Source organism: Streptococcus sp. 22.1, assembly GCF_016648645.1.
In the GTDB taxonomy this organism is placed as follows: domain Bacteria; phylum Bacillota; class Bacilli; order Lactobacillales; family Streptococcaceae; genus Streptococcus.
This window is the reverse complement of the sequence record NZ_JACLQK010000021.1, coordinates 1-41479: the sequence shown is the minus strand read 5'-3', so window position 1 is coordinate 41479 and position 41479 is coordinate 1. Positions and strand designations below refer to the sequence as shown.

The window sequence follows — 41479 nt, the reverse complement described above, 5'->3', positions numbered from 1 at the left end:
TATGGGACTTTTTGTGTACACTTAAAAAGCTCTATAATCTCTACAGTGGTTTTACCCACTACAGAAATTATAGAGCCGGTATTTGCCATGGGGTCTATTTGTATGGCCCAGACTGCGAGTTTTTTTAAGTCGTCATGATTGACTTTGCTCTCTAGGAAGCGTAATCTAGACCTTAGTTAAAGGATTATAAGGAGGTCCCTCGATGATTGAAGTAACTTATTTAAATACCGCCAAGCAAGAAAAACACACTTCCTTTGAAGATTACAATGAATTTGTTAGGGCACAGCAAGCTTGTTGGATTGCCTTACCAGATTCAACGCCAGTCACTAAGGTGACGATAAACGGACATGATATTGGCTACAAAGGACAATATGGTGACCTTTACTTTTATATTATGAAGCTAGACTTGGCACAATATCAGTAATAATAGGAAAAAGAATCAGACATCGTGTTCTGATTCTTTTTCTTTGAGAAAGGTAATTTTTATAAATTAAGAATATTGCTAATTGACTGAAAATGACTTACAATAGAAAGGAAGAATTTATAGAAGGAGACACATATGAAAAACAAGCGTTTAATTTGGACTTTGGTTTTCTTAGCTATCTTGACGCTCGGTTCTATTGGTACAGATCTTTTCAAAAAAGAGCACCAAGATGCTAATAAGGTCGTCAAAGTAGGAATCCTCCAGTTCGTGACTCACGATGCCCTGGATCAAATCGAGAAGGGAATTGAGGATGGTCTTAAGGAAGCTGGTTATAAGGGAGACAAGGTTAAAATCACCCTCCTAAATGCCGAAGGAGACCAGTCTAAAATTCAAACCATGTCTAAACAATTGGTCAATGACAAGAATGATGTCGTTATCGGTATTGCAACGCCAGCAGCACAAGGACTAGCGGCAGCTACCAAGAATATTCCAGTCATTATGGGAGCTATCTCAGACCCTGTTGGGGCCAAATTGGTTAAGGACCTCAAGCATCCAGAAGGCAATGTCACTGGTACCTCTAACCAAGTGCCGATTAAGCAGACAGTGGAATTGGTCAAATCATTGACACCAAATGCTAAGACAATTGGTATTCTCTACGCTTCAAGCGAGGATAATTCCAAATCACAGGTTGAGAGCTTTAAGAAATTTGCTGAAAAAGATGGCCTAAATGTGGTCGAGTATGCCGTACCATCAACCAATGAAATCAATACAACTATGTCAGTCATGACTGGTAAGGTAGATGCTATCTGGACGCCTCAAGATAATACTATTGCCTCAGCCTTTTCAACAGTAATCTCATCAGCCAACCAAGCTAAGATTCCAGTTTATACGACTGTCGATACTATGGTGAAAGAGGGCGGTTTGGCCTCAGTTGCTCAAAGCCAATATGAACTTGGAAAAGCCACAGCTCGTAGTGCTGTTAAGGTTCTTAAAGGTAAGAAAGTTAAGGATGTCCCAGTAGATGTTATTGATGATGGTACTCCAACGCTCAACCTTAAAGTTGCTCAAGACCTCAACATCACCATCCCTGACGATGTGCTTAAACAGTCAGACATCGCTGTTAAAGCTGATAAATAAGGAGGACTTATGATTATTTCATCTATTTATCAGGGGCTTCTATACGGAATCCTAGGTCTTGGGATTTACATGACTTTCCGTATTTTGGATTTTCCTGATTTGACAACAGAAGGTTCCTTTCCTCTTGGTGGGGCAGTAGCAGTAACTCTTATGAACTTTGGTTGGAACCCAATCTTGGCGACCTTGGTTGCTGTTTTGGCCGGCTGTGGTGCTGGACTTGTAACTGGTCTCCTCTATACTAAGGGAGAAATTCCTACTATTTTGGCAGGGATTTTGGTCATGACTTCTCTTAACTCAGTCATGCTTATGATTATGGGAAGGGCCAACTTAGGACTTCTTGATATTAAGACTATTCAAGATTTACTTCCTTTCAGCAAGGACTACAACCTCTTGATTGTTGGTCTCATTGCTGTAACCATTGTTATCACTGCCTTGATTGCCTTTCTTAACACGCGCCTAGGACAAGCATATATTGCCACAGGTGATAATAGAGACATGGCCAAATCTTTTGGTATCAACACAGACAATATGGAAGTGATGGGTCTTGTTATCTCAAACGGTATCATTGCCCTCTCAGGAGCCTTGATTAGCCAACAGGACGGTTATGCCGATGTTTCTAAAGGTATTGGTGTTATCGTCATTGGTCTTGCCAGCATCATCATTGGTGAGGTCCTCTATGCGACTAACTTGACTCTGTTGGAACGTTTGATTGCCATCTGTATTGGTTCAATCCTCTATCAGTTCCTTTTGACAGCAGTTATCGCTCTTGGCTTTAACACGAACTACCTCAAACTCTTTAGTGCGATTGTTCTGGCCATTTGCTTGATCTCGCCTGTCCTACGCCGAAAATTCTTTAAGGGGGTGACCTTATCACGATGACAGCTATTGTAGAACTTAAAGATGCGACTGTTAAGGTTAATAATGGTTTTGATACCGAAAAAACCATCCTGGACCATGTCAATCTTACCATTAGAGAAGGTGATTTTATTACCATTCTTGGTGGAAATGGTGCCGGAAAATCAACCCTCTTCAATGTCATTGCAGGGACCCTCATGTTGACCAGTGGTCATATTTTCATCATGGGTGAGGATGTTACGGCTCTGCCTGCTGAGAAACGTGCCAAGTACCTCTCACGGGTCTTCCAAGATCCTAAAATGGGTACGGCTCCTCGTATGACGGTTGCAGAAAATCTTTTGATTGCCAAATACCGTGGTGAAAAACGAGGACTTAAATCACGCCAAATTCATCTCTACACAGAGGAATTTCAAGGTCTGATTGAACGCATCAGTAATGGTTTAGAAAAGCACTTAGATACACCAGCAGGTCTCCTTTCAGGTGGTCAGCGTCAGGCTCTCAGTCTGTTGATGGCGACACTTAAACGTCCTGAGCTCTTGCTCTTAGATGAGCACACCGCAGCCCTGGATCCTAAGACCAGTGTAGCTCTTATGGAGTTGACTGATGAGTTTGTAACAGGTGACCATCTAACAGCCTTGATGATTACCCACCACATGGAAGATGCCCTAAAATATGGCAATCGTCTAATCGTTATGAAGGACGGTCAAATCATTAAAGACCTTACCAAGGAAGAAAAAGGCCAATTGGATATCACAGACTATTACGCTATGTTTGAGTAAGCCTAGTCTGACTCTAAATTGTAAAATAAGCCAAAAAGTTGTATACTTAAAGGGTATGCAACTTTTTGTTGTGGCCTGTAAATCGACAAGGAGACTGTTCGCACGAACGTTCAGCTCCTTGGACCGTCTGTAAAAATAGGCTCTAGAAGAGAGTCAAACTAAAAAGGAGAAAAACAAGCATGAGCGATATTAAAATTATTGCCCTAGGTGGAGTACGTGAAAATGCTAAGAACCTCTATATTGTTGAGATTAACGACTCTATCTTTATCTTGGATGCTGGTCTAAAGTATCCTGAAAATGAACAACTAGGTGTTGACTTTGTCATCCCTAACTTAGATTACTTGATTGAAAATAGAGATCGTATCCAAGGGATTTTCTTAACTCACGGACACGCCGATGCCATTGGTGCCCTACCTTATATCTTGCAAGAAGTCAAAGCACCAGTTTTTGGATCATCACTCACAATCGAGTTGGCTAAACTTTTTGTCAAGAATGCTGGCGTTAAGAAATTCAATAACTTCCATGTTATTGACGCAGAAACTGAAATTGAATTTGAGGATGCTGAGGTTTCATTCTTCAAAACAACTCACTCTATTCCAGAATCAATGGGGATTGTTCTTGGCACTGACCAGGGCAATATTGTCTATACAGGTGACTTCAAGTTTGACCAAGCTGCCCGTCCTTACTACAAAACTGATTTAGGTCGTTTGGCTGAAATCGGACGTGAAGGTGTTTTGGCCCTCTTGTCAGACTCAGCAAATGCGACAAGTACGGAACAAACAGCTTCTGAAGCAGAAGTTGGCCAAGAAATTGACCAAGTAATTGCTGATGCAGAAGGACGTGTTATTGTTGCTGCAGTTGCCTCAAACTTGGTACGTATTCAACAAGTCTTTGATTCAGCTGCTGATCACGGACGTCGCGTTGTTCTTACTGGTTTTGACGTAGAAAATATTGTCCGCACAGCCATCCGTCTTAAAAAATTGACTGTGGAGCATGAAAAACTTATTGTTAAACCAAAAGACATGAACAAGTTCGAAGACCACGAGTTGATTATCCTCGAAAATGGTCGTATGGGTGAACCAATCGATGGCCTCCAAAAGATGGCTGTTGGTCGTCACCGTTACGTTCAAATTAAAGATGGAGATCTGGTTTATATCGTAACAACTCCAAGCATTGCTAAAGAAGCTGTAGTGGCACGTGTCAACAACGCTATCTATAAGGCTGGTGGAACTGTTAAGATGATTACGCAGAGCCTTCGTGTATCTGGACATGCCAATGCTCGTGAACTTCAATTGATGATTAACCTCCTTCGTCCACAGTATCTCTTCCCTGTCCAAGGTGAGTACCGTGACCTACAAGCCCATGCAGAGTTAGCCTTGGAAGTTGGTATTCTTCCAGAAAATATTTATATCGTTAAACGCGGTGATATCATGCACTTGTCTGAAGATCAAGGTTTCCTTCATGAAGGCGCTGTTCCAGCTGGTGATGTGATGATCGACGGTAATGCCATTGGTGATGTTGGGAATATCGTCCTTCGTGACCGTAAGGTCTTGTCTGAAGATGGTATCTTTATCGTAGCCATCACGGTTAACAAGAAGGAGCGCAAGATTGTTTCTAAGGCGCGTGTGAACACACGTGGATTCGTCTATGTTAAGAAGAGCCGTGACATTCTACGTGAGGCTGCTGACATTGTCAATGCTACCGTTGAAAATTACTTGGCAGGAGACAGCTTCGATTGGGGTGAACTTAAAGGGGCTGTCCGAGACGATGTAGCTAAGTTCCTCTTTGACCAAACTAAACGTCGCCCAGCGATTCTTCCGGTAGTCATGGAAGTACGTTAATCATTGATGTTACAATAAGGGTGTGAGCGTCTTGCTTGCATTCATCGAAATAGAGGTAAATCTCGACAAGATTTTCTTCTTAAAGCAGAAGCTGGGGCGTCCCAGCTTTTCTAACATTAAGAAAGGAAAATACAAATGGCTTTTTTTCAAATTGAATACTCATCAGATGTTCTAGGACAATACCGCCAAGTGGATGTCATCTATCCAGATCGCGATCAGATTGCTGAAAGGGAAAGTGATACGGATATCCCAGTTCTCTATCTCCTTCATGGCATGGGGGGCAATCATAATTCTTGGGCCTTCCGTACCAATATTCAGCGTCTCCTTCGTAAGACTAATCTCATTGTTATTATGCCTAACTCTGAAAATGGCTGGTATACAAATACCAATTACGGGGTTAAGTATTACGATGCCATTGCTAAGGAGCTTCCTCAAGTCATGCAACGTTTCTTCCCTAGTATGACTAAGAAGCGTGAAAAGACCTTTATCGCTGGACTTTCTATGGGTGGCTATGGTTCTTTCAAACTAGCCTTAACGACAAATAACTTTGCTTGTGCGGGTTCCTTCTCTGGTGCCCTTGGATTATCAGTAGAGATGATTACAGATGAAACGAGTGAGTCTAAGGAATACTGGCAAGGTGTCTTTGGCGATTTGGAAGGAAAAGACATTGAGCAGCACAAATTGGTTAACCTAGCCAAACAACATGACAAGAAAACCAAATTCTTTGCCTGGTGTGGCCTTGAGGATTTCCTTTTTGATTCTCAAGATAAGGCAGTAGCTGATTTGAAGGCCCTTGGTTTAGACATTGACTACAGCACAGACCATGGAAGACATGAGTGGTACTATTGGGAAAAACAACTAGAAGCCTACTTAGAATGGTTACCTATTGATTACGTTAAAGAAGAACGCTTGTCTTAATAGGTCAATTTTGTAACATCTTATCAAAGAGATGATAAAAGCTTAAAGTGGTATTTTTTGCTTGTCAGAACTATTAGAGCTTGATATACTAGGGGAAGTTTCGAAAAGGAGGCTCAATAATGAAAAAATTATTCAGAGTAATCTTCTATATTCCCAAACTTCTTTTACAATTTATTTGGAATCTTATTTGGGCTATATTTAAACTTGCCCTAGTCCTAGCCCTTATTGCTTATGGACTCGTCTACTATGCCAATAACTCTTCAAGTACCTTAGCCACAAACATTAATCAAGCCTTTCATCAAGTAGAACTAGGTTTTAGTGGTACCAGTACTAGTGACGTTGAGAAAGTTGTCTCTAACCTATCAACAACAGATACCATTCCAGAGTCTAATGGAGCTAGATGGGCGCAAAATACAGCTAGCATCTATATACAATCTACAGATGAAACCTTGGTAGCAGCTTATAAGGAAGCTATTACTAACTGGAATAACACGGGTGCTTTCATCTTTACATTAACTGATGATGCCTCAACGGCTGACATTGTTGCGACTGACTATTCCGATGCGAATTCACAGGCAGCAGGTTTAGCAGACACTCAAACCAATGTTTTGACCAATCGCATCACTCATGTAGATGTGAAGTTGAACCGTTATTTCCTTTTGAATAGTGACTTTGGTTATACTCACAAGCGTATTGTGAATACGGCTGAACACGAATTGGGACATGCCATTGGCTTAGACCATGATGACTCTAAGACATCCGTTATGCAATCAGCAGGATCTTATTACGGGATTCAACAGGTGGATATTGATACGGTCCATGCTCTCTATGCAAATTAAGGAGGAGTGTCATGCACTATTTGAAACGCCTTGCTAGACGTTACCCCATGCAAACCTTCCTTTTTCTTTTCAATGCTGGGGTATTTACTTGGTTGCAAACAACAGGAACCATGATTGCCAATCGTTTGGGCCTATCAGGTGATGGCATTTGGATTTATATTCCCAATTGGGTAAAAACTCTGACCAGTCATTCCATACAGAGTATTCAAACCCTATACGGGGCCTCTGGTTGGAGTTGGCTAATCGCCTCTATGCTTCTTACTTGGCTCTTGACTTTTCTGAGAGGTCTCATGAGAGCAGTGATTCTCATTCTGATAGTTGGTCTTGGCTTATGGCTAGTCTATCGACACTTTGAACTCTTACAAAATCTAAAACTGTCCTGATGGGCAGTTTTAAATTGAAATGAATTCTTCTTTTTAGACTTTTCTTAGGCGAGTACGGACGCTAGCGACTTCCTTCGGAATTCCATAGCTAAGTTTTGAGCCTAGTGTCTCAAAACTTCCGAGTGCCTAAAGTTATTTAACTTTAGGCACTTTTCTCATAGCGAAAAGTCTTGACTATAACTCGCTCTGAAATTATTAAAGGGACTATCTCATTTCATCTACAGAAAGTTCTATATGTTTAGATAGCCAAGTCACTTGTAAAAAGAATCTAAAACTGTCCTGATGGGCAGTTTTTTTGAGTTGTTAGGTCATTTATTTTCTGAAGAAATATGATATAATATAGCTAATTTATTATTTTGGAGGACATTATGGCTTTAGCAAAAATCGTTTATGCCAGTATGACCGGTAACACGGAAGAAATCGCAGATATCGTTGCCAAAAAATTGGAAGAATTGGGTCACACTGTAGATGTAGACGAGTGTACAACGGTTGATGCCGCTGATTTTGAAGATGCGGACATCTGTATCGTAGCGACTTACACTTATGGTGATGGTGAGTTGCCAGATGAAATCGTTGACTTTTACGAAGATTTGGCTGACCTCGACTTGTCAGGAAAAATCTTTGGTGTTGTAGGTTCAGGAGATACCTTCTACGATTATTTCTGTCATTCAGTGGATGAGTTCGAAAATCAATTCACATTCACAGGGGCGACTAAAGGTGCTGATAGCGTCAAGGTTGACCTTTCTGCTGAAGATGAAGATATCGAAAACCTCGAAGCTTTCGCTGAAAAAGTTTCAGAAGCATTAGCATAAGAAAAAAGCAGAGTAAAGTCTGCTTTTATTGTAGTCAAAAAAGGAGTTTTTATGAATGAAATAGAAAGAGATTTTAGGACGCAATCTCAACATCTCCTTTGGTCCGTTTGGCGAGGGCTTTTAGTGGGGGTGACAGCAGGAGCAGTAGTCAGTCTTTTTCGCTGGTTAATTGCCAAAGGGGCCGCATTTTCTGTAGCTATATACAAAGACGCCCTTCATAATCCACTTCTGATTTTGGGAATTGTCCTGGTTAATCTCTTGATTGCACTTTTTATTGGTTACCTTATTAAGCAGGAAAAAGACATCAAGGGCTCAGGAATTCCCCATGTTGAAGGAGAACTGATGGGACTCTTACATCCGTCTTGGTGGTCAGTATTATGGCGTAAGTTCCTAGGTGGAGTCCTTGGGATTTCAATGGGACTTATGCTGGGACGTGAGGGCCCTAGTATTCAACTTGGTGCTATGACTGCTAAGGGCTTAGCTGAGAGTCTTAAGCTCTCTGCACGTGAAAAGCGCTTCTTGATTGCTGCAGGAGCGGCAGCAGGGTTATCGGCTGCCTTTAATGCCCCGATTGCCGGTCTTTTGTTTGTCGTCGAAGAAGTCTATCATCATTTCTCGCGTCATGTTTGGGTGACAGCTTTAACGGCATCTTTAGTGGCTAATGCTGTTTCCTTACGGATCTTTGGTCAGGTTCCGGTTCTTGCTATGACAGAAAAATTACCCGTATTTCCTTTGAAAGATTATTGGATTCTTATTGTCTTGGGGATTTTTCTAGGTGTGCTTGGATACGGTTATGAGTGGGTTGTCTTACGTATTGGTAAGGTCTACCAAGGGTTAGGGAAAATCTTCCACTTGCCATCTCATTTTCATGGCCTTCTGGCAGTTCTGTTTATCATTCCTATAGGCCTCTATTTTCCATATCTTTTAGGTGGTGGGAATGAATTGATTCTTGCCCTAAATGGTTTACATCCTGCTCTAACTGTGGCCATTCTTTATTTGGCTATTCGCTTTATTTGGAGTATGTTGTCCTTTGGTTCAGGTTTTCCTGGTGGGATTTTCTTGCCGATTTTGACTTTAGGTGCTCTTTCTGGTAGCGTCTTTGCGGTAGCTTTTGAAAATCTAGGATTCTTACAAGTCAGTCAGTTCCCTATTTTTATCATTCTTGGTATGGCTGGTTATTTCGGTGCGGTATCTAAGGCACCGCTAACTGCTATGATTTTAGTGACTGAGATGGTGGGTGACCTTCACCAATTGATGACAATCGGAGTTGTGACCCTGATTGCCTATCTCGTCATGGATTTCATGGGAGGAGAACCCGTCTATGAAGTCATGCTTCACAATCTGATTGCCCACGAACCAAAACAAGTTGATAATATACCGACGATGATTGATTTACCAGTTACAGATAGTTTAGCTGGTCGATTGGTTAAGGATTTAACCTTACCTGACGGGGTTTTGATTTCCACTCAGATTTTTCAAGACCAGTCTGAGGTTGTTCATGGAGACACACGTCTAAAAGCAGGAGCAACCTTATATTTGGTTGTTAATGAAAGTAATATCAGTCAGGTAAGAAAACTCTTTTTATAAGCAATTCAATGGCTTGAGGCTCTTTTGTCCTCAGGTCATTTTTGTTATAATGAAGAGAAAAAAGGAGGTCAGTATGGACTTAAATGAGATTCGCCAACAGATTGACGCCGTTGATAATGAGATTGTGGCTTTGTTGGAAGAACGTATGAAATTGGTAACTCGAGTAAGTGCTTATAAACAACGCACCGGAAAGGCGATTTATGATCCCGAACGAGAGCAGGCCCTGTTAGACAAGGTAGGCGCTAGTGTCCTTAATCCCGAATATAAAGAAGCTATCGTCGCAAGTTTTGCGGATATTATGAAGCATTCACGTATTTATCAAGCAAGTAAGCTGGAAAAAAAGTAGGCATCTAGAATGAAAGTAAAACAATTAAGTGATAGTCAAGGTCTTTCTTACTTACATTTAGTAATGTTAAGTCTTTATGCAATCTTGTTAGGGGTGCTTGTTGGGCTGATTGATGCTATTTTTGGGCGCGTGCTGATAGGACTCTCGGAATTTCGTGACCACCATCTCTTTTATCTAGTTCCGGCACTTCCTTTAGCAGGTCTTTTGATAGTTTACCTTTATCAAAAGTTTGCGGGTAAGGCAGCACAGGGAATGGGCTTGATTTTCAAGGTTGGACATAATGAGGAGGATCAAGTCCCCCTAAGGTTAATTCCACTGGTGACTGTAACCACATGGCTGACCCACCTTTTCGGGGGATCTGCAGGTCGTGAGGGAGTTGCTGTACAACTGGGGGCCACAGTTTCTCATGCTTTTAGTCGCTATTTTAAGCTTCCTAATGCTTCACGTATTTTCTTGACCATGGGTATGGCAGCTGGTTTTGGAGGACTCTTCCAAACACCAATCGCCGCGACCTTCTTTGCTCTTGAGGTCTTGACCCTAGGACAGTTAAGTCTGCCAATCTTGGTACCGACTCTTATTGCATCTTTTATGGCTAGTACGACAAGCCATCTCTTAGGTCTTGAAAAATTTAGCCACTTTGTATCTGAATGTTTGACTATTGACCTTGAGACATTCGTCAAATTAGCTCTTTTAGGTCTGGCCTTTGGTCTAGCGGGAAATCTCTTTGCTTATCTCTTGTCACTAGCTAAAAAGAAAGTAGCAAGTCTGCTCCCAAATCCTTATTATCGTGTTCTCTTAGGAAGTGTCGTCTTAACCTGTCTTCTTCTGATTTTGTGGAAGGGACGCTATACTGGTCTTGGAACGAATTTGATTGCTTTAAGTGTTGATGGTGGGATCATTTATCCATTGGATTGGCTCTTGAAATTGCTCTTGACCGTCTTTACCCTATCTCTTGGTTTCCAAGGAGGAGAAGTAACTCCTTTGTTTGCTATCGGAGCCAGTCTTGGTGCTGTTCTAGCACCAGTTCTAGGACTTCCAATTCCACTTGTAGCAGGTCTTGGCTATCTGTCTGTCTTTGGTAGCAGTACCAATACCCTTTTAGCACCTATTTTCATTGGCGTTGAAGTCTTTGGTCCCGCTAATGCAGTCCCTTACGCGATTGTCATGGCTTTTGCTTATCTCATCAATCATAAGACGAGCATATATGGACAACAAAAAATGCTAGAAATGCAATAAGATACTAGACATCCTGATAATTTTTTGATAAGATACTAAGAGTGTGTAATGGACACACAAAAATAACGGCTAATCCGCTGAGACACAGAGGTTGCTCTTAAGATTAGTAAGATAGGAGTATATAAAAATGAATCCATTGATCCAAAGTTTGACAGAAGGTCAACTTCGTACTGACATCCCATCATTCCGTCCTGGTGACACTGTTCGCGTTCACGCGAAAGTTGTCGAAGGAACTCGCGAACGTATCCAGATCTTTGAAGGTGTAGTTATTTCACGCAAAGGTCAAGGGATCTCAGAAATGTACACAGTTCGTAAAATTTCAAGCGGTATCGGTGTAGAACGTACTTTCCCAATCCACACTCCACGTGTTGAAAAGATTGAAGTTGTACGCTACGGTAAAGTCCGCCGTGCTAAACTTTACTACTTGCGTGCTTTGCAAGGTAAAGCTGCACGTATCAAAGAAATCCGTAAATAATTTACAGATTTCACATAAAAAATCTGTCCTCGTGGCAGATTTTTTCATAAGTCCTCTTAGTTAAATGGATATAACAACTCCCTCCTAAGGAGTCGTTGCTGGTTCGATTCCGGCAGGGGACATTTTTAAGCCTTTAACCATGCGGGTTTAAGCTATTCTGCCCCAAATTTAAGCCAAATGTATTTGACACCTATTGAATTATAGGTGTTTTTTTGATAAGCAAAAACCCTAGTCAGGATTAGTCCTAACTAGGGTTGAAAATAGAATACTGGTGATGATAAGTATTCTGTTATCTCATTAATTGGAATTGGCAGTTGTGTCTGTGCTTGATGAAGCTTGTGGGTACTCGTAAGGATTGTTATCAACGTCGTTAATCCACTCATTGCTCTGATCAGTTGAGCTTGAGTGATTGCTTCCTCCACCAGCACCTGCGGCGAAGGCTGCATCGTGACCTCCACCGCCTCCTCCGTTAGTGGCATAGGAGCCATCTTCTGGTCCGCCCCAACCTCGTCCGCCTTCAGTAGGCTTGGACTTTTCTTGATTTCCATCTTGATGAGGTGTTTGGTTGTTTTGTTTTTGATTTGCTCCTTGAGCAGAAGGAGATGCTTGATGCTTATTTTCGTCCTTAGCCTCCTTCTTATGATCTTCCGTCGAAGTAGCAGTTGAAGATTTAGTATTCTCTTTTTTATGAGATGAGCTACTTTTTGATGAAAGGCTGTGAGAGATGTGATGCGTTTTTGCTGTTGGCTTTACAGGTTCTTTTAAATGTTTTGATAAATAACCGAAGAGAAAGAAGAAAGCTAGCAAAGAAAAGGTGATGATATTATATTTTTTTCTTTTCAAATTTGGCTCCGTTCCTAGTCATAGATGAAGAGTTAAAAATAACAGTAAAAAACCAGGTTTCCCTGGTTCTCATTATTAGCGGCTTACACGACGGCGAGCTGCTTTTTTACGGTTTTCTTCGATGAAAGCCAATTTCTTTTCTTCTGGTTCGATAATGGTTTTCTTAACTGCGAAGACAGCACCTGCTACAGTAGCAGCAGTTCCGATAACGCCAGTAGCGACACCTTTAGCGAATGAATGTTTTTTAGCCATGAGACTATCCTCCGTATATGTTATAATATGCTTATATTATCTAAAAAAATATCTAGAATAGCAAGTGAAAACATTATGAAAACCAAACTTATTGTAGTAGCTGGTCCTACTGCTGTGGGAAAAACAGCGCTTGGAATTGAATTGGCCAAGCGTTTTAATGGCGAAATTATTTCAGGAGATAGCCAGCAGGTTTACCGACAATTGAATATAGGAACCGCCAAGGCCACTCCTGAAGAGCAGGCAGCAGCAGTACATCATCTGATTGATGTTCGCAATGTTGATGAGTCCTATTCAGCTTATGATTTTGTGACAGAGGCAGAGGTTGCCATTACAGATATAGTTAGTCGTGGCAAGTTACCTATTGTAGTAGGAGGAACAGGTCTCTATTTACAAAGTCTCCTAGAAGGGTATCACCTAGGGGGGCAGGTAGATCAGGAGCAGGTCTTAGCCTATCGCACAGAATTAGAGCAATTATCTGATCAGGAACTTTTTGAAAAAATTGATCGCTTAGGTATTGAGATTAAAGAGATTAACCGTCGTCGTGCTATCAGAGCACTTGAGCTTCATCGTTTTTCGAAGAATCTTGAAAATACTGAGACGACTTATGATCCCTTTCTTATCGGATTAGATGATGAACGCTCCTTAATCTATAATCGAATTAATACACGAGTAGACAAGATGGTTGAACTTGGGCTCTTGGAAGAAGCCAAGTGGTTGTACGATAATTATCCTAATGCCCAGTCAGCTCGTGGTATAGGCTACAAGGAGTTGTTTCCTTATTTTTCTGGGAACCAGAGCTTGGACGAAGCCTTGGAAAAACTCAAGCAAAATACGCGTCGATTTGCTAAACGGCAATTAACTTGGTTCAGAAATCGAATGACTGTTAAGTTTTATCAGATTTCTAGTCCAGAATATCCTGAAAATGTCGTTCAAGATTTTGAATTATTTTTAAATGAAAGGGAAGGAGAAAAGGTAGGTCAATCTTAGTTTTAAGAACCAATCTTTGCTATAATGGTAGTTATGACTAACGAAGAAAAAAAATCAGCCTATGAATTAATGCTAGCACAGGCTAAAGTGCTTTTTGCCAATGAAAACAATGCTCTGGCCAACTTTTCTAATGCCTCAGCTCTCTTGAATACAACCCTGCCAAATTCTGTGTTCACAGGCTTCTACCTGATGGATAATGTCAAGAATGAGTTAATCCTTGGCCCTTTCCAAGGTAATGTTTCTTGTGTTCGAATTGCCTTAGGTAAGGGTGTTTGTGGTCAGTCTGCAGCAGAAAATAGAACCCTAATTGTCGAAGATGTCACCAAACACGCTAATTACATCGCTTGTGATTCCGCTGCTCGAAGTGAAATTGTTGTACCAATGGTCAAAGATGGCAAATTAGTTGGTGTTCTCGATTTGGATTCTCACCAAGTAGGAGACTATAACCAAGTAGACCAAGATTATCTTGAAGCATTTGTCAAAATTTTACTTGAGAAAACCGAGCTTACATTTGGAATGTTTGAGGTAAACTAATGTATCAAGCCTTATATCGTAAATACCGTAGTCAGACCTTTGGCGAAATGGTTGGTCAAAAAGTGATTTCAACCACGCTCAGACAGGCGGTAGAGTCAGGGAAAATCAGTCATGCCTATCTCTTTTCTGGGCCACGTGGTACCGGTAAAACCAGTGCTGCAAAAATCTTTGCCAAGGCTATGAACTGTCCTAATCAAGTTGATGGTGAGCCTTGTAATTACTGCGATATTTGTCGCGATATTACAAACGGAAGTCTTGAAGATGTTATCGAGATTGATGCGGCATCCAATAATGGTGTTGATGAGATTCGTGAAATTCGTGACAAATCGACCTATGCCCCAAGTCGTGCGACTTACAAGGTCTATATTATTGACGAAGTTCACATGCTCTCGACAGGTGCTTTCAATGCTCTTTTGAAGACTTTGGAAGAACCAACTGAAAATGTGGTCTTTATCCTAGCGACCACTGAATTACATAAGATTCCAGCAACTATCCTTTCTCGTGTCCAACGCTTTGAGTTTAAATCGATCAAACAGGGAGCTATTAAAGAGCACTTAGCTTCAATTCTGGAAAAAGAAGGACTGACCTTTGATGATGAGGCTTTGACTATTATTGCTCGTCGTGCAGAAGGTGGTATGCGTGATGCGTTGTCAATCTTAGACCAAGCACTGAGTCTGTCTCCTGACAATCATGTCAGCCAAGCCGTAGCTGAAGAAATCACTGGTTCTATTGGTTTGACAGCCTTGGATAGTTTCGTCGCTAACGTTCGTAATCAAGATACTACGCAAGCTTTATCAAATCTCGAAACTCTCTTTGATAATGGTAAGTCTATGACCCGTTTTGCGACTGATCTCTTGGAGTATTTCCGTGATCTTTTGATTGTCAAAGCAGGTGGAGAGAACAGTCACCATAGTCCCCTTTTTGAAGAGAATCTTTCTCTGGGCCAAGACCGACTTTTCCAAATGATTGATTTGGTTACAAGTGCCTTACCAGAAATTAAAACTGGAACACATCCTAAAATCTATGCGGAGATGCTGACTATAAAATTGTCAGAAACCCATAGTCAGATGTCACAAGAAATTCCAGGAAATTTACAAGAAGAGTTAGATAGTCTTCGTCGCGAAGTAGAAGGCCTACGTAAAGCTCTTAAAGAGGGCAAAGTCCAAGGAGAAGTAGCACCAACTCGAAAAGCCAAACCTGCTTATCAGTATAAGGTGGATCGTGAAAAAATTCTCACTATTATGCGTGAAACCATGGAAAATCCGCAGAAATCACGCCAATGTCTGGATGCCCTAAAGGCAACTTGGCCTGAAATCTTGGATTCTATTAGCCCACAAAATAGGGCCCTTTTGAATGGATCTGAGCCTGTATTAGCCAATCAGGAAAATGCCATCCTGGCTTTTAATGCTGCCTTTAATGCTGAACAGGTCATGAAACGCAGTGATCTCAATGATATGTTTGGCAATATCATGAGTTCAGCTGCCGGTTTCTCACCCAATATTATGGCTGTTCCAAAAGCAGAATTTGAAAAACTCCGAACAGAATTTGCACGAAGCCTCAAATCCAAAGAAGAATTGGAAAAAGAAGATCGTGAAGAGTATATCCCGCAAGAACTTGAATTTCTCTCTGATGTTGTAGAAATAGAGGACTAAAAAGGTCCAGTGGACCTTTTTAGGTCCGAGCCTAGAAATAGAAAAGCGAGGAGATTCAGTGTAATTTGATAGATTTCTGAATCTGATATTTGGAAGGTTTATCCTTGTAAAAATGAAAAGAGCCTAGACTGCTTGTCCTAGGCTCTATCTATTGATATAATAATCTTATGATTCAACAAATTTTGTTTATTACGCTTGAAACTATTTTTGAAACGGTTTGTTTTAATTACAGTTTACAGCACGGCTATTACTTTTTTACAGCCTTTTTTGGTTATTTACTGTTTCGTCGTCTTTGGACAACCTATGTTGTTTCACGCATTGCGCGTGCAGCCGACAAGTCTACCAAGAAGTAAGACTTACTTCGCCAGCGGTCAACCATTTTTCCTGGCCATCATCAGTAAGAACGAGAAGTTGGCCCTTATCACCAATTTCCTTGGCAATACCAGTATAAGTCCTTCCAGCTTGTTCAAAGGTCACTTGTTTGTCTAAAACGAGGGACTTTTCTTTATAAACTTTGACCAAATCGCTAGTCGGAATGGTTAAAAAGAGTTTCCAAATTTCTGAAATGAGCTGGTTTCGAGTGATGCTTGGTTTTTTAGAAGTAAAAAGACTAGTAGCTTTATTAGCTAACTCTTCAGGAAAATCACTGATTGAGAAGTTAAGCCCAACCCCGATAATGACATCTGTGATGCGACCAGATTCGATAGAACTAATGGCTTCGGTAAGGATACCAGCCATTTTTTTGTTGTTGAGGTAGATGTCATTAACCCATTTGATTTCTGTATTGATGCCAGTTAGACGCTGGATAGCTTTGACAATAGCAGCTGCCGCCATCATCGTATAAGGTGGTAACTCCTCAAAATGACAGTTGGGCTTTAAGTGGATACTCATGTAGATACCACCTTGTGGACTGGCAAAGAAGTGACGTTCAAATCGTCCTTTGGCTGCTTTTTGACTTGATGCCAGGTATAGAGCAGGTGTTGGATTATTCTTTTCCATGCCATGTTTAGCATCTAGTTGGGTAGAGTTAGAATCTGGATTAAAGTAGACTGGAATGTTGAGTTGCTTAGAGATGTCTTGAGGAAGAAGAATATCTCCCTTTTCTAAATAGTAGCCTTTCTTCCGTACACTTGTAATGTCAATTCCTTGTTCTTGTAGTGTTTGGATTGCCTTCCAAATGGCTGTCCGTGAGACACCAAGGCTTTTTGCCAAACTCTCTCCCGTCACAAAGTCAGGACTCTTCGATAAGATGTCATAAACGTGTTCATAAGTTTTCATATCCTAAGTATAATACAAAAGATGGTAAAATGCTCACTATAAATTATTGATAAAGCTTGATAATAAATAACTATATGACTAGACTGAAAAAACATGATATAATGGAAGGTAGTTATTAAGTCCCGATAAGGCAACAGTCATCCTAGGGTTGGCTGTTGGTTCTTTGTAACTTTTTAACGGCGTCTAGCTCTATTAGGAGTATAGCGTTTTACCTATTAGGAGACGGTCAAATCTGTTTTATCTAATACTATTTTTCATATTAAAAGGGGGACATTTTATATGTCAGAACGTAAACTTTTCACGTCTGAATCTGTATCTGAGGGGCATCCAGATAAAATTGCAGACCAAATTTCAGATGCCATTCTTGATGCGATTTTAGCAGAGGATCCAGATGCACACGTTGCAGCAGAAACAGCTGTCTACACTGGTTCTGTCCACGTTTTCGGTGAAGTTTCTACAACAGCTTATGTGGACATTAACCGTGTGGTTCGTGATACTATCGCTGAAATTGGTTATAACAATGCAGAATACGGCTTTGCAGCAGAATCTGTTGGGGTTCACCCATCATTGATCGAACAATCTCCAGATATTGCTCAAGGTGTCAATGAATCACTTGAAGTTCGTGGAACTGGTGACCAAGACCCACTTGATCTTATCGGAGCTGGTGACCAAGGTTTGATGTTTGGTTTTGCTATTGATGAAACTCCAGAGTTTATGCCACTTCCAGTTAGCCTTTCACATAAATTGGTTAAAAAATTGGCAGATTTGCGTAAATCTGGTGAGATTTCATACCTTCGTCCGGATGCTAAATCTCAGGTTACTGTTGAGTATGATGAGAATGACCAACCAGTACGTGTTGATACAGTCGTTATCTCAACGCAACACGATCCTGAAGCAACTAACGATCAAATTCGTCAAGACGTCATTGAAAAAGTCATTAAAGCAGTTATTCCAGCCGAATACTTGGATGACGAGACAAAATTCTTTATCAACCCAACAGGTCGTTTTGTTATTGGAGGACCTCAAGGGGACTCTGGTTTGACTGGTCGTAAGATTATTGTTGATACTTATGGTGGTTACTCAAGACACGGTGGTGGTGCCTTCTCAGGTAAGGATGCTACTAAGGTTGACCGTTCAGCTTCATATGCCGCTCGCTATATTGCTAAAAACATCGTAGCTGCTGGTCTTGCTAAGAAAGCAGAAGTACAATTGGCTTATGCTATTGGTGTTGCTAATCCTGTGTCTGTCCGTGTTGATACCTTCGGAACGGCGACAGTTGCTGAAAGCAAACTTGAAGCTGCTGTCCGTGATCTCTTTGACTTGCGTCCTGCAGGTATCATTCAAATGCTTGATCTTAAACGTCCTATCTACCGTCAAACAGCAGCCTATGGTCACATGGGACGTACTGACATCGATCTTCCATGGGAAAAATTGGATAAGGTAGATGCCCTCAAAGCAGCTGTAGGAGATTAAAAATATTTAATATAACTTTCAATTTAATAATATCAAAACAACAGAATTTAATTTTTTTGAATTCTGTTTTTTATTTTGAAAATGAATAATATGAATTTTCTGACTTCAGACACATGTAAACCCAAAGGATTGAGTAATTAAAGGGTAAAAACGACTAGCTAAAAATAAATTCTTTAGGTGAAAAACTTTGAAAGGAGTTGAAAAATAAGAAAAAATTGCTATAATAAGAGTGACGATGTAAATATGAAACTAGAGTCATTTTAGATTGATAGAGTAAGAAGAAATACCTTTAAATAAGGTCTAACAGGTGTTAGATAATCTAAAGTGATCTGGTTAGTTTGTGATTTCTTGGGGAAGCTAATCAACATAACAAGATATTTAATTAGTCAATTTAATCTATTCTTTAATAATATTAATTTTACTTAATGTTTATTTAGGATAATCTTGTTCTTTCTTATGTTTTTTGAAATCTTTAAGAATCTTCAAAAGAGATTCTGATGAGAGTTAGGTTATCACTCATTGGGGAGGAAGACATAGCTTTCAAAGGGCTTTCTTAAGAAAGGCATTACATTGTGGTCTTGAGAGTATTGGGAAATACTTGAGACTAATGATTAGAATGGGTAGAGAGTGTAGTTAAGGGGACACTCTTAAAAGTGGGGAGAAGTTTATGAATATTTTGATACTTGGTAATACTGCTGGATTAACAAACGATTTCATTTTGAAAACGTTTCCTAATCAAGCAGTTTTTATTTTTGGTCATACAGGTGTAAAGAACTCTCGTAAGAATAAAATCACCGTTTATACCAAGCATTATGAGAACAACCAATTAGAAGACGTTTTTGATTTTCATGATTATGATCAAATCATCTATTTTTCGGAATATCTCAATTACGGACATGAAAGTTCAGGGGAGATTGAAAATCTCATCAGATTGTTAGAGTGTCTTAAAGATAGAAAAAACAAACGATTACTTTATATCACAGGTCCTATCCTTGAGGATGGGAAAAGAAGTTTACAGACGACAACAAAGGATACCTTATTATCCTGGAGTCGAGAATTTGGGGTCAACCTTAAAGTTCTACATAGTCCCTTTCTTTATTCAGTTATTAATAAAGAAGATTATCTTTATAAACTGTTTGTGCGTTTAGATGACCATGAACAGGTAGAGTTAAAGGAGTCATCACAAAGTCAGGCGACTTTTATCAGTCTATCTGACTTGGGAGATTTGCTTCACAAATTATGTGAGCGATGGAATGACACCTATGAAAGCATTATTATTCCGGATCCTTTCCAACTGACTTTTGGGGAGCTCTTGCAAGCTTTGGATAAATATTTCCCTAATAAGCAGGTTCATTTCCTAGAGGAAAGAAGAATTAGTAAATATGATAATGATCCTGAAAAGCATCATGATTTGCGTGATAGGTTTGCTTGGTTTATGCGTTATGCTTTGGTGCGTGACTTGCCAGATATTTACGAAGACTATCAAAAACAGCGAAAAGGGTCTCTACGTGTTTCTAAGTTCCGCAATATCATAGATAATATCGTTAAGCAAAAGAGAAATAAGAAACTTGCTGCTGTTGTCGTGACCTTCTTAGTCTTTGAAGCTTTTCGATATATGACTCAAGGTCAGTTACAGTTCCAATTGATCGACCTACGTTTGCTCTTTGTTGTCTTGATTAGTACAGTTTTGGGCATGGGGTATGGCTTGTTCTCGGCAGTTCTTGCAATTATTGGTTTGACCATCAGTCAAATCATGTCTGGAACTAGCTGGCAACTGCTTCTATATAACACTGACCGTTGGGTTGCCTTTATTGCCTATATCTTTATCGCTGTGGTTTGTGGTTTTGTGGAAATGAAGAAGAAAGATGACAAGCTACAACTAGATAAACAGTTGGAAACAGTTAAGGAAGACTATCTTATCCTTAATCAATCCTACGATACATTACTCCATGAAAACAAAGACCTGAAAAATGCCTTGTTGGCAAGTCAAGATGGTCTTGGAAAAGCATATTCTTACTTTGTGACTTTAGATCATACTAGTGTTGAGAAGGTTCTTAGACAGACGCTTGATTTGGTTTCAGAAATTTTGAATGCTCCTGTTTCACTTTATGGAGGTGGTCCTTTCCAATACGAGCTTCTTTTGGGAGATAACGATAAGAAGCAAGTATCTTTGACAGATTTTAAAGAAATTGGAGGTGCCTTTGGTCATGGACGTGTCTGGGCTAATAAATCATTGCTTGAGAATCGTCCAGCGTATGCCATGGAAGTTAAGACCAAGGCAGAGGGTACTTTTATCATTTGGGTAGAGGCTGTTCCTTTTGAAGCTATGTCTACTAAAGTGTTAAACGAGCTTGAGGTTCTTTCAAAAATGAGTCGTTCTTTCATTGAAAAGGCAGAACTTCTTGAACAAGCTAGTCTTCAAGGGAGGGTTGCACAATGATTCCAGTCCTTATTACTAGTATCTTAACGGTTTGTTACTTCTTATCTATAGCACTTGTCTATAAGGCTATTGTCAGTGGCAAATCAGACTTAACAATTTTTTACTTGATTTTCCCGATTGCTTTACCTTTCTTTGGGGCAGGTCTAATTCATATGATTTCTAAACCAAATCGTGGTAGACATCGCCGTGGTCAAGAAGCAGTTGGTGGTAAAGTTAAAGATTTGACCATTGATTTTGGAAATATCGATGATTTTCAACGTCCGAAGGAATTGGTTGAAGAAGACATCGTACCTCTTGAAGAATCTCTCTATTTGAATAAGGCTAAGGAAGCTCGTCAACAATTGATGGGATTGGCTAATGATGATCCGTCTCATTTTATGGATTTGCTCTACTTGGCTCGTTTAAATGAGGATAGTGAAATCGTCCACTATGCGACAACCTTTATTTCTGAAATTTCAAGTCAATACGATGAGAAGTTGAGTGCCTTTGAAAAACGTTTTGAAAAGGGTGAAGAAGACCTTGACCTCTTAACCGAGTATTGTGACTTTATGGAAGACTACCTATCTAAGGAACTTCTAAGCAAACAAATGGAAGGTTTGCTTCGTAAGGAGTACGAGGAACGTCTCTTGCAGAAACTTAGTCATGGAACGACTGCTACGGACTTAGTGAGAGTTATCCATAATGAACTAGCTCTTGGTTTGTATGACTTGGCCCAAAAGCATTTGACACAGCTTTCAATTAAATCACATGCGGATGATGTGTATTATTTGTATTTGGAATATTACTATCAAACCGGTCAGTTTGCTGAATTTAAGAACATGATTCGTGAGATGCAAGGCAAACAGGTTGTTCTTTCTAAGGACAAGCAAGATCTATTGAACTTCTGGCAAGGAAAAGAGGTGATGGCATGAAATTAGGTAAAAAAAATATTATTCGCAAAGAAACCTTGCTAGGTGTTGGTCTTATTTTGTGTCTGGCCATTGGACTCTTTGTTCAAAAGAAAGGGGAATGGTACCCGACTCAAGGTAAGGAAGCCTATCTAACAGGAAAAGTACCATCTACGGCTTCAGTCGTCAAAAATTTAGATAAAGACACGCTAGTTCTTTATGATAGTGAAAATGAAACGAGTCAGAGGGCTTGGAAACAGTTCGAGCAAATTCTAAAAGATATGCGTATGGGAGCTAAGTTAGTCGATGTGGCTAAACACGAGTCCTATTCGCTTTCCGACTATAAAAAAGTGGTTCTACTTGTAACTGACCTTTCTCGAATGGAGGACCAGGTTCAGCCACTCATGGATTGGACTGAAAAAGGCGGTCAAACCCTTTTTGCAGTAACTATGGGGAAAGAAAGTAATCTTGATGCCATTGATCACAATCTCGGCGTGAGTTATTCCAACTTTGAGATGGATGAGGTCAAGGAAATCTACGTGGATCCTGATTTCATGATTGGTGGGGGACGCAATTATAAAATTGAAGAACCTTTTGAGTCAGCCAGAAAAGTCTCTCTTGAAAGTGATGTTAAGGTGCATGCTAAAACAACAGATGATTCTCATACACCGTTGATTTGGGAAAAATCATACGGCAGAGGGAAGTTTGTCGTTGATAACCTTGGAATCTATGAGCGTAATGTCCGTGGTATTTATGCCGCTTCTTATAGTCTTTTGACTGAAGCGACAGTTTATCCGGTAATCAATGGCTCTACCTATTATATAGATGATTTCCCATCACCTGTTCCAGCTGGAGATGGTCGTTTCGTTAAACGTGATTACGACATGTCTGTGTCTGAATTTTATACCAATGTTTGGTGGCCAGATCTTCTTAAATTGCACGAAAAGTATGGTATCGTTCATACAGGTGTGGTCATTGAAAACTATGAGGCCCAGACAGATGGTAAAATTGTTCAACAAAATGATTTAGATCGTTTCAAATATTTTGGAAATTCGCTTTTGGCTAATGGTGGTGAGCTTGGTTATCATGGTTATAATCACCAACCTTTGAGTCCTTCATCTGTTAATTATGGTGAAAAGTATGCCAGCTACAAGACTTGGAAGGATAAGGCTGCTATGAAGGCTGGTCTGTCTGAGTTGATTCGTTTTGTCAACCAACTCTTTCCTAAAGCGCAAAAATCAGTCTACGTTCCACCATCAAATATTCTTTCGAAAGAAGGACGAGAGGTAATCGTTAATGATTTCCCAGAAATTAAGGCTATCTCAAGTAACTATTTCCCAGGGGATTTCACTTATTCGCAAGAGTTTGAAGTGTCGCCTGATGGAATGATTGAAGAGCCACGTACTGTTTCTGGTGCGGTTTGGGATGATTTCTCACAGATGACGGTCTTTTCTGAAATGAATATGCACTATGTTAATAACCACTTCCTTCACCCTGATGATGTTCTTGATGTCGATCGTGGTGCAGAATTAGGTTGGGCAAAGATGTATAAGGCTTTGGACAAGGAAGTTAGTTGGGTCCACAATATGTCACCTTCACTTAGAAATCTAACAGGTTCAGAATTAGCAGGTGCTGTTCAGCGTTACGGTATTTTGAAAGTTTCTCAAAAATATACCAAAGACGCCCTAAAAATTGATCTTGAGAATTTTCATGATCATGCTTACCTTATGGTTCGTTTAAATCAAAACGAGGTTAAGAAGGTAAAAAATGGTAAGGTTACGCATTTAACGGGTGACCTTTACCTATTGGAGGCTACGAATAAGTCAGTCACCATTACATTAAAATAAGGCAAAATAGGGGAAAATGCCGATGAAGATATGTTTAATTCTTGAAGGGTCCTATCCGTATGTTCACGGTGGTGTCTCTACTTGGATGCATCAATATATTACAGAAATGAAAGAGCATGAATTTGTTCTTTGGGTTGTGGGGGCAACGCATGAACAAAAGGGGGAGTTTGTTTATGAACTTCCTGAAAATGTCGTAGAAGTACACGAAGTCTTTTTGGACTATGTTGTGCCAGATAAAGAAGAAGATATAGAGCCATATCAGTTTACAGATGAGGAAAAACAAGCGCTTAAGGATATGGTTTTTTGCCAACAACCTGATTGGAAAGTCTTGTTTAAACTGTTACAAGATGGTAAGGTCGTTCCTAACGATCTCTTGAGTAGTGAGGCCTTTTTTCAGGTCTTAAAGGATCTTTGTAGTGAGCGCTACACACAGCTATCTTTTTCAGATGTTTTTCACACTATCCGTTCGATGCTGTTTCCACTTTTAAATATTTTATCCTGTCCACCTCCTGAAGCAGATGTTTACCACTCAATCTCTACAGGTTATGGTGGTATTCTTGCAACTTTGGGAAGTTTGACCTATGACAAACCTCTCTTCTTAACTGAACACGGGATTTATACGCGTGAACGTGAAGAAGAGTTGCTTCGTGCGAAGTGGGTTTTACCTACAATGCGCCATCAGTGGGTAAGATTCTTCTATATGTTGTCTGATGCGATTTATCAAAATGCTGAAAAAATTACCAGCCTCTTTACGAAGGCCAAGGAAATTCAGATTGAGATGGGGTGTGATCCAGAGAAATGTCAGGTTATCTCAAACGGGATTGACTATGATGCTTTTTCTCAAATTCCTTTGAAAGAATCGGATGGTTGGATTGATATCGGAGCTGTGGTTCGTTTGGCTCCAATCAAGGACATTAAAACCATGTTATATTCTTTCTACGAATTGGCCCAGCAGGTGCCAAATGTTCGTTTGCATATCATGGGTGGTATAGATGACCAAGAATATGCGGATGAGTGTTTTAGTTTGGCTGATAAGATGGATTTGGGAGATCGTCTCCTATTCACTGGTCGTGTTAATATTCGAGAATATATGAAGAAAATTGATTTTACGCTTTTGACCAGTCTTTCTGAGGGCTTGCCACTTTCTGTTTTGGAATCAATGGCGGCTAGTCGTCCTTGTGTGACGACAGATGTCGGATGTTGTCGAGAATTGCTAGAAGGTCGTGAGGATGACAATCTAGGGATTGCAGGATTTTGTGCACCACCTACTTGTACAGGGCCTCTTGCAGAAGCTATGAAGAAGATGGCGATTAATGATGAAAGACGGCTTGAAATGGGTGAAATTGCGCGTAAGCGTGTTGAAGCTATATATCAATATCCGCAAATGATCGGTCAGTACCGACGCTTATATGAGGAGGTGGCTGTTTAATGGCCGGTATTGGATTTGAATTACGTAAAATTTACAACGAAGATAGCCTTTTTTCAAAACAAAAGGCCTACGCTTATGCTGGAATTGTGTATACCGGCCCTATGCTTTTGGGGATTTTACTTACAGCTGGTGTCGTTGTTCTGACAATGGTAGCGGGAATCAGTGAAAATGAGCGTGACTATATTCTTTCGAACTTGACTTACGCTATCATTTTTTCTCTCGTGATTACCAGTCTCTTCTCGTTGGTGGTAACCCGCTTTGTTGCGGACATGCTCTACGAGAAGAAGTTTGAGACTATTATTCCTTCATTTTATGCGTCGAGTGCCTTGATGCTTATGATTGGGACACCACTGTATGCGCTCTATCTAGCCTTGGCTAGCCGAAGCTTAGCAGAAGTAGCTATGGGTGTTTTGCTCTTTGGTGAGCTTTGTCTCGTTTGGAATGTAATTACCTATTTGACAGCGATTAAATCCTATAAAGAAATTATCAAAGGTTTCTTTTTAGCGATTGGTGTGATGATTGTCTCTGGGTTACTTAGTATTTTCCTACATCAAAAGTATGGTATATTCCTAAGTGTTTGTTTGGGATACGGTGGAATGATGTTTTGGATGGTTCGTCTGATCCATGATTATTTCCCATCTAATCTTAAAATGTCCTTTGAGTTTTTGAAATGGTTTGATCAATTTTCTGATCTTGCCAAGACTGGACTTTACATGTTGGTGGCCCTCTTTGCTCATATTGTTATTAACTGGTTTGGACCAATTAGTAAGAGTTTTGATGGCTTCTTCCGTACAGCTCCAGTCTACGATGTGCCAGCCATGTTAGCCTACTTAACGACTTTAGTATCAACACTTAATTTCGTTATGTCTGTCGAGGTTTCCTTCTATCCGCATTTCCGACGTTATTTTAAGCTCTACAATGAAGAGGGAAGTCTTTCGGATATTCAGGAAGCTGAAACTCAAATGTTGGATGTCATGAGTAATGAGCTCAAATATGTTTTTTGGAAACAATTGCTAGCGACAATTTTCATCATGTTCTTCGGAAGCGTGGTTTTGACTTACTTACCAATTGGTTTTAACAATCAAATGCATGGTTACTTCTTAACGCTATGTCTAGCTTATGGTCTCTATGCTGTAGGTAATGTGAATATCTTGCTCTTGATGTATTTTGCAGATTATAAGGGTGCCAAGAAGCTTGCCAAACACTTTGCCATTCTGACAGTAGTTTTGAGTTTTGGTTCTCAGTTCTTGGACCCAGCCTTCCTAGGCTATGCCTTCCTGATTTCTTCTTTAGTTCTTTTCATCGAAAGTGGTCAGGAAATCGATAAATACACAAGTGATCTTCAGTATCATTTCTTAGGAAGCCAAACCATGGTATCTAAGAAAGACGTGGGCTATTTTGAAAAATGGACTGAGCGTTTAGAAAACATACAAAAGAGGTGGGGGAAATGAATAGGAAAAAGAGTTTAGCAGCGGTTTTGTTGCTCTGTACGGTATTTGGTTTTACAGCATGTGGAACCAAGGAACAGACAAAAAACGGTGTGACAACTAAAAAAGTAGATAAACAAGCGGCCACTGATATCTCTAATGTACACTTAAGAGACAAAAAGAGTCTCTATGATAAAGATCATACCAAGGTAACGACCATGTACCTGACTGTACGTCGAGGAGACGCTACAGAAAATCAAAATCACTCATGGTCTGAGGTCAACCAATATTCTGTTGAAGATTATCAGAAGATGGGTGTTAAACGATACCAAGTAGCAGGTCTTCTTCAAGTTGGTAATGAGGACGGTCCTGTGTCTGGTGAGTTGGGTTATGACCAGGACGTGCCAAACGCCAGTGTTCAGATTCGTGGGGAAAGTTCAAGTAAGAACGCCCAAAAGAACTATAAAATTAAGATTAAAAAGAACAAGGGCGAGTGGAACGGCCAACGTACCATTAACCTTAATAAACACCAGACTGAAGCCCTTCGCTTTAGAAATAAGTTGTCCTATGATTTAATGGAAGAAATTCCTCAACTCATGGGTGCTAGAACGAGTTTTGTTCACCTCTACGTTAAGGATGAAACCTCTGACAATCCATCAGGTAAATTTGAGGATTATGGTCTCTACACGCAAGTCGAGCAGATTAACAAAAACTATCTGAAAGATCACGGTCTGGATGAAAATGCCAACCTTTATAAACCAAACTTCTTCGAATTCTTCCGCTATGAAGATACGATTGTTAAAGAAGATGATCCTAAATTCGATAAGGATAAATTCGAGAAACTTTTGGAAATTAAAGGTAGCCATGATCATACCAAACTTATTGATTTTCTAACCAAGCTCAACGATCCATCGGTGAAGATTGAAACCATCATGGACAAGTATGTAGATCCTGAGAATATCCAATATTGGATGGCCTTCCAGATGTTGCTTGGTAATGATGATACACAGAGTCGTAACATGTATCTCTATAGCCCACAAAACTCAACCAAATGGTACATCATTCCTTGGGATAACGATAGTATCTTGATGAAGAATGAACGTCGTTTGGTAAGTAAGGACAGTGACCAAGCTAATAGCTGGGAAGTCGGTGTCAGCAACTATTGGGGTAACCAACTTTTCCAACGTTTGCTCAAGTCAAAAGAGTTCCGCAAGGGTCTAGATGAGAAGATGGATGAGCTACGTAAGACGATTACTGGTGACAAGATTACTTCTATGAGTAATGAATACGCAGCAGTTATTAAACCTTACCTAGCTAAGATGCCTGACCAAATGCATGCTAAGACAACACCTGATAATTACGACAAGATTTTGGCAGATTTGCCAAATGAGTTGGAGAACAACTACAAGATTTACAAAACAAGTCTTGAAAAACCGCAACCATTCTTTATCAATAAGCCGGAAGTGGCCAATAACAAATTGAAATTAAGTTGGGGTGCCTCTTACGATTTCAATAACAGCAAGTTGACTTACACTGTAGAATTAGCTAAAGACTATGAATTTAAAGACAAGGTCTTTGAAAAATCTGGTCTTAAAACTCTCAGTGCCGAAACAGATACCTTGCCTAAGGGACAATATTTCGTACGTGTGACTGCAACTAATGAGGCTGGACAATCACAACGTGCTTTTGACTACTATATCAATAGTGATAACTCTAAACAATTTGGTATCATGAGCTTCTTTGTCCTCGAAGATGGAAAAATTGGGGTAGATGGTTATGAAGACTAAAGAGAAGCCCTTTCGCCATGAGTTGAAATACGTCATTGGTGAACCAGAAAAGGCCCTGTTGACTGAACGTTTTAAACATTTGATTCAGTTGGATAAGCATGCGACAAATGGTGGTTATACCATTAGAAGTCTTTACTTTGACGACTATTGGAATAGTGCCTATGCTGAAAAAGATGCAGGTATTCTGGTTCGTAAAAAATATAGGATTCGTATCTACAATTTCGGGACCAATAGTATCAAGCTAGAGCGTAAGAAAAAGGTTGATACCTACATTCTGAAAGAGGATGCACCACTAACTGTCGAAGAATTTTATAAAATCATTGATGGGGATTATGACTTTCTCTTGAAAAGTCCCTATCCTCTCTGTCAGGAATTTTACTATGAATGTGTTAGTAACATGATGCGTCCCCGGACCATCGTTGATTATGAACGAGAGCCGTGGGTTTATGACTTTGGAACAGTTCGCTTAACCTTTGACCAAAATGTCAGAGTAGCGGTTGGAAGTTTTGATATTTTTGATCCGGACTTACCAACAATTCCAGTCATTGATCCGGAAAAGATGGTTTTCGAAGTTAAATATACAGAGTATCTGCCAAAGATTGTCCAAAGTGTCTTGCCAGGGAAAGCAGATATGATGGCTGTCTCTAAGTACGTATTGGCTTATGAAAAATCTCAGTATCTAAATGGTTTTGAATACTGGGAAGATGGGAATATATAAATAGGAAAAGTGCTAAGTTCGGAAGAACTTAGTATAAGAAGGGGAATTTATGAGTGTTCAAGACTTTATAAAAAAATCTATTTTGCAGTCTGATAACTATGCGACGCAGTCACCGTTTCGTATTGTTATCGTCTTGCTACTTGCCTTGTTGATTGGAGCCTTTATCTATAAGGTTTACCAGCATTTCTTTACAGGCGTTATTTATTCACGCAGTTTTGCCATGACCTTGGTCGGTATGACCTTGCTTACGTCAATGGTAACACTGGCAATCAGTTCAAATATCGTTATCTCACTTGGTATGGTCGGTGCCCTCTCTATCGTCCGTTACCGTACCGCTGTTAAGGATCCTATGGACTTGCTCTATCTGTTCTGGGCAATTACTTCAGGGATTACGGTAGGGGCAGGTATGTATGTCCTAGCCGTTGTAACGTCCCTTGTTATCCTACTGATGCTTATTGTCTTTAGCCGCTTGCAAGAGACTGGTAAGGTGTATATCGCTGTGGTTCACTATGATGGTGAGCACACAGGTGACAAAGTTATACAAGAACTTGGTCGCATCAAACACTTTATCAAGTCTGAAACTATGCGAAAAGACAGTGTTGAGATGGCTATTGAAGTCTTTGTGAAAAATAACGACCTTACCTTCGTTGAAAACATTAAATCTATCGAAGGTGTCAAAGACCTTACGCTGATCCAATACAACGGCGAATACCATGGCTAGTAAACGTGAGAAGAAGAGTTGGAGTAGTCGAAAGAAGAAACTTTGGCTCGTCATCTGTCTAATCATCATTACGAGTGGTCTTTATGCCATTTTTGTGTATTTGAATACCAGAAATACAGGTACCAAGTTTGAATATACGCTTTCAGACAAGAGCTTTGGGAATCCGCTCATGGGTTATGTCCCTTCAGCGGAAGAAAAAACAGTTTCTGAAGATGTTCATCTTGTCTATGTTGATATCACATGGAAAGAATTGGAACCTAAAAAGGGCCACTATAACTGGGAAACGATTGAAGAAAGTAACCAGTTCAAACGATGGAAGAAAGAAGGCAAGCAGGTCGTCTTACGTTTCTTGCTAGATTACCCTGGCAAATCAAGTCATAAGGATATTCCTGACTGGTTAGGAAATGAAATTTCTGACCTTGGGGATGCTTATAACACATCCTACGGTAAGGGATTTTCACCAAATTACCAAAATAAACTGCTTAGAAAATACTATAAAGAAGCTGTGACTGCTATGGGACAGCGTTGGGGCAATGATGATTTTATCGCCTACATCGAACTTGGTGGCTTAGGACACTGGGGCGAGTGGCATGTTCACTCAGATGCTGGCATTCGCCAATTACCACGAAAAGAAGTTCGTAAGGATTACATCGCACCGTTTCAACCAGCCTTTCCTAAAGCGAAGATTCTTATGAGAAGACCTTTTGATACAGGTTTGGAAGGTGATTTTGGAATCTACAATGATGTCTTTGGAGACAAATCAGCAACTAAAACCTGGTTAAATTGGATTCAAAATGGTGGATCATACGATCAAACCCAAGAGCAAGCTGCCTTGAAAGCCATGCCTAAGGCTTGGGAGAAAGCACCAATCGGTGGTGAATTAACAAGTTCGCAGTCTATGTCTACTTTGCTTGGTAATAACTTAGACGAGCTTACAGATGAAGCCAAAGCAGCTCATTTGACCTTCTTGGGTCCAAAGGTTGCTGAAGATATTGGTGATGGGCAAGCTGCTTATAAGGAACTCTTGAAAAACATGGGCTACCGCCTCTGGGTATCAGGTTTGAGAATTTCCAAAGGAGAGAGCAAGGTTGAAATTACCCTTAATTTAGAAAATTCTGGGGTTGCCCCTTTATATGGGGATTGGCCTGTGGTATTATACTTGTGTAATGCTAATGGCAAGGTTCTTCAAGCCCAACAACTTGATTGTCGTTTGTCAGAATTGCTTCCAGATCAAACAACTGAACTTAAGGCAAGTTTCGCCTATTCCAAAGATCAGAATTATCAGGTGAAGCTAGGAATTCTATCTCCAATGACACAAGAGCCTTCGGTTCATTTTGCCATGAAAGGTTTTGAAGGAGAAGTCATGCCTAAATTAGCAACGATTCAAAAGGATCAAAAAGGCACTGACAAGTAAGAAAGGAAAAATAAATGTCTATTTTAATTACAGGAGGAGCTGGCTATATCGGTAGCCACACAACCGTTGAACTCCTTAATGCAGGTTTCGATGTAGTCTTAGTTGACGACTTTTCAAATAGTTCGCCAGCAGTTCTTGAACGTTTGGAAAAGATTACTGGTAAAAAATTTCCATTTTATCAAGGTTCCATTTTAGATACTGATTTTTTGGATAAGGTTTTTACAAATGAAGATATTGAGTTAGTTATTCACTTCGCGGCCTTCAAGGCAGTGGGAGAATCTGTCCAAAAACCTTTGAAATATTATAAAAACAATATCAGTGGTACCATTACTCTTCTTGAAAAAATGAAAGAATGTGATGTTAAAAACATCGTCTTCAGTTCAAGTGCAACAGTTTACGGTACTAATAATCCTTCTCCAATGACGGAAGATATGCCAACATCAGCTATCAACCCATACGGTTATACTAAGTTGATGATGGAACAAATTCTTACAGACGTAGCGGCTTCAGATCCGTCATGGTCAGTCACAAATCTTCGTTATTTCAATCCTATCGGTGCTCATGAAAGTGGTTTGATTGGGGAATTGCCAAACGGTATTCCAAACAACCTGATGCCATATATTACACAGGTAGCTATTGGTAAACTTCCTGAGCTTAACGTCTTTGGGGATGACTATCCAACTCCAGATGGTACAGGTGTGCGTGACTACATTCACGTCCTTGACTTGGCCTCAGGTCACTTGGCTGCTGTCAAATATAATTTGAGTCACAAAGGTGCTGAGATTTTCAATTTGGGTACTGGACATGGTTATAGCGTATTGGATCTCGTTAAGACTTTCGAAGCTGAAAACAAGGTTGCTATTCCATACCGTATTCAAGGACGTCGTGCTGGTGATATTGCTACTTGCTATGCCTCTCCTGAAAAGGCCAAAGAAGTTCTTGGCTGGGAAGCTAAGAAGACCTTGAAAGAAATGGTTAGAGATTCTTGGCGTTGGCAAACGACTAACCCTAACGGTTATGAAGACTAAGTTGCATAACTCAAATTATAAGTACCTAGAGAGTGTAAGATAAGCGCTAGATTATTTTAAAGTATCCCTAATCTAGTAGCTTCAAAAATAAAGGAAAGAGGAGTGAAAGCAGTCGCTAAATAATTACAGATTTAGAACTGTCTCACCCTCTTTTTATGTTTTAGCTTAGCTTTCTATGGTATAATGAAATTATGACTATTATTAATCAATTCGTCACTTTGGCGAGTCACCTTGTATTTATAGGATTGAGCTACCATATGCTGATTAGCCTCTTTGATTGGGCAAAAATCATCAAAAATCCGATTGAAAATACTGGTAAATTGAAACTCTTTTTGCTCTTTATCAGTATTGCCTTAGGCTATCTTATCAGTTCCTTTATTCTGTCGGTTTTAGCTTTTGGACAGAATATGGCTAGCTCAATTTCTTAAATTAGTGATTTTAAAAGACTTTTGATATAATACAAAAAGATGAAAATGACCCTTGAAAGGAATCCTTATGGATAAAATTATTGTGCAGGGTGGCAACACTCGATTAAGTGGTGAGGTTGTCATTGAAGGTGCTAAAAACGCTGTCCTCCCCTTGTTGGCAGCGACTATCTTGGCCTCGGAAGGTCAAACAACCTTAACTAATGTTCCAATCTTGTCAGATGTTTACACGATGAATAATGTTGTTCGTGGTTTAGATATTGCTGTAGACTTTGACGAGGAAAACAATACCGTTGTCGTTGATGCTAGTGGAGAAATTCTTGATCAGGCGCCATATGAGTATGTGAGCAAGATGCGTGCGTCTATCGTAGTACTTGGACCAATTCTTGCCCGCAATGGCCACGCGAAGGTTTCAATGCCTGGTGGTTGTACGATTGGTAGCCGTCCGATTGACCTCCACCTCAAAGGTTTAGAAGCAATGGGGGCTAAAATTACCCAAGTTGGCGGTGACATCACTGCGACAGCAGAAAAACTAAAAGGTGCAACTATTTATATGGACTTTCCATCTGTCGGTGCCACTCAAAACCTTATGATGGCAGCGACTTTGGCTGATGGAGTTACAACCATTGAAAATGCTGCGCGTGAACCAGAAATCGTTGACTTGGCCCTTCTTCTTAACGAGATGGGAGCAGATGTCAAAGGTGCTGGAACTGAAACACTCGTGATTAAAGGTGTTAAAGCTCTCCATGGTACTAAACATGCGGTTGTTCAGGACCGTATTGAAGCAGGTACCTTTATGGTAGCAGCAGCCATGACTTCTGGTGATGTCCTTATCAAAGATGCTATTTGGGAACATAACCGTCCTTTGATTTCAAAATTATTGGAAATGGGTGTCTATGTTAAGGAAGAAGACGGCGGTATTCGTGTTAAATCTGATGTTTCACAATTGAAACCAGTAACCGTTAAAACTCTACCTCACCCAGGTTTCCCAACTGACATGCAAGCTCAATTTACAGCACTTATGGCAGTGGTAAGCGGGGAATCAACCATGATTGAGACAGTCTTTGAGAATCGCTTCCAACACTTAGAAGAAATGCGTCGTATGGGACTTCATTCAGAAATCCTTCGTGATACGGCTATGATTCACGGTGGTTTGCCACTTCAGGGTGCTCAAGTTATGTCTACTGACCTTCGAGCTTCGGCAGCACTAATTCTTACAGGGATGGTGGCTGAAGGAACAACTACTGTTGGTAAATTGACACACTTGGATCGTGGTTACTATCAATTCCATGAGAAACTAGCTAAACTAGGAGCAAATATTTCACGTGTAAGTGAGGCTTAGTATGGAAACTGGTAAAGGCTATGTTTTTCGTCAATTATTACTTGTTTTGAGTGTGTGTGTGATTGGCCTTGCTTTTCTAGCAATCGGATTGATGATTGGCTATGCTGTTTTAGGAGAGGGCAAGGATCCTATAAGCATCTTAAAACCAGAAACCTGGCAGGCAATTGTTGCTAAATTTACAGGAAAATAAAAGGGAGTGGGAAGTAATCCCGCTCCTTTAGTCATGACATTCATATAAAAGAAAGAGAACAATGGCAAAAAGAAAGACATCTTTAACAAATAAACAGAAACGTCAGCTAGTCTCGTTACTAATAGCGGTCTTGATTGCAGTTTTAGGTTACATTGGGACGAGCAATAAGCTATCGCCTAATAATCCAATCAAGCAGGTAGCTAGTCTAGTCTCGGGAAAATCCAATAACTCCGTTAAATCAAACGGTTCAACAAATGGAAAGGCTACTCCACAAGAGCAGCTTGCTGAGTCAGTGATGACTAGCTCCGTCAAGAGTAAACTAGGAAACTCCTTAGAATGGAATGGGGCAGGGGCTTATATTGTTAATGGTAATAAGACTAATCTAAATGCTAAGGTTTCTAGCCAACCCTATGCCAATAACCAAGTCAAAACGGTTCAAGGACAAACGGTTCCTACAGTAGCGAATGCCTTATTAAGTAAAGCAACCAGACAGTACAAAAATCGTCAAGAAACAGGGAATGGCTCAACCTCTTGGACACCTGCGGGATGGCATCAAGTTCACAATCTTTCAGGAGAGTATAGTCATGCCGTAGATAGAGGTCATTTGTTGGGCTATGCACTTGTAGGTGGTCTCAAAGGATTTGATGCCTCGACTTCAAATCCAGAAAATATTGCCGTTCAAACTGCTTGGGCTAACCAAGCTAATAGCGAAAGTTCTACGGGACAAAACTATTATGAAAGCCTGGTACGAAAAGCTCAGGATAAAAACAAACGTGTCCGTTATCGCGTTACCCTTATTTATGAAGGAGATAACCTCATTCCATCAGGAACACATCTTGAAGCCAAGTCAGCAGATGGCTCACTTGAATTCAATGTCTTTGTTCCAAATGTACAAGAAGGGATTACCCTAGATTATTATTCAGGAAAAGTAACGGTGAATTAAAGCAAAGAACGACTCTGATTGGAGTCGTTTTTAGTATCCAGAAAATAAAAACCCACCTGCAGGTGGGTTTTTGTTTTATTCACTAGCTTGCTCCCATTGTTTAGAGAGGTAGCGAGAGTAGCTAGAAATGGCAAAGTTGACCACGAAATAAGCTAAAGCCACAATACCGTATAAGGTAAAGATTTGGCTTGGTTCGTAGTAACCACCCATCAAAATCTGACTCTTACCAAACAATTCTTGTAAGGCAATAACAGAGTAAAGGAAAGAAGTATCCTTGATGACTGTTACGAATTGAGAAATGATAGATGGTAACATCTTACGAATAGCTTGTGGGAAGATGATGTAAATAAAGATTTGTCTGTTGTTAAACCCTTGAGACAAGCCGGCTTCTGTTTGGCCATGGTCGATAGAGTTCAGCCCCCCACGAATGATTTCCGCCAAGGCAGCTGAAGTAAAGACCGTGAAAGAGGTAATCCCTGCCGCAGTTGACTTGAGTTGGAAGACCAGGAAGATAATGAAAATCCAAAGCAAGTTAGGAACGTTACGGACGAACTCAACGTAGATAGAAGCAATCCAACGAAGGATAGGATTCTTTCCGTTACGCATCACCGCCAGAATTGTTCCGAACAGGGTAGATAGCACGATGATGAAGAAAGACAAGTAAAGAGTCGTCCACATCCCTTGTGCCAAGAATTTAAGGTTAGTAGCTGATAAAACTTCTGACATAGTGGACCTCCTTAGTAAGCTTTCTTATTCTCTTCTTCTTTACGACGTGCCCAGGTAGCTAGAGGGAAACACATGATAAAGTAGAGGAAGGCAGCCCCAGCAAAGGCCGGCACATAGTTAGTGGTATCATAAGCCCAAGCCTTAGCTGTGAACATGATATCGGCCCCAGAAATGATGGCAACTGTAGAAGTGTTTTTAATCAAGTTAACCACTTGGTTGGTCAATGGTGGCAAGATAGTACGCACGGCTTGAGGCAAGATGATGATACGCATGGTATCAGCGTAGGTGAAACCTTGAGATAAAGCCGCTTCGGTTTGACCTTTAGGAACCGCCTCGATACCTGTACGAATAATTTCAGAGATATAGGCTCCTGTGTAGACCCCTACACAAAGGATAGCCGTCAATGAAATTGGAATCATGACATGACCATCAGTCAAGATTGAAATTCCATAGAAGACAACCACGAATTGCACGAGCAAGGGTGTATTCTGGAAGATTTCGACATAAACACGTGAGATGCCACGAAGGACCTTGTTATGAGTAGAGCTCATAGCTCCAAAGATGAGCCCAAGAAGAAGGGCAACAATCAAGGCACCAATCGAAATACCGAGAGTGTAAAAGAAACCTTTGGCAAACTGCCCAAAGTTAGCGAAGAAAGCAGCCCAACGTTCAAGAGCGAAAGGACTAGCCGTTTCTGTTAAAAGATACATAAATTCAGGACTCCTTTCTATTTATCTTCAGCCTTAGCTGGTTTCAAGTGATACTTATCGTAGAGCTTTTGAAGGCTACCATCTTTTTGCCATTTAGCAATCAAATCGTTGGTATAATCAATCAACTCTTGATTATACTTACTTGAAGCAATACCGTACTCTTGTGTTTTGAAACCTTCTTTTAAGGTTTTAGTTTTCTTACTTTCATATCCAGAGAGGATAGATTTATCAACTGAGAAAGCATCTACACGGTGAGCGTAAAGAGAAACAGCCAATTCTGGGAAAGATCCGAGTTGAACATAGTTGAACTTAAGGTTATTAGCTGAAGCGTACTCTTGCAACGCAGCCTTAGTTGACGCCCCTTGAGAAACACCGATAGTCTTACCATTCAAGTCTGAAATTTTGTTAATACCTGAGTCCTTAAGAACCAAGAAACCGATTTGGTCATAGTAGTAAGGAGTTGAGATAGCGTAAGAAGCCTTACGTTCATCATTAATGGTATAGGTAGCGATAAGCAAGTCGATAGTACCGTTATCCATAAGTGGTTCACGAGTTTGCGTCGTTACTGGGATATAATTCACTTTAACTTTTAACTCATCAGCAATCTTCTTAGCAAGATCAACTTCCATACCTTCGTAGGTATTAGTCTTAGCAGAATAGTAACCAAAGTTAGGAACGTCTTGCTTCACACCGACATTGAGTGTCCCTCGCTTAACAATCTTTTGGACTGCTTTACTATCAAGAAGCTTACTAGTGTCTTCCGCCTTAGTCTTGTGACTCGTGATAAGAAAAATAGTGAGAATTGCCAAGCTTGCAACGGTTAGGTAACGTAAGATTTTTTTGAAAATCATAGGCAACCTCCTTAGGCATCCACTTGGACATTATCAGAGTTGTGATCGATAATCTTAGAAAGGAATTGAACCGCACGAGGTTCAGTTGGATTGTCAAAGAAACCATCCACATCCGTAGTGTCTACAAGAATCTGACCTTCAGCCATGAAAATGATACGGTCAGCCACACTACGGGCAAAGCCCATTTCGTGGGTTACGACAACCATATTCATACCACCTTTGGCAAGTTTTTGCATAACCGCAAGCACGTCACCGATAGTCTCTGGGTCAAGGGCTGACGTTGGTTCGTCAAAGAGCAAGAGCTCAGGATTCATAGCAAGACCACGGGCGATAGCGATACGTTGTTTTTGTCCACCAGAAAGCATGCCAGGGTATGAATCCTTCTTGTCCCACATGTTAACGTAGCGAAGGAATTTTTCAGCAGTCTTTTCAGCGTCTGCCTTACTGATTCCAAGAACCTTGATAGGTGCCAAGGTAACATTTTCAAGAACGGTTTTGTGCGGGTAGAGGTTAAAGTGTTGGAATACCATCCCTGCTTCCTTACGCAATTCTACCAACTCTTTGGCAGAAGCTTCCGTCACATTATGTCCGTTAACGATAAGCGTACCGTTATCGATGGATTCCAAGGCGTTGATTGTACGGATGAGGGTGGATTTCCCAGACCCAGAAGGTCCCAAGAGAACCACAACTTGTCCTTTTTCAATTTCTAGATTGATATCACGAAGTGCATGATAATCTCCGTAATATTTATTAACATTTTTAAATTCAATAAGTGCCATAAGAGCCTCCTATAATGGATTTACTTGTTAGCTTTTCTAACATATATTGAATTTTAGCATAAGTAAAGTCGAAAGTCAAAAAATTCCGAATATTCTTTCAAAACGTTCGGTTTTTACTAAATAATTAATCATTTTTTGATATAAATATGAGAAAAACAAAAACCCACCCGTAGGTGAGTTTTTTATTTTATTCACTAGCTTGCTCCCATTGTTTAGAGAGGTAGCGAGAGTAGCTAGAAATCGCAAAGTTAACCACGAAATAAGCTAAAGCCACAATACCGTATAAGGTGAAGATTTGACTAGGCTCGTAGTAACCACCCATCAAAATCTGACTCTTACCAAACAACTCTTGTAAGGCGATAACAGAGTAAAGGAAAGAAGTATCCTTGATAACTGTTACGAATTGAGAAATGATAGATGGCAACATCTTACGAATAGCTTGTGGGAAGATGATGTAAATAAAGATTTGTTTGTTGTTAAATCCTTGAGACAAACCTGCTTCAGTTTGACCATGGTCGATAGAGTTGAGTCCCCCACGAATGATTTCCGCCAAGGCAGCTGAAGTAAAGACCGTGAAAGAGGTAATCCCTGCCGCAGTTGACTTAAGCTGGAAGACTAAGAAGATAATGAAAATCCAAAGCAAGTTAGGAACGTTACGAACGAACTCAACGTAGATAGAAGCGATCCAACGAAGGATAGGATTCTTTCCGTTACGCATCACCGCCAGAATTGTTCCGAACAGGGTAGATAGCACGATGATGAAGAAAGACAAGTAAAGAGTCGTCCACATCCCTTGTGCCAAGAATTTAAGGTTAGTAGCTGATAAAACTTCTGACATAGTGGACCTCCTTAGTAAGCTTTCTTATTCTCTTCTTCTTTACGACGTGCCCAGGTAGCTAGAGGGAAACACATGATAAAGTAGAGGAAGGCAGCCCCAGCAAAGGCCGGCACATAGTTAGTGGTATCATAAGCCCAAGCCTTAGCTGTGAACATGATATCGGCCCCAGAAATGATGGCAACTGTAGAAGTGTTTTTAATCAAGTTAACCACTTGGTTGGTCAATGGTGGCAAGATAGTACGCACGGCTTGAGGCAAGATGATGATACGCATGGTATCAGCGTAGGTGAAACCTTGAGATAAAGCCGCTTCGGTTTGACCTTTAGGAACCGCCTCGATACCTGTACGAATAATTTCAGAGATATAGGCTCCTGTGTAGACCCCTACACAAAGGATAGCCGTCAATGAAATTGGAATCATGACATGACCATCAGTCAAGATTGAAATTCCATAGAAGACAACCACGAATTGCACGAGCAAGGGTGTATTCTGGAAGATTTCGACATAAACACGTGAGATGCCACGAAGGACCTTGTTATGAGTAGAGCTCATAGCTCCAAAGATGAGCCCAAGAAGAAGGGCAACAATCAAGGCACCAATCGAAATACCGAGAGTGTAAAAGAAACCTTTGGCAAACTGCCCAAAGTTAGCGAAGAAAGCAGCCCAACGTTCAAGAGCGAAAGGACTAGCCGTTTCTGTTAAAAGATACATAAATTCAGGACTCCTTTCTATTTATCTTCAGCCTTAGCTGGTTTCAAGTGATACTTATCGTAGAGTTTTTGAAGGGTACCATCTTTTTGCCATTTAGCAATCAAATCGTTGGTATAATCAATCAACTCTTGGTTAGACTTGCTTGAGGCGATACCGTATTCTTGTGTTTTGAAACCTTCATCAAGGATCTTGGTTTTATCACTTTCGTAACCTGACAAGATTGATTTATCACCAGCAAAAGCGTCAATACGGTAAGCATAGAGTGATACGGCTAACTCAGGATAAGATCCGAGTTGAACGTAGTCAAACTTAAGGTTATTAGCTGAAGCGTACTCTTCAACAGCAGCTTTGGCAGATGACCCTTGAGACACTCCAATAGTTTTACCGTTTAGGTCAGAAAGTTTCTTATAGCCAGATTTGGTTTGAACGAGGAAACCGATCTGGTCATAGTAGTAAGGAGTTGACATGGCATATGAAGCCTTACGCTCATCTGTTATGGTATAAGTAGCGATAAGCATATCAATAGTCCCATTATCCATAAGGGCTTCACGAGTTTGTGGGGTAACCGCTGTAAAATTCACCTTAACCTTAAGTTCTTTGGCGATTTTCTTAGCGAGGTCAATTTCCATCCCTTGATAGGTATTAGTTTTGGCTGAGTAGTATCCAAAGTTTGGGACATCCTGTTTGACACCAACGTTTAGAGTCCCTTTTTTGACAATTTTTTGAATTGCAGCACTATTGAGTAGTTTACTGCTTTCATCTGCCTGACTGCTTTTGGTGTTCCAGAGGAGAACTGCTAGAAAAGTTATAACAGAGATAGCTAAAATGCGACTAAGTTTCTTGATTAACATAAGTCCTCCTTAGGCGTCCACTTGGACACGATCAGAGTTGTGGTCGATAATCTTAGAAAGGAATTGAACTGCACGAGGTTCAGTTGGATTGTCGAAGAAACCATCCACATCCGTAGTGTCTACAAGAACTTGACCTTCAGCCATGAAAATGATACGGTCAGCCACACTACGGGCAAAGCCCATTTCGTGGGTTACGACAACCATGTTCATGCCACCTTTGGCAAGGTTTTGCATAACCGCAAGCACGTCACCAATAGTCTCTGGGTCAAGGGCTGACGTTGGTTCGTCAAAGAGCAAGAGCTCAGGATTCATGGCAAGACCACGGGCAATAGCGATACGTTGTTTTTGCCCACCAGAAAGCATACCAGGGTATGAATCCTTCTTGTCCCACATGTTAACGTAGCGAAGGAATTTTTCAGCAGTCTTTTCGGCGTCTGCCTTACTGATTCCAAGAACCTTGATAGGTGCCAAAGTTACATTTTCAAGAACAGTTTTGTGCGGGTAGAGGTTAAAGTGTTGGAATACCATACCCGCTTCCTTACGAAGCTCAACCAAGTCTTTGGCAGAAGCTTCCGTCACATTATGTCCGTTAACGATAAGCGTACCGTTATCGATGGATTCCAAGGCGTTAATTGTACGGATAAGGGTAGATTTCCCAGACCCAGAAGGTCCCAAGAGAACCACAACTTGAACTGCACCCCAAAAGTTAGACAGAAAAAATCTAACTTTTGGGGTGTTTTTATTATGAAATTGACTTATGAAGAT

At 40.4% G+C, this 41479-nt stretch carries 43 protein-coding genes and 1 tRNA gene; 33 read left to right on the top strand and 11 right to left on the bottom strand.

What is annotated here, in order from left to right; all coding sequences use genetic code 11:
* Positions 1-202 precede the first annotated feature (202 nt).
* The 14 genes from H7U04_RS09460 (at position 203) to H7U04_RS09395 (ending at position 11754) form a co-directional block, all read left to right on the top strand.
* A complete protein-coding gene (locus H7U04_RS09460; RefSeq protein WP_002890796.1) occupies positions 203-424 on the top strand; it encodes a DUF4649 family protein in 222 nt (73 codons plus the stop codon).
* A 135-nt stretch (positions 425-559) separates the two neighbouring features.
* Complete coding sequence (gene trpX, locus H7U04_RS09455; RefSeq protein ID WP_002890797.1) at positions 560-1561, top strand: tryptophan ABC transporter substrate-binding protein; 1002 nt, start codon at positions 560-562, stop codon at positions 1559-1561.
* A gap of 9 nt (positions 1562-1570) precedes the next feature.
* Positions 1571-2440: an ABC transporter permease gene (locus H7U04_RS09450; protein WP_002883493.1), complete on the top strand. Its 870-nt coding sequence runs from the start codon at positions 1571-1573 to the stop codon at positions 2438-2440.
* A complete protein-coding gene (locus tag H7U04_RS09445) occupies positions 2437-3195 on the top strand; it encodes an ABC transporter ATP-binding protein (protein ID WP_037600160.1) in 759 nt (252 codons plus the stop codon). The genes H7U04_RS09450 and H7U04_RS09445 overlap by 4 nt, the downstream gene beginning before the upstream one ends.
* A gap of 179 nt (positions 3196-3374) precedes the next feature.
* Positions 3375-5036: a ribonuclease J gene (locus H7U04_RS09440; RefSeq protein ID WP_002883527.1), complete on the top strand. Its 1662-nt coding sequence runs from the start codon at positions 3375-3377 to the stop codon at positions 5034-5036.
* Positions 5037-5171: 135 nt separating this feature from the next.
* Positions 5172-5954, top strand: a complete 783-nt coding sequence (locus H7U04_RS09435) for an alpha/beta hydrolase (RefSeq protein WP_073687280.1) — start codon at positions 5172-5174, stop codon at positions 5952-5954.
* 119 nt (positions 5955-6073) lie between these two features.
* Positions 6074-6793, top strand: coding sequence for a matrixin family metalloprotease (locus H7U04_RS09430; RefSeq protein WP_002883497.1), 720 nt, complete (start codon positions 6074-6076; stop codon positions 6791-6793).
* Positions 6794-6804: 11 nt separating this feature from the next.
* Positions 6805-7176, top strand: a complete 372-nt coding sequence (locus tag H7U04_RS09425; protein WP_073687279.1) for a hypothetical protein — start codon at positions 6805-6807, stop codon at positions 7174-7176.
* Between the two features lie 368 nt (positions 7177-7544).
* The gene (locus H7U04_RS09420; protein ID WP_002883520.1) at positions 7545-7988 is read left to right on the top strand and encodes a flavodoxin; all 444 of its coding nucleotides are present in this window, start codon (positions 7545-7547) and stop codon (positions 7986-7988) included.
* A 51-nt stretch (positions 7989-8039) separates the two neighbouring features.
* On the top strand, positions 8040-9575 hold the full coding sequence (locus tag H7U04_RS09415; RefSeq protein WP_110981193.1) for a ClC family H(+)/Cl(-) exchange transporter: 1536 nt from the start codon (positions 8040-8042) through the stop codon (positions 9573-9575).
* 73 nt (positions 9576-9648) lie between these two features.
* Positions 9649-9921, top strand: a complete 273-nt coding sequence (locus tag H7U04_RS09410) for a chorismate mutase (protein WP_110981194.1) — start codon at positions 9649-9651, stop codon at positions 9919-9921.
* 9 nt (positions 9922-9930) lie between these two features.
* The gene (locus tag H7U04_RS09405; protein ID WP_110981195.1) at positions 9931-11157 is read left to right on the top strand and encodes a voltage-gated chloride channel family protein; all 1227 of its coding nucleotides are present in this window, start codon (positions 9931-9933) and stop codon (positions 11155-11157) included.
* A gap of 127 nt (positions 11158-11284) precedes the next feature.
* A complete protein-coding gene (rplS, locus tag H7U04_RS09400; protein ID WP_002883489.1) occupies positions 11285-11632 on the top strand; it encodes a 50S ribosomal protein L19 in 348 nt (115 codons plus the stop codon).
* 50 nt (positions 11633-11682) lie between these two features.
* Positions 11683-11754, top strand: a tRNA-Arg gene (locus tag H7U04_RS09395).
* Between the two features lie 175 nt (positions 11755-11929).
* On the opposite strand, the gene H7U04_RS09390 is transcribed toward H7U04_RS09395, so the two are convergent.
* Both H7U04_RS09390 and H7U04_RS09385 read right to left on the bottom strand, forming a co-directional pair.
* Complete coding sequence (locus H7U04_RS09390; RefSeq protein WP_073686997.1) at positions 11930-12475, bottom strand: hypothetical protein; 546 nt, start codon at positions 12473-12475, stop codon at positions 11930-11932.
* 75 nt (positions 12476-12550) lie between these two features.
* Positions 12551-12727, bottom strand: coding sequence for a DUF3042 family protein (locus H7U04_RS09385; RefSeq protein ID WP_002883513.1), 177 nt, complete (start codon positions 12725-12727; stop codon positions 12551-12553).
* Positions 12728-12802: 75 nt separating this feature from the next.
* Between H7U04_RS09385 and miaA the strand changes: the two genes are divergently transcribed.
* The 4 genes from miaA to H7U04_RS09365 all read left to right on the top strand — a co-directional run bounded on the left by miaA (position 12803) and on the right by H7U04_RS09365 (position 16253).
* Positions 12803-13714, top strand: coding sequence for a tRNA (adenosine(37)-N6)-dimethylallyltransferase MiaA (gene miaA, locus H7U04_RS09380; RefSeq protein WP_201059704.1), 912 nt, complete (start codon positions 12803-12805; stop codon positions 13712-13714).
* A 33-nt stretch (positions 13715-13747) separates the two neighbouring features.
* Positions 13748-14248: a GAF domain-containing protein gene (locus tag H7U04_RS09375; protein ID WP_282185667.1), complete on the top strand. Its 501-nt coding sequence runs from the start codon at positions 13748-13750 to the stop codon at positions 14246-14248.
* On the top strand, positions 14248-15900 hold the full coding sequence (gene dnaX / locus H7U04_RS09370) for a DNA polymerase III subunit gamma/tau (protein WP_107372996.1): 1653 nt from the start codon (positions 14248-14250) through the stop codon (positions 15898-15900). Before H7U04_RS09375 ends, dnaX begins: the two co-directional genes overlap by 1 nt.
* Positions 15901-16067: 167 nt before the next feature.
* On the top strand, positions 16068-16253 hold the full coding sequence (locus tag H7U04_RS09365) for a DUF3272 family protein (RefSeq protein WP_002883500.1): 186 nt from the start codon (positions 16068-16070) through the stop codon (positions 16251-16253).
* Here the strand turns inward: H7U04_RS09365 and birA are convergent.
* Positions 16240-17178, bottom strand: a complete 939-nt coding sequence (gene birA, locus H7U04_RS09360) for a bifunctional biotin--[acetyl-CoA-carboxylase] ligase/biotin operon repressor BirA (protein WP_110981196.1) — start codon at positions 17176-17178, stop codon at positions 16240-16242. The genes H7U04_RS09365 and birA overlap by 14 nt on opposite strands.
* Before the next feature lie 279 nt (positions 17179-17457).
* On the opposite strand from birA, the gene metK reads away from it, so the two are divergent.
* The 15 genes from metK (at position 17458) to H7U04_RS09285 (ending at position 35249) form a co-directional block, all read left to right on the top strand.
* Positions 17458-18651, top strand: a complete 1194-nt coding sequence (gene metK, locus H7U04_RS09355; protein ID WP_037601155.1) for a methionine adenosyltransferase — start codon at positions 17458-17460, stop codon at positions 18649-18651.
* 667 nt (positions 18652-19318) lie between these two features.
* Positions 19319-21091 carry a DUF4118 domain-containing protein gene (locus H7U04_RS09350; protein WP_110981197.1) on the top strand — a complete coding sequence of 591 codons (1773 nt, stop codon included), beginning with the start codon at positions 19319-19321 and terminating at the stop codon, positions 21089-21091.
* Positions 21088-22002 carry a hypothetical protein gene (locus H7U04_RS09345; RefSeq protein WP_110981198.1) on the top strand — a complete coding sequence of 305 codons (915 nt, stop codon included), beginning with the start codon at positions 21088-21090 and terminating at the stop codon, positions 22000-22002. Before H7U04_RS09350 ends, H7U04_RS09345 begins: the two co-directional genes overlap by 4 nt.
* A complete protein-coding gene (locus tag H7U04_RS09340; RefSeq protein ID WP_110981199.1) occupies positions 21999-23825 on the top strand; it encodes a DUF2194 domain-containing protein in 1827 nt (608 codons plus the stop codon). Before H7U04_RS09345 ends, H7U04_RS09340 begins: the two co-directional genes overlap by 4 nt.
* Before the next feature lie 22 nt (positions 23826-23847).
* Positions 23848-25254 (top strand): GT4 family glycosyltransferase PelF, encoded by a 1407-nt coding sequence (gene pelF, locus H7U04_RS09335; protein ID WP_181419174.1) that lies wholly within the window; start codon positions 23848-23850, stop codon positions 25252-25254.
* On the top strand, positions 25254-26705 hold the full coding sequence (pelG, locus tag H7U04_RS09330; RefSeq protein WP_110981201.1) for an exopolysaccharide Pel transporter PelG: 1452 nt from the start codon (positions 25254-25256) through the stop codon (positions 26703-26705). Before pelF ends, pelG begins: the two co-directional genes overlap by 1 nt.
* A complete protein-coding gene (locus H7U04_RS09325) occupies positions 26702-28468 on the top strand; it encodes a CotH kinase family protein (protein ID WP_207185663.1) in 1767 nt (588 codons plus the stop codon). The genes pelG and H7U04_RS09325 overlap by 4 nt, the downstream gene beginning before the upstream one ends.
* On the top strand, positions 28458-29186 hold the full coding sequence (locus tag H7U04_RS09320; RefSeq protein WP_002883511.1) for a polyphosphate polymerase domain-containing protein: 729 nt from the start codon (positions 28458-28460) through the stop codon (positions 29184-29186). The genes H7U04_RS09325 and H7U04_RS09320 overlap by 11 nt, the downstream gene beginning before the upstream one ends.
* A 49-nt stretch (positions 29187-29235) precedes the next feature.
* Positions 29236-29907: a DUF4956 domain-containing protein gene (locus tag H7U04_RS09315; protein WP_002883515.1), complete on the top strand. Its 672-nt coding sequence runs from the start codon at positions 29236-29238 to the stop codon at positions 29905-29907.
* On the top strand, positions 29900-31321 hold the full coding sequence (locus tag H7U04_RS09310) for a DUF4832 domain-containing protein (RefSeq protein ID WP_156685401.1): 1422 nt from the start codon (positions 29900-29902) through the stop codon (positions 31319-31321). Before H7U04_RS09315 ends, H7U04_RS09310 begins: the two co-directional genes overlap by 8 nt.
* A gap of 14 nt (positions 31322-31335) precedes the next feature.
* Entirely contained in the window at positions 31336-32349 is a 1014-nt protein-coding gene (gene galE, locus H7U04_RS09305) for a UDP-glucose 4-epimerase GalE (RefSeq protein WP_107373004.1), read from the top strand.
* A gap of 191 nt (positions 32350-32540) precedes the next feature.
* Positions 32541-32777, top strand: coding sequence for a DUF1146 family protein (locus H7U04_RS09300; protein WP_002890830.1), 237 nt, complete (start codon positions 32541-32543; stop codon positions 32775-32777).
* Between the two features lie 67 nt (positions 32778-32844).
* Entirely contained in the window at positions 32845-34116 is a 1272-nt protein-coding gene (gene murA / locus H7U04_RS09295; protein ID WP_048790586.1) for a UDP-N-acetylglucosamine 1-carboxyvinyltransferase, read from the top strand.
* A gap of 1 nt (position 34117) precedes the next feature.
* Positions 34118-34306 carry a DNA-directed RNA polymerase subunit beta gene (locus tag H7U04_RS09290; protein ID WP_003097027.1) on the top strand — a complete coding sequence of 63 codons (189 nt, stop codon included), beginning with the start codon at positions 34118-34120 and terminating at the stop codon, positions 34304-34306.
* A gap of 61 nt (positions 34307-34367) precedes the next feature.
* Positions 34368-35249 carry a DNA/RNA non-specific endonuclease gene (locus H7U04_RS09285; RefSeq protein ID WP_156685398.1) on the top strand — a complete coding sequence of 294 codons (882 nt, stop codon included), beginning with the start codon at positions 34368-34370 and terminating at the stop codon, positions 35247-35249.
* Between the two features lie 75 nt (positions 35250-35324).
* On the opposite strand, the gene H7U04_RS09280 is transcribed toward H7U04_RS09285, so the two are convergent.
* The 8 genes from H7U04_RS09280 to H7U04_RS09245 form a co-directional block, all read right to left on the bottom strand.
* Positions 35325-35975, bottom strand: coding sequence for an amino acid ABC transporter permease (locus tag H7U04_RS09280; RefSeq protein WP_002890834.1), 651 nt, complete (start codon positions 35973-35975; stop codon positions 35325-35327).
* 11 nt (positions 35976-35986) lie between these two features.
* Complete coding sequence (locus tag H7U04_RS09275; RefSeq protein ID WP_002886251.1) at positions 35987-36685, bottom strand: amino acid ABC transporter permease; 699 nt, start codon at positions 36683-36685, stop codon at positions 35987-35989.
* Between the two features lie 17 nt (positions 36686-36702).
* Positions 36703-37536: a transporter substrate-binding domain-containing protein gene (locus H7U04_RS09270; protein ID WP_201059702.1), complete on the bottom strand. Its 834-nt coding sequence runs from the start codon at positions 37534-37536 to the stop codon at positions 36703-36705.
* An 11-nt stretch (positions 37537-37547) separates the two neighbouring features.
* Positions 37548-38315, bottom strand: coding sequence for an amino acid ABC transporter ATP-binding protein (locus H7U04_RS09265; RefSeq protein WP_201059700.1), 768 nt, complete (start codon positions 38313-38315; stop codon positions 37548-37550).
* A gap of 187 nt (positions 38316-38502) precedes the next feature.
* Complete coding sequence (locus tag H7U04_RS09260) at positions 38503-39153, bottom strand: amino acid ABC transporter permease (RefSeq protein ID WP_002886253.1); 651 nt, start codon at positions 39151-39153, stop codon at positions 38503-38505.
* Between the two features lie 11 nt (positions 39154-39164).
* Positions 39165-39863, bottom strand: a complete 699-nt coding sequence (locus tag H7U04_RS09255; protein WP_002886251.1) for an amino acid ABC transporter permease — start codon at positions 39861-39863, stop codon at positions 39165-39167.
* A 17-nt stretch (positions 39864-39880) separates the two neighbouring features.
* On the bottom strand, positions 39881-40714 hold the full coding sequence (locus tag H7U04_RS09250) for a transporter substrate-binding domain-containing protein (RefSeq protein ID WP_155124255.1): 834 nt from the start codon (positions 40712-40714) through the stop codon (positions 39881-39883).
* 9 nt (positions 40715-40723) lie between these two features.
* Positions 40724-41428: an amino acid ABC transporter ATP-binding protein gene (locus tag H7U04_RS09245; RefSeq protein WP_155124256.1), complete on the bottom strand. Its 705-nt coding sequence runs from the start codon at positions 41426-41428 to the stop codon at positions 40724-40726.
* Positions 41429-41479: the final 51 nt, after the last annotated feature.

Bases quoted from the DNA above. Each gene is read 5' to 3' on its own strand.
- metK (WP_037601155.1), top strand. From the start codon at position 17,458: ATGTCAGAACGTAAACTTTTCACGTCTGAATCTGTATCTGAGGGGCAT.
- H7U04_RS09410 (WP_110981194.1), top strand. From the start codon at position 9,649: ATGGACTTAAATGAGATTCGCCAACAGATTGACGCCGTTGATAATGAG.
- murA (WP_048790586.1), top strand. From the start codon at position 32,845: ATGGATAAAATTATTGTGCAGGGTGGCAACACTCGATTAAGTGGTGAG.
- H7U04_RS09450 (WP_002883493.1), top strand. From the start codon at position 1,571: ATGATTATTTCATCTATTTATCAGGGGCTTCTATACGGAATCCTAGGT.
- H7U04_RS09430 (WP_002883497.1), top strand. From the start codon at position 6,074: ATGAAAAAATTATTCAGAGTAATCTTCTATATTCCCAAACTTCTTTTA.
- H7U04_RS09275 (WP_002886251.1), bottom strand. From the start codon at position 36,685: ATGTATCTTTTAACAGAAACGGCTAGTCCTTTCGCTCTTGAACGTTGG.
- H7U04_RS09310 (WP_156685401.1), top strand. From the start codon at position 29,900: ATGGCTAGTAAACGTGAGAAGAAGAGTTGGAGTAGTCGAAAGAAGAAA.
- H7U04_RS09250 (WP_155124255.1), bottom strand. From the start codon at position 40,714: ATGTTAATCAAGAAACTTAGTCGCATTTTAGCTATCTCTGTTATAACT.
- rplS (WP_002883489.1), top strand. From the start codon at position 11,285: ATGAATCCATTGATCCAAAGTTTGACAGAAGGTCAACTTCGTACTGAC.
- H7U04_RS09290 (WP_003097027.1), top strand. From the start codon at position 34,118: ATGGAAACTGGTAAAGGCTATGTTTTTCGTCAATTATTACTTGTTTTG.
- birA (WP_110981196.1), bottom strand. From the start codon at position 17,178: ATGAAAACTTATGAACACGTTTATGACATCTTATCGAAGAGTCCTGAC.
- H7U04_RS09265 (WP_201059700.1), bottom strand. From the start codon at position 38,315: ATGGCACTTATTGAATTTAAAAATGTTAATAAATATTACGGAGATTAT.
- H7U04_RS09350 (WP_110981197.1), top strand. From the start codon at position 19,319: ATGAATATTTTGATACTTGGTAATACTGCTGGATTAACAAACGATTTC.
- H7U04_RS09435 (WP_073687280.1), top strand. From the start codon at position 5,172: ATGGCTTTTTTTCAAATTGAATACTCATCAGATGTTCTAGGACAATAC.
- H7U04_RS09340 (WP_110981199.1), top strand. From the start codon at position 21,999: ATGAAATTAGGTAAAAAAAATATTATTCGCAAAGAAACCTTGCTAGGT.
- H7U04_RS09285 (WP_156685398.1), top strand. From the start codon at position 34,368: ATGGCAAAAAGAAAGACATCTTTAACAAATAAACAGAAACGTCAGCTA.
- H7U04_RS09365 (WP_002883500.1), top strand. From the start codon at position 16,068: ATGATTCAACAAATTTTGTTTATTACGCTTGAAACTATTTTTGAAACG.
- H7U04_RS09300 (WP_002890830.1), top strand. From the start codon at position 32,541: ATGACTATTATTAATCAATTCGTCACTTTGGCGAGTCACCTTGTATTT.
- H7U04_RS09425 (WP_073687279.1), top strand. From the start codon at position 6,805: ATGCACTATTTGAAACGCCTTGCTAGACGTTACCCCATGCAAACCTTC.
- H7U04_RS09260 (WP_002886253.1), bottom strand. From the start codon at position 39,153: ATGTCAGAAGTTTTATCAGCTACTAACCTTAAATTCTTGGCACAAGGG.
- H7U04_RS09270 (WP_201059702.1), bottom strand. From the start codon at position 37,536: ATGATTTTCAAAAAAATCTTACGTTACCTAACCGTTGCAAGCTTGGCA.
- H7U04_RS09420 (WP_002883520.1), top strand. From the start codon at position 7,545: ATGGCTTTAGCAAAAATCGTTTATGCCAGTATGACCGGTAACACGGAA.
- H7U04_RS09415 (WP_110981193.1), top strand. From the start codon at position 8,040: ATGAATGAAATAGAAAGAGATTTTAGGACGCAATCTCAACATCTCCTT.
- H7U04_RS09255 (WP_002886251.1), bottom strand. From the start codon at position 39,863: ATGTATCTTTTAACAGAAACGGCTAGTCCTTTCGCTCTTGAACGTTGG.
- H7U04_RS09315 (WP_002883515.1), top strand. From the start codon at position 29,236: ATGAGTGTTCAAGACTTTATAAAAAAATCTATTTTGCAGTCTGATAAC.
- pelF (WP_181419174.1), top strand. From the start codon at position 23,848: ATGAAGATATGTTTAATTCTTGAAGGGTCCTATCCGTATGTTCACGGT.
- dnaX (WP_107372996.1), top strand. From the start codon at position 14,248: ATGTATCAAGCCTTATATCGTAAATACCGTAGTCAGACCTTTGGCGAA.
- H7U04_RS09280 (WP_002890834.1), bottom strand. From the start codon at position 35,975: ATGTCAGAAGTTTTATCAGCTACTAACCTTAAATTCTTGGCACAAGGG.
- H7U04_RS09405 (WP_110981195.1), top strand. From the start codon at position 9,931: ATGAAAGTAAAACAATTAAGTGATAGTCAAGGTCTTTCTTACTTACAT.
- H7U04_RS09345 (WP_110981198.1), top strand. From the start codon at position 21,088: ATGATTCCAGTCCTTATTACTAGTATCTTAACGGTTTGTTACTTCTTA.
- galE (WP_107373004.1), top strand. From the start codon at position 31,336: ATGTCTATTTTAATTACAGGAGGAGCTGGCTATATCGGTAGCCACACA.
- pelG (WP_110981201.1), top strand. From the start codon at position 25,254: ATGGCCGGTATTGGATTTGAATTACGTAAAATTTACAACGAAGATAGC.
- H7U04_RS09325 (WP_207185663.1), top strand. From the start codon at position 26,702: ATGAATAGGAAAAAGAGTTTAGCAGCGGTTTTGTTGCTCTGTACGGTA.
- H7U04_RS09445 (WP_037600160.1), top strand. From the start codon at position 2,437: ATGACAGCTATTGTAGAACTTAAAGATGCGACTGTTAAGGTTAATAAT.
- miaA (WP_201059704.1), top strand. From the start codon at position 12,803: ATGAAAACCAAACTTATTGTAGTAGCTGGTCCTACTGCTGTGGGAAAA.
- H7U04_RS09440 (WP_002883527.1), top strand. From the start codon at position 3,375: ATGAGCGATATTAAAATTATTGCCCTAGGTGGAGTACGTGAAAATGCT.
- H7U04_RS09375 (WP_282185667.1), top strand. From the start codon at position 13,748: ATGACTAACGAAGAAAAAAAATCAGCCTATGAATTAATGCTAGCACAG.
- H7U04_RS09385 (WP_002883513.1), bottom strand. From the start codon at position 12,727: ATGGCTAAAAAACATTCATTCGCTAAAGGTGTCGCTACTGGCGTTATC.
- H7U04_RS09460 (WP_002890796.1), top strand. From the start codon at position 203: ATGATTGAAGTAACTTATTTAAATACCGCCAAGCAAGAAAAACACACT.
- H7U04_RS09320 (WP_002883511.1), top strand. From the start codon at position 28,458: ATGAAGACTAAAGAGAAGCCCTTTCGCCATGAGTTGAAATACGTCATT.
- trpX (WP_002890797.1), top strand. From the start codon at position 560: ATGAAAAACAAGCGTTTAATTTGGACTTTGGTTTTCTTAGCTATCTTG.